51 protein-coding genes and 2 pseudogenes (2 of these 53 cut by a window edge) are annotated in these 56,618 nt (G+C 68.2%); 24 read left to right on the top strand and 29 right to left on the bottom strand.

Annotated features, from left to right (window positions below; translation table 11 throughout):
- From VAPA_RS30265 to VAPA_RS35655, 6 genes and pseudogenes are all read right to left on the bottom strand, one after another.
- Positions 1-1,993: the 5' portion of a PepSY domain-containing protein gene (locus VAPA_RS30265; protein ID WP_021004037.1), read on the bottom strand. Its footprint begins 218 nt before the window's first position; 1,993 of the gene's 2,211 nt are visible here — the first part of the coding sequence; its start codon is at positions 1,991-1,993; its stop codon lies beyond the left edge, outside the window.
- Positions 1,994-2,003: 10 nt separating this feature from the next.
- Positions 2,004-2,471 (bottom strand): DUF2271 domain-containing protein, encoded by a 468-nt coding sequence (locus VAPA_RS30260; protein ID WP_021004036.1) that lies wholly within the window; start codon positions 2,469-2,471, stop codon positions 2,004-2,006.
- Positions 2,472-2,509: 38 nt separating this feature from the next.
- Complete coding sequence (locus tag VAPA_RS30255; RefSeq protein WP_021004035.1) at positions 2,510-2,875, bottom strand: PepSY domain-containing protein; 366 nt, start codon at positions 2,873-2,875, stop codon at positions 2,510-2,512.
- Between the two features lie 149 nt (positions 2,876-3,024).
- Positions 3,025-3,300: a hypothetical protein gene (locus VAPA_RS30250; protein WP_021004034.1), complete on the bottom strand. Its 276-nt coding sequence runs from the start codon at positions 3,298-3,300 to the stop codon at positions 3,025-3,027.
- A gap of 361 nt (positions 3,301-3,661) precedes the next feature.
- Entirely contained in the window at positions 3,662-4,405 is a 744-nt protein-coding gene (locus tag VAPA_RS30245) for a PDDEXK nuclease domain-containing protein (protein WP_230559108.1), read from the bottom strand.
- A gap of 55 nt (positions 4,406-4,460) precedes the next feature.
- Positions 4,461-4,505 (bottom strand): annotated as a pseudogene (locus VAPA_RS35655) (hypothetical protein); the annotation flags it as partial.
- 510 nt (positions 4,506-5,015) lie between these two features.
- Between VAPA_RS35655 and VAPA_RS30240 the strand changes: the two are divergent.
- The 4 genes from VAPA_RS30240 to VAPA_RS30225 all read left to right on the top strand — a co-directional run bounded on the left by VAPA_RS30240 (position 5,016) and on the right by VAPA_RS30225 (position 6,549).
- Positions 5,016-5,276 carry a type II toxin-antitoxin system Phd/YefM family antitoxin gene (locus tag VAPA_RS30240; RefSeq protein WP_021004033.1) on the top strand — a complete coding sequence of 87 codons (261 nt, stop codon included), beginning with the start codon at positions 5,016-5,018 and terminating at the stop codon, positions 5,274-5,276.
- Between the two features lie 2 nt (positions 5,277-5,278).
- On the top strand, positions 5,279-5,605 hold the full coding sequence (locus VAPA_RS30235; RefSeq protein WP_021004032.1) for a type II toxin-antitoxin system RelE/ParE family toxin: 327 nt from the start codon (positions 5,279-5,281) through the stop codon (positions 5,603-5,605).
- Between the two features lie 342 nt (positions 5,606-5,947).
- On the top strand, positions 5,948-6,289 hold the full coding sequence (locus tag VAPA_RS30230; protein WP_021004031.1) for a helix-turn-helix domain-containing protein: 342 nt from the start codon (positions 5,948-5,950) through the stop codon (positions 6,287-6,289).
- Positions 6,286-6,549 carry a hypothetical protein gene (locus VAPA_RS30225; protein ID WP_021004030.1) on the top strand — a complete coding sequence of 88 codons (264 nt, stop codon included), beginning with the start codon at positions 6,286-6,288 and terminating at the stop codon, positions 6,547-6,549. Before VAPA_RS30230 ends, VAPA_RS30225 begins: the two co-directional genes overlap by 4 nt.
- A gap of 53 nt (positions 6,550-6,602) precedes the next feature.
- On the opposite strand, the gene VAPA_RS34975 is transcribed toward VAPA_RS30225, so the two are convergent.
- Both VAPA_RS34975 and VAPA_RS34220 read right to left on the bottom strand, forming a co-directional pair.
- Positions 6,603-6,899 carry a hypothetical protein gene (locus VAPA_RS34975; RefSeq protein WP_021004029.1) on the bottom strand — a complete coding sequence of 99 codons (297 nt, stop codon included), beginning with the start codon at positions 6,897-6,899 and terminating at the stop codon, positions 6,603-6,605.
- A pseudogene (locus VAPA_RS34220) lies at positions 6,865-7,236 on the bottom strand (transposase); the annotation flags it as partial. The pseudogene VAPA_RS34220 and the gene VAPA_RS34975, both read right to left, overlap by 35 nt.
- Positions 7,237-7,256: 20 nt before the next feature.
- Here VAPA_RS34220 and VAPA_RS30215 point away from each other — a divergent pair.
- The gene (locus VAPA_RS30215; protein WP_021004027.1) at positions 7,257-7,487 is read left to right on the top strand and encodes a type 2 periplasmic-binding domain-containing protein; all 231 of its coding nucleotides are present in this window, start codon (positions 7,257-7,259) and stop codon (positions 7,485-7,487) included.
- Positions 7,488-7,561: 74 nt separating this feature from the next.
- Here VAPA_RS30215 and VAPA_RS30210 read toward each other — a convergent pair whose 3' ends face one another.
- The 3 genes from VAPA_RS30210 to VAPA_RS34970 all read right to left on the bottom strand — a co-directional run bounded on the left by VAPA_RS30210 (position 7,562) and on the right by VAPA_RS34970 (position 9,344).
- Positions 7,562-7,873 carry a type II toxin-antitoxin system RelE/ParE family toxin gene (locus VAPA_RS30210; RefSeq protein WP_021004026.1) on the bottom strand — a complete coding sequence of 104 codons (312 nt, stop codon included), beginning with the start codon at positions 7,871-7,873 and terminating at the stop codon, positions 7,562-7,564.
- A complete protein-coding gene (locus VAPA_RS30205) occupies positions 7,870-8,160 on the bottom strand; it encodes a YlcI/YnfO family protein (protein WP_021004025.1) in 291 nt (96 codons plus the stop codon). Before VAPA_RS30205 ends, VAPA_RS30210 begins: the two co-directional genes overlap by 4 nt.
- A gap of 245 nt (positions 8,161-8,405) precedes the next feature.
- On the bottom strand, positions 8,406-9,344 hold the full coding sequence (locus VAPA_RS34970; protein WP_021004024.1) for a helix-turn-helix transcriptional regulator: 939 nt from the start codon (positions 9,342-9,344) through the stop codon (positions 8,406-8,408).
- 402 nt (positions 9,345-9,746) lie between these two features.
- Here VAPA_RS34970 and VAPA_RS34965 point away from each other — a divergent pair, with 402 nt between their 5' ends.
- Positions 9,747-10,541, top strand: a complete 795-nt coding sequence (locus VAPA_RS34965) for a helix-turn-helix domain-containing protein (protein WP_051255434.1) — start codon at positions 9,747-9,749, stop codon at positions 10,539-10,541.
- Positions 10,542-10,594: 53 nt separating this feature from the next.
- On the opposite strand, the gene VAPA_RS30190 is transcribed toward VAPA_RS34965, so the two are convergent.
- The 13 genes from VAPA_RS30190 to sctV form a co-directional block, all read right to left on the bottom strand.
- Entirely contained in the window at positions 10,595-11,626 is a 1,032-nt protein-coding gene (locus tag VAPA_RS30190) for an EscU/YscU/HrcU family type III secretion system export apparatus switch protein (protein WP_021004022.1), read from the bottom strand.
- A 4-nt stretch (positions 11,627-11,630) separates the two neighbouring features.
- Entirely contained in the window at positions 11,631-12,413 is a 783-nt protein-coding gene (sctT, locus tag VAPA_RS30185) for a type III secretion system export apparatus subunit SctT (RefSeq protein ID WP_051255433.1), read from the bottom strand.
- Between the two features lie 26 nt (positions 12,414-12,439).
- On the bottom strand, positions 12,440-12,928 hold the full coding sequence (locus tag VAPA_RS30180) for a hypothetical protein (protein WP_021004020.1): 489 nt from the start codon (positions 12,926-12,928) through the stop codon (positions 12,440-12,442).
- Entirely contained in the window at positions 12,925-14,271 is a 1,347-nt protein-coding gene (locus tag VAPA_RS30175; RefSeq protein WP_021004019.1) for a FliI/YscN family ATPase, read from the bottom strand. Before VAPA_RS30175 ends, VAPA_RS30180 begins: the two co-directional genes overlap by 4 nt.
- Entirely contained in the window at positions 14,268-14,906 is a 639-nt protein-coding gene (gene sctL / locus VAPA_RS30170; RefSeq protein ID WP_021004018.1) for a type III secretion system stator protein SctL, read from the bottom strand. Before sctL ends, VAPA_RS30175 begins: the two co-directional genes overlap by 4 nt.
- Entirely contained in the window at positions 14,888-15,589 is a 702-nt protein-coding gene (locus tag VAPA_RS30165; RefSeq protein WP_021004017.1) for a hypothetical protein, read from the bottom strand. The genes sctL and VAPA_RS30165 overlap by 19 nt, the downstream gene beginning before the upstream one ends.
- 6 nt (positions 15,590-15,595) lie before the next feature.
- On the bottom strand, positions 15,596-16,402 hold the full coding sequence (gene sctJ / locus VAPA_RS30160) for a type III secretion system inner membrane ring lipoprotein SctJ (RefSeq protein ID WP_021004016.1): 807 nt from the start codon (positions 16,400-16,402) through the stop codon (positions 15,596-15,598).
- Positions 16,403-16,409: 7 nt separating this feature from the next.
- On the bottom strand, positions 16,410-16,823 hold the full coding sequence (locus VAPA_RS30155; protein WP_021004015.1) for a hypothetical protein: 414 nt from the start codon (positions 16,821-16,823) through the stop codon (positions 16,410-16,412).
- Between the two features lie 57 nt (positions 16,824-16,880).
- Positions 16,881-17,087: a hypothetical protein gene (locus VAPA_RS34660; protein ID WP_021004014.1), complete on the bottom strand. Its 207-nt coding sequence runs from the start codon at positions 17,085-17,087 to the stop codon at positions 16,881-16,883.
- Between the two features lie 145 nt (positions 17,088-17,232).
- The gene (locus VAPA_RS30150; protein WP_021004013.1) at positions 17,233-18,411 is read right to left on the bottom strand and encodes an FHA domain-containing protein; all 1,179 of its coding nucleotides are present in this window, start codon (positions 18,409-18,411) and stop codon (positions 17,233-17,235) included.
- Between the two features lie 2 nt (positions 18,412-18,413).
- A complete protein-coding gene (gene sctC / locus VAPA_RS30145; RefSeq protein WP_230559107.1) occupies positions 18,414-20,192 on the bottom strand; it encodes a type III secretion system outer membrane ring subunit SctC in 1,779 nt (592 codons plus the stop codon).
- Entirely contained in the window at positions 20,189-20,425 is a 237-nt protein-coding gene (locus VAPA_RS30140; RefSeq protein WP_021004011.1) for an EscS/YscS/HrcS family type III secretion system export apparatus protein, read from the bottom strand. Before VAPA_RS30140 ends, sctC begins: the two co-directional genes overlap by 4 nt.
- Positions 20,426-20,469: 44 nt before the next feature.
- Entirely contained in the window at positions 20,470-22,542 is a 2,073-nt protein-coding gene (gene sctV, locus VAPA_RS30135) for a type III secretion system export apparatus subunit SctV (RefSeq protein ID WP_021004010.1), read from the bottom strand.
- 312 nt (positions 22,543-22,854) lie between these two features.
- Between sctV and sctQ the strand changes: the two genes are divergently transcribed.
- The 3 genes from sctQ (at position 22,855) to VAPA_RS30120 (ending at position 34,601) form a co-directional block, all read left to right on the top strand.
- On the top strand, positions 22,855-23,970 hold the full coding sequence (gene sctQ / locus VAPA_RS30130; RefSeq protein WP_021004009.1) for a type III secretion system cytoplasmic ring protein SctQ: 1,116 nt from the start codon (positions 22,855-22,857) through the stop codon (positions 23,968-23,970).
- Between the two features lie 28 nt (positions 23,971-23,998).
- Positions 23,999-24,658 carry a type III secretion system export apparatus subunit SctR gene (gene sctR, locus VAPA_RS30125; protein ID WP_021004008.1) on the top strand — a complete coding sequence of 220 codons (660 nt, stop codon included), beginning with the start codon at positions 23,999-24,001 and terminating at the stop codon, positions 24,656-24,658.
- Positions 24,659-24,911: 253 nt separating this feature from the next.
- On the top strand, positions 24,912-34,601 hold the full coding sequence (locus VAPA_RS30120) for a DUF4781 domain-containing protein (protein WP_021004007.1): 9,690 nt from the start codon (positions 24,912-24,914) through the stop codon (positions 34,599-34,601).
- Positions 34,602-34,643: 42 nt separating this feature from the next.
- Here VAPA_RS30120 and VAPA_RS30115 read toward each other — a convergent pair whose 3' ends face one another.
- Entirely contained in the window at positions 34,644-35,378 is a 735-nt protein-coding gene (locus tag VAPA_RS30115; RefSeq protein WP_196232603.1) for a helix-turn-helix transcriptional regulator, read from the bottom strand.
- A 310-nt stretch (positions 35,379-35,688) separates the two neighbouring features.
- Between VAPA_RS30115 and VAPA_RS30110 the strand changes: the two genes are divergently transcribed.
- The 11 genes from VAPA_RS30110 (at position 35,689) to VAPA_RS30060 (ending at position 50,478) form a co-directional block, all read left to right on the top strand.
- Positions 35,689-37,281, top strand: a complete 1,593-nt coding sequence (locus VAPA_RS30110) for an ABC transporter substrate-binding protein (RefSeq protein WP_021004005.1) — start codon at positions 35,689-35,691, stop codon at positions 37,279-37,281.
- Entirely contained in the window at positions 37,278-38,315 is a 1,038-nt protein-coding gene (locus tag VAPA_RS30105) for a M14 family metallopeptidase (RefSeq protein WP_021004004.1), read from the top strand. The genes VAPA_RS30110 and VAPA_RS30105 overlap by 4 nt, the downstream gene beginning before the upstream one ends.
- Before the next feature lie 38 nt (positions 38,316-38,353).
- Complete coding sequence (locus tag VAPA_RS30100) at positions 38,354-39,331, top strand: ABC transporter permease (RefSeq protein ID WP_021004003.1); 978 nt, start codon at positions 38,354-38,356, stop codon at positions 39,329-39,331.
- A complete protein-coding gene (locus tag VAPA_RS30095) occupies positions 39,328-40,239 on the top strand; it encodes an ABC transporter permease (RefSeq protein ID WP_021004002.1) in 912 nt (303 codons plus the stop codon). Before VAPA_RS30100 ends, VAPA_RS30095 begins: the two co-directional genes overlap by 4 nt.
- Positions 40,236-41,249, top strand: coding sequence for an ABC transporter ATP-binding protein (locus VAPA_RS30090; RefSeq protein ID WP_021004001.1), 1,014 nt, complete (start codon positions 40,236-40,238; stop codon positions 41,247-41,249). Before VAPA_RS30095 ends, VAPA_RS30090 begins: the two co-directional genes overlap by 4 nt.
- Before the next feature lie 4 nt (positions 41,250-41,253).
- Positions 41,254-42,279 carry an ABC transporter ATP-binding protein gene (locus VAPA_RS30085; RefSeq protein WP_021004000.1) on the top strand — a complete coding sequence of 342 codons (1,026 nt, stop codon included), beginning with the start codon at positions 41,254-41,256 and terminating at the stop codon, positions 42,277-42,279.
- Positions 42,276-44,069, top strand: a complete 1,794-nt coding sequence (locus tag VAPA_RS30080) for an NAD(P)/FAD-dependent oxidoreductase (RefSeq protein ID WP_021003999.1) — start codon at positions 42,276-42,278, stop codon at positions 44,067-44,069. Before VAPA_RS30085 ends, VAPA_RS30080 begins: the two co-directional genes overlap by 4 nt.
- Complete coding sequence (locus VAPA_RS30075) at positions 44,066-47,107, top strand: AMP-binding protein (RefSeq protein ID WP_021003998.1); 3,042 nt, start codon at positions 44,066-44,068, stop codon at positions 47,105-47,107. The genes VAPA_RS30080 and VAPA_RS30075 overlap by 4 nt, the downstream gene beginning before the upstream one ends.
- On the top strand, positions 47,100-48,023 hold the full coding sequence (locus VAPA_RS30070) for a DMT family transporter (RefSeq protein WP_021003997.1): 924 nt from the start codon (positions 47,100-47,102) through the stop codon (positions 48,021-48,023). The genes VAPA_RS30075 and VAPA_RS30070 overlap by 8 nt, the downstream gene beginning before the upstream one ends.
- Positions 48,013-49,872, top strand: coding sequence for an FAD/NAD(P)-binding protein (locus VAPA_RS30065; protein WP_021003996.1), 1,860 nt, complete (start codon positions 48,013-48,015; stop codon positions 49,870-49,872). Before VAPA_RS30070 ends, VAPA_RS30065 begins: the two co-directional genes overlap by 11 nt.
- Positions 49,873-50,049: 177 nt before the next feature.
- Positions 50,050-50,478, top strand: coding sequence for a sensor histidine kinase (locus VAPA_RS30060; protein ID WP_230559106.1), 429 nt, complete (start codon positions 50,050-50,052; stop codon positions 50,476-50,478).
- On the opposite strand, the gene VAPA_RS34960 is transcribed toward VAPA_RS30060, so the two are convergent.
- Entirely contained in the window at positions 50,450-51,115 is a 666-nt protein-coding gene (locus tag VAPA_RS34960) for a hypothetical protein (protein ID WP_230559105.1), read from the bottom strand. The genes VAPA_RS30060 and VAPA_RS34960 overlap by 29 nt on opposite strands.
- A gap of 10 nt (positions 51,116-51,125) precedes the next feature.
- On the opposite strand from VAPA_RS34960, the gene VAPA_RS30055 reads away from it, so the two are divergent.
- The 4 genes from VAPA_RS30055 (at position 51,126) to VAPA_RS30045 (ending at position 53,999) form a co-directional block, all read left to right on the top strand.
- Positions 51,126-51,791 (top strand): DUF6064 family protein, encoded by a 666-nt coding sequence (locus VAPA_RS30055; protein ID WP_021003993.1) that lies wholly within the window; start codon positions 51,126-51,128, stop codon positions 51,789-51,791.
- 150 nt (positions 51,792-51,941) lie between these two features.
- Positions 51,942-52,436 (top strand): hypothetical protein, encoded by a 495-nt coding sequence (locus VAPA_RS34200; RefSeq protein ID WP_021003992.1) that lies wholly within the window; start codon positions 51,942-51,944, stop codon positions 52,434-52,436.
- Between the two features lie 247 nt (positions 52,437-52,683).
- Positions 52,684-52,947, top strand: a complete 264-nt coding sequence (locus tag VAPA_RS30050; protein ID WP_051255431.1) for a hypothetical protein — start codon at positions 52,684-52,686, stop codon at positions 52,945-52,947.
- Positions 52,944-53,999: a DMT family transporter gene (locus tag VAPA_RS30045; protein ID WP_021003990.1), complete on the top strand. Its 1,056-nt coding sequence runs from the start codon at positions 52,944-52,946 to the stop codon at positions 53,997-53,999. Before VAPA_RS30050 ends, VAPA_RS30045 begins: the two co-directional genes overlap by 4 nt.
- A 98-nt stretch (positions 54,000-54,097) precedes the next feature.
- Here VAPA_RS30045 and VAPA_RS30040 read toward each other — a convergent pair whose 3' ends face one another.
- The 3 genes in view from VAPA_RS30040 to VAPA_RS30030 are tightly spaced (at most 48 nt apart) and all read right to left on the bottom strand, a layout consistent with a single transcriptional unit that may run on beyond the window.
- On the bottom strand, positions 54,098-54,535 hold the full coding sequence (locus VAPA_RS30040) for a CBS domain-containing protein (protein ID WP_021003989.1): 438 nt from the start codon (positions 54,533-54,535) through the stop codon (positions 54,098-54,100).
- Positions 54,536-54,583: 48 nt separating this feature from the next.
- Entirely contained in the window at positions 54,584-55,639 is a 1,056-nt protein-coding gene (locus VAPA_RS30035; RefSeq protein WP_021003988.1) for a 2-oxoacid:ferredoxin oxidoreductase subunit beta, read from the bottom strand.
- Positions 55,636-56,618: the 3' portion of a 2-oxoacid:acceptor oxidoreductase subunit alpha gene (locus VAPA_RS30030; RefSeq protein ID WP_413470492.1), read on the bottom strand. It continues 940 nt past the right edge of the window; only the last 983 of its 1,923 coding nucleotides appear in the window; the start codon falls outside the window, past its right edge — the gene reads right to left on this strand; it ends in the stop codon at positions 55,636-55,638. The genes VAPA_RS30035 and VAPA_RS30030 overlap by 4 nt, the downstream gene beginning before the upstream one ends.

Below are 56,618 nucleotides of genomic sequence, written 5' to 3'. Positions count from 1 at the left end.
AGGCGGTGGTCAGCGTGCGCAGGCGGCAATCGTCGACGAAGCCGTCCAGTTCGTCGCGATAGAGAAAGCCGTCTTCGGCGCTGCGCGCGCCAAAGTACAGGTGCATCGGGCGTCTGGCACTGTTGTGGCGGATGAAGCCGATCAGCGGACCGATGCCGGTTCCCGCACCGATCAGGATCAGCGGCGTGGCGCCGGCGGCAGGGCGGAAGCTCTCGTGCGGTCGAACGAAAGCCTGGATCGCCGCGCCCGGCGACAGGCCGGTGAGGTAGCCGGAGCATATGCCGCCGGGTTGGCGGCGCACGCAGATTTCGGCCACGCCATCCGAAGCCGCACTCACCAGGGAGTAGTAGCGCGGCGAGGCGCCGCCCGGCGGCACCACGCCCAGCAGGTCGCCGGTTTCGAATTTCGGCAGCCGTGGCAGGCCGAGCCAGGTGCGCCAGCCTCTCGCGGGCCCCCGTGGCGCGAAGCGCAGGACCGCGGTCAGGGTCTGGGGGTCGGCGCCGTAGTCGATTCGCGAGACGAGTTCGAGCGCCGTCGTGCGCGGCAACAGCGGCTGGTAGCGGATGTCGAGCGCCACTCCGAGCGTCTCGCCGAGCCACTTGCACCATTGGCGGAACTCGGGCTCCGACTGCCGGTCCACCGTGCCCGTTTCCCCCAGCGCCTCCAGCCCCGTGGCGGCGAGCGCGTCGTGGACCTGGTGTGCATAACCGCAGAAGTGCGGGAACTGCCGGTCGCCGAAGCCGAGCACGGCGAATGCGACGCCGGTCCCCGCGGCCAGGCGGGCGAGCCGGGGCAGAAACTGGCGCGCGCTCTCCGGTGCCTCGCCGTCGCCGTAGGTCGCGGTCAGGACGAGCAGGCGGCGGACGCCGTCGTGGGGGGTCTCGATGTCGTTCATCGGCGCCGCATGCACCCGCAGGCCCGCGCGCGTCAGCGCCGCGTGCAGCGCCGTGGCGAATCCCCAGGTCGTGTGGGTCTCGCTTCCGATCAGCAGCAAGGTGTCGGCGTCGCGCCTCGGGGCGTTGTTCGCCAGGCGGGGCAAGCTCTGGCGCCGGCGCAGCCAGAGCAGGAAGCCGGTCGCCGCGAGCAGCGGCACTGCGAGCGACGAGGCGCCAAGCACCAGCCCCAGCCACCACAGCCCCTCGCCGGTGTGCAGCATGCGCACGGTCGCGTGCAGGCGCTGCCACCCGTCGAGCGCCCGATAGGCGAGCCAGGTGCCCGTGGCAGGATCGACCACGCCCGCGCCGTCCGCGGTCTCGAGTTCGATGACGTCGCTCGGGTCGTCCGGACTCGCGAGCTTCAACTGCGCGAGCCGCGACACGTCCACCGATTGCAGCACCGCCATTTGCGCGAGCGCCATCCGCGCCGCGCCGCTTGGGCGCAGGTCGAGAAAAGGGTCCGCATCACCCCCTTCGGGGATCAGGCCGAAGGTCGCAAGCGACATGACCAGCCCGGTTGCCGCCGACAGCACGAGGCCGGCGAGCGCGGGGCGTGCGCTCTCGTTGTGCAGCCGCTGCAGCGTGTTGCCGCGTACGCGGCCCAGCAACAGCTTCCATCCCCCCATTCGCCGCGCGAAGAGCATGAGGCCGGAAAGCACGATGAACAGCATGAAGGCGGCGCCAACACCCGTCGCGACACGGCCGGGGTCGTCGAGCAGCAGCTTGCGATGCAGGTTCTTCAGCCAGCGCTGGGTGGCCGAGGGCCGATAGGCGGCGACCGCCTCCCCGCTGGCGGGGTCGATGACCGATGCGCGCTGCTCGCTGCCCACCATGTGGTACGCCACGATCGTGCCCGAAGGCTGGCGCACCAAGGTTTCCACGCCGGGCAGACGCGCACTCACGCGGCCGGCAAGCGTTGCCACATCGACGCCGCTCGCGCTGGTCGCACCCGCCCGCTCGAAGGCGGGAAACACCGACAGCACGGATCCCGTCAGAGCGACGAGCACGAGCAGCAGTGACGCGATCAGTGCCGGGATCGAATGGAGCGTCCGCAGCATCGCGCTCCTGTCAGAGGGTGTAGCGGAACGACCTGACGTAGCCGCGTCCGGCGGCCGGCTTGCCCGTGCCTGCCCTGGTGAGCGGGACGACGACTTCCGAGGGGTTCTCCTTCATCTTCTCGACCGCCGTGTCGACGTGGATCTCGTAGCCGGCGTCGAGCAGCGTGTCGGCCAGGTCGACGGTCACGCGCAGGGTCTTGCCCGCGCCGACGCTCGCGCCGCTGATGCCGTCCACCTTGGCCTTGCCGCCCGTTGCGCGGTACCAGTCACCCAGGTGGCGCCAGTACTTCGTCTTGGTCCCCGCGACCCACAGCGTGCTTTGGTAGCGGCCGCTGCCGTCGGTGACGTAGATGGCCACGTAGGCACCATCGCCGCCGTAGTCGGCCAGTTGGGTCTCGATCGCGACGGGGCGCGCCGAGGCAATCGAGGGTGCGGCGAGGGCGCCCGCGACCGCCGCAGCGGTCCATGCATGCTTCATGGGTGATCTCCTGGTGTCGGTAACTCGGGGGAAGGGGCTCAGCCGATTCCGGCCGCGGGCTTCGCGACCGGCGGCGTCCCGGGCGGTGTGCCGTGCCTGCGTTCGCGTTCGCGTTCGCGATCGCCGTGCTCGCGCTTCATGCGGACGACCTTGAGCGTCGCCGGGTCGAGCTTGGCCTTGAAGCGGCGGTCGTCGGCATCGCGGCCCTTGATCTCGTAGCAGCCGTCGTCGATCTTGAGCTTGTCGATGCGCCAGCCGTTGCGCTCGGCCAGCGCGTGCACGGCACTGCGCGGCTGCCAGGTCTCGGAGGGGGCGTCGCAATCATCTTCAGCGCGCACCGGCTGCGCGGCGAGCACGAGGATCGCCAGCGCGAGGCTTCGGGTCGCAAGAAGAAGATGATTCATCGGTCGCACGCCTGCAGTTGAAAGTCGCAGCGGAGATTGCGCCCGAAACACGGAAGTGGCCTTGCGTTGGATCAAGGCAAGGGGAGGGTTGGCACTCGGCGCGGGCATGGACTTTCGCCGCGAATCTGTTGCGCCGAGCGATCGGAAGGTCACATCAATCGCAATCCTCTGGCGAACCGCATCGATGTTTTGACGAACGCGGGCACATTGGTCATCCTCGCGACTTCCGCCAGGCCGTCTTCGGTGATGCGCGTCACCGTCGCCACCCGCGGTGGCGCGTATCGTGCGGTCGGCAGAAGTGTCCCAATCTGGGCCTCGATCAATCCGGTGGCCAAAAGCACCGAGACGTACCGGAGTCCCTCCGGGTCGGCTACTCGGACCGGAAGCTGCTCGTGGTGCAGCTTCAACAAGAACATGAGGGGCATTCGATTCTCCGATTGCCGGCTCTTACTCGTACTCTTGCTCAAACGCCGGCCATTTCTGGGTTACAAAATGTCGGCTCGGCATCACTTGCGCACATTGATGCTTATCAAATAAAACATTTCTGCCAAAGAAATCACCGCAGATCTTCTGGCGCCACCAGGAGCTCGACCGAGTCAGCGATGCGACATTTCTACCAGCCGCCAGAGCTAAAAATTAATGCAATGTATCTTATGTTAAATATTTTTCAGCACGGCGAATTGCAGGTCCTTGACGGCGAGGATCTCGACCACGGGCGCGTACCCGCCGATAGAACCAGCAGTGGAGCCAAGAAGCGCAGCCGCAGCGGCGTATCGTGGGTGCCACTCAGGTGTCGTCCTTGCCTTGCCCTGCCAGCCAGAATTCATGCAACTTGGCTTGGAGGAGAGCCTTGTCGGGCAGTTTCGTCTGATACTCGGCGATCAGTGCCGGGCTGGTCGTGCGGCTGAGCGCGTACTCCACCACCTCGTCGTCCTTGCTGGCGCATAGCAACACGCCAATGGCCGGATTCTCGTGTGGCTTTCTGACGTCGCGATCCAGTGCTTCGACGTAGAAGGCGAGCTTGCCAAGGTACTCGGGCTCGAAGCGGCCAACCTTCAGCTCAATGGCCACAAGGCAGTTCAATCCACGGTGGAAGAACAGCAGGTCGAGCGCGAAGTCCCGTCCCCCGACCTGCACGGGAAATTCCGCTCCGATGAAGCAGAAGTCGCGTCCGAGCTCGATGAGGAACTCGCGAAGTCTGCGCAACAGCCCGGAATGCAGGTCCGCCTCCGAGTGACTTGCCGGCAGGCCCAGGAACTCGAGTACGTAGGTATCCTTGAAGGCGTTGGTGGCATCAGGGTGCGTGTGTCTCAGCGCTGCCGAGACTTTCGGCGGCGTCGCCATTGTCCGCTCGAACAGCGCGAGCTTGAATTGCCGCTCGAGCTGTCGGCTGGACCACTTCTGCTGAGCGATGATCTCCAGATAGAACTCGCGCTCCTCGGGCCGCTTGCTCTGGCCAAGGATGATGAGATGGTGCGTCCAGGGGATTTGTCTCAGCAGTGCCGAGACTTTCTCGCCCCGCCCCGACATAGGCCTCGTAGAACTGCCGCATGCGAAACAGGTTCGGCCGCGTAAAGCCTCGGAGTCCGGGATGAACGCGAGCGATGTGTGCGGCCAGGCGGTCGACCACGCCACCGCCCCACTCGGCCGCCGCGATCTTGCGGCTGATTTGCTCGCCGATTGTTGAGTTCCCCTGATCTCTGACGGTCAAATTTCAGTGGCAATCAACAGCCATGGCCAAGCTGTTCCGTCGAGACGTCCCTTGCGGCACCTCACGAACACAATTTGCGCAAGCGACATTCGAAGAACTCTTTTGTCAAAAAAACGTTCGACGATTCCGTACGCTCAGGAATATCAGTCCTTTTGAAATCAACGACTTAGCACTGATTTCTCATGAACACATTTCTGCACGTGGACGGCGGACGTCCATGGATGTGGTTCTCCGGCGAGGCGAGCCGCGCTACATCCATTCACCAGCGCCAGGGAGCTATCGGGCCATCCGGTCGGTCGTCCAAGTCGAACACCGTTCCCGAAGAAAATCGGCATCCTCGATCCTTGCTGGGGCAGCCATCGGATGGCAGGCAACGTTGACAGGACCGAATTCGGTCTATATTATGTCCTTTGATCCCAAGGAGTCGCCATGTCCCTCGCAGAACAAATCAGGCCCATCACCTACCTGAAATCAAGTGCGGCAGAAATCGTCAAGGAATTTGCCGTCAATCCTGAACCCATCATCATCACCCAGAACGGTGAAGCCAAGATGGTCGTCATGGACATTGGCGAATATGAGAAGCAGCAGGAAACATTGGCGTTGCTGAAGCTGCTGGCACTGGGCAAGAAAGAATTCAACGAAGGAAAGTTCAGCGATGCAGAAGCCTTCCTTGGTGAAATGGATGACTAATCGTGCCCCGTAGAATTGTCATTCTTGACAGTGCCAAAGTGGAGTTCAAGGACATCAAGAAGCATGTCAAGAAGGAATTCGGAGAATCTGTCTGGAATGCTGTAAATGCCGAATATAAAAACTCCTTCAATCTTATTAAGAACAATCCAGAAATCGGCAGCCACATTGACGAACTGAAGGAACTTGGCATTACCAATGTCAAATATGCGCTGGTTAGGCAGACACGGGTCGTGTATGAGTTCGACGAAAGCTTGGTTCTGATTCACATGCTCATCCACACAAGAAGGGATTTCAGAACCCATCTTTTCAAGCGACTCTTCAATCAGTAGTCGGCCCTGCGAAATTCACCGAGTCGTGCTGGTGTGTTGATTTCCATGCGGGCATGCCCCCCGCAGTGGATCACTTGCGGATGGAAATCAACAATCGAGAGTGCCATCGCGCACTACGCCACATTGCCGAAGTAGTCGACGGTGCTAAACCCCGCTGATCACGATTGCACTGCCCCCCCGTGCCAATATGACCTGCTGCACCTCCCTCTGAGAATTCAGTGAGCAATGAGGTAGATATGACGAACAGCCAGCAACCCAAGGTCCCGATGCGCCCGGATCGGCGCCCCCAATGTGTCCCGCCCGCCAGCCGACTCCGAGGTGGTCCCGCGAGCGCGTCGTCGCATGTTCTCCAACGCCGACAAGCGCCGCATTCTGCAGGCGGCCGACAGCTGTACAAAGCCCGGCGAGATCGGCGCGCTGATGCGCCGAGAGGGCGTGTACTCGTCCTCGCTGAGTACCTGGCGGCGCCAGCGCGAGGCCGCTGACCTGGCCGCCTTGGCGCCAGTCAAGCGCGGCCCCAAGGCAGACCCCCACCGCGCGGAGACTCTTCACATCGCCCAACTCACCCGCGAGCGCGACAACCTCAAGCAGCGCCTGGACAAGGCGCTGCTGGTGATCGACGTCCAAAAAAAACTTGCAGCCTTGCTGGGCAACTCGATGGACGCCACCGGCGAGTTGCCGTGATCGCCGCAGTGCACGAACTCAGCCCCCTGCTGGGCGCAGGCGCCGCCTGCCGGGCCCTGGGCCTGCCGCGCGGCGTGCCGGCCCGCCAGCGAGCCCAGGCAAGGCGCGCAGCCATGGTCGGGCCCATGTCCCGGCGCGCCGTGCGAGTGCGCCCTCCGCTGGCCTTCGATGCGCTGGAGAACACGCTGCTGCTGGACACCTTGAACAGCGAACGATTCGCCGACACCGCCGCTGATACCAGCCCGTGCACAGTTCGGTGACGTCCAACTGGCGGGATGCCAAGAAAATCTAGTACCACATCCTGCAAATAAGTTTAATTATTAGGATCGAAATATGGGTTGAGTAGAGAGACGACCAAGTCGGCGACGGTGTCAAGATCACCGGTACCAGGCAAGGGCTCCCAGCGGCCGGTGTGGCTGCGGAATGCCGACGAATAGGAGTTTCGCCCCAGCTCGGTGAGGCGTGCGATGGTGTCCACGCGGTCGTCGCGGTGCATCTGGATCAGTAGATGCTTGCCGTAGGGCTTGACCTGCGCCAGTGCGTGGCCGGTGAGCGTGGCGAGTTGGCGCTGCAGCTCAGCGGCCTTTCTTTGTGCTTCGAACGTTGGCATCGTGTTTGAACCTCAGAGGTTCGCCAGTTTGTAGCTCAAAGCCGGCGAATGTCCATTTGAACGGCTTGGGCGCCTGGTTGCGTTGCGCCATGAAGGCTTCGGTGCGCTCGCGCAATTGCGCGATGGATGAATGACTGGCGTGGCGCAGGACGCGGCGCGTGTAGATGGCGAACAGCAACTCGATCTGATTGACCCAGCTCGCATGCAGTGGCGTGAAGTGAAAGACAAATCGGTGATCGTGTCGGGCGTTGAAACCGCCCCACACGGACTGGGCGCGATGGGTGTTGAGGTTGTCCCACACGATATGGACTCGCCCCTTGGGGTGCGCAAGAGCAATCCGGCTTTGCCGGCTTCGAAATGGTCACCTGGTATGGGCTGTGGGCGCCGCCCAAGCTGCCTGCAGCGATCCTTGAGCGGCTTTCGGCGGAGGTTGCCAAGGCCATGCGCTCTTCGTTCGTGGCCGAGCGCCTCGGGCCGCAGGGGTTTGTGCCCTCCCCGAGCACTCCGGTCGAATTTTCCACTGACATCGACAAGGAAGCGGCCACCTATGAGCGCATCGTGAAGGGCGCCAGGATTCAGATCGACTGACGGGCCACATGAGATGGGGAGGCAGATGGTCGGCTCAAGCACCCACTGGTCCAGCCGACAGGTTTGCGCCCCATCTAGTGATAGTCATCCTCACGCAGGTGACGGATCGCAGCGACCACGACCTCTCGTTCGCTGATGACTCGAAACAACCCCACATATCCGGAAGCCCCAAACGGAACGATCAGTTCGCGCTCAAGGGGGTCGGTGTCGGCAATTCGGCAGGTGAACGGGTTTGTCTCCAGGATCCGAAACTCGGTGCGGATGGCCGATTTTGCACGGCTCGGCAGCTCCATATCTCCGTGCCGCAGAGCGGATTCGATGAGAAAGTCTTCAAGACGCAGCAGATCCTCGAGGGCTTCGCGCGTCAGGGTGACTGCATAGGTCACGAACGATCGGCATTGCCGCGCTGCCTCTGCGCAATGCGCGCATCGAGGCGCGCTTGCATCACGTCGAGTGCGTCCTTGGCAGAATAGTACTCACCGCTCTTCTTCGCGCGCTTCAGTGATTCGCGGCCACGCGCCAGGAACTCTTGCTGAGATTTGCGCCGCTGAGCGGCCTGCACTGCTGCGTTTTCCACGAACTGCGACAGGCTTTCTCCTTGTCGGAGAACGCTCTCGATTTCATCGCGCACGGATTGCTCGACGCGCACGGGAGGCAACTGGGCGGTCTTCATGCAAGCTATTGCAGCGCAATTGCTATGCGAGGCGACCGGCAGCACTGTTTGAAATGAAGGAAAAGCCGACCGGGACACCAACAAAAAGTTGGGCGACCAAGAGGTAGTTCATGTATTCGTACGAGCAGTGCTTCGAGCTTGCCAAGGTACTCGGGCTCGAAGCGGCCAACCTTCAGCTCAATGGCCACAAGGCAGTTCAATCCACGGTTGGAAGAACAGCAGGTCGAGCGCATAGTGCTTCCGGATCAGATCTCGCTGAGCACCCCGAAATCGCTGTCGCCCTGCTGCACGGCGTTCACCAACTGGACCCGATTGCGCGCAGCGAAGCGGCGGCGCAACTGGCGCATGTGGTAGTCCACCGTGTGGGACGACAGGTCCAGCCGGTTGGCGATCTCCTTGTCGCTGCGTCCTTGCAGCAGATGCTGAAGGATGTCCTGCTGCGTCGCCGATATCTCGATGCGACCCGTGACCGGCGCCCCGACGATGCGCGTATGGCGCGACACGTATTCGTGCACGCTCAGCCCCAGGATAAGCCCCTGCCCGATCACGCTGTCGCTGATCCAGCCGCTTCCGGGCCTGCGCGAAAGCAAACTGATCACCGTATGCTGGTTCACATGCGTGGGGGACGCCAGGCGAAACAGCAATCCGCTGCGGATACCGCTGGCATACAGATCATCGAGAAAGCGCTGCCGGGCATCGCTCAGTTCGTCCGACACCCCCGCTGCCAGGGCCTCGAGCTGGGCCACGTCCCACGCGAGCGGGAGGCTTGAAGCAGGCACACCCTGCTGCCGCAGGTCGACGCCGCAGTAGTTGTGCGCGAAGTACCGCTTCGTCCATTCGGGATTCGCATACGCGGTGAAGAAACTCAGCGGCCACCAGTGGCCGCGCATGTACGCGACTGTGCCATAGCCCAGCCAGTCGAAATCGAGCGCGTGAAGCATGCTTCGCACCCGTGCCGTGCGGGTTTCGGTGCTGGGTGCGTCCAGCAGGACGCCGACGATGGCCGGCACGCCGCTGGCATGGCGCGGCGCGCTTCGCGGCAAGTACAGGTGTTCTTCGGTATAGAACTGGGGAACCGGATTGGTGGGCTGCGACTCTACATGCGACCGTGGCACCGGATCGAAGCTCTGCGCCTCGGACGCCGACGCCGGCGAGGCACGATGAAACAAGGTAGACGGAATCATGGGAGGCCTGATGGATGTGCCGCCTGTACTGCACAGGGCGATGGACTTGGAGCCAAAGTACCAAAACGTTGCAGTTGCTGCCTTGTAAATTCTTAGCTTCCGATGCGTTTGCACTGGCTCGCACGGGTGGCAACCGGCAGCGGCCCGCAGGCCGCGCATCCAACTGAATACCTTCGCCTGAACATCGTGCAGTCCGCCCGGGTCCATGCACGGCCGAGGCTTCACAGAAGCCGGCTGCGCTGGCATGCTGCGCCTCGCGCGGCGCAAACGCCCGCGATCTCCGCAAACAACCGGTCCTCCATGGCATTGCCTGCCTCTCAGTATTGGCGAGACGCCGAGCTCGCAGGTCTTCAATTCACGACCAACCGATTCCGACACCGCGAACTCCGGCCGCACCGGCACGTGGGTTTCACGCTCGCGGTGGCCGACACCGAACTCCAAGTGCGCAGCGGCACCCGAGTCACCGTCGTGCCGCCGGGGGCACTGCTGCGCATCGCGCCGCATGTGTGGCACTCGGTGCAGGCGCGCGCGCAGCCGTGGCGCGAAGATGCCCTCTTCTGCAGCTTCGCCGTGGCACGCTGCATCAGCCCTGCAAAGGATGCCCTGTCGCTGGCTCGCGTGGAAGGCGATGAGGGTGTCTCGGTGTTCGTCGACGCCGCCGCGGCGCTTGAATTCCTCGAATGCCATCGCCTGCTTTTCCTGCCCACGAGCACCGGTGACGCCGGCGACATCGCGGCCGGCCGTGCATTGCTGCGCCGACGCCTCGCGCAGTGGCTCCCAGCCCCTTCGCCTGCCGAGGACGAGACCCACGACACGGCGCCGGCACCCGACAGCGGCGACGAACGCCTGAACCGGCTCTATGCCTTGATCGCGTCGGGTTTTCACCAACGCATGACGCTCGACAGCCTGGCCGACGCCGTGGGTTGGCACCCGGTGCACGTGCAGCGACGATTCAGGGGTGCCTGGGGCTTCACGCCGCACGAGATGCTGGTCGGCCACCGCATCGAGTACGCCCGCGACCTCATTGCCGGTGGTGCCCATGTCACCTATGCGGCGCACGCGGCGGGCTTCTCCGACCAGAGTCATCTGCACAAGACCTTCATGGCCACCTACGCCGTGCTGCCCGGTGACTACCGAAGGCTCGCCGCGCTCGACGCGCTGCAGCCGCTCTCCGCCCGAAACGGCATCGCCGGATAGGCCAGCCATGTTCATTGCACCGCCACGATGGAGACACCGTGGTGCGCCAGGTGTCATCCATGGCCCTGCGCCCAGCGCAGGAGCGTTGCCACCGGCGCGTACAGCGAACGCGGAATCGGCTGGTCCACCGGCACTTCCGAGTAGATGCGCTCGGCCAGCGAAGGCTCGAACTCCATCGGCACCAGTCCCTCGCCGGCAAAGCGCCGGATCTGCGCTGCAACCTCGCCCTCGCCGCGCGCGATCACGCGCGGCAGGTCGGTCTCGCCGAGGTATTGCAGGGCGACGGCCGTGCGGGCCGAATGGATCACGGCCGACGCCATGCGCACGCGGTCGCCCAGGCTCGCGTACACCGCCTCGAAGTGCGCGGAGCGGCGGCGCGACTGGTTGACCGGATCGCCCTCCACTTCCTTGTATTCCTGGCGTATGTCCTCGATGGACATGCGCTGCTGCTTCATGAACTCGAAGTGCTCGTGCGCGTAGTCCACTGCGGCCATCAGCGCGAAGATCACGACCGCCCACCCGAACGTCACGAGCACCATGTGGGCCGCGGCGGTCATGATGGCGGCCGGGTTGGCAGACCCCAGCTTGAGCGAGGTATCGACGAAGCCGCGCACCACCACGAACATCAAGCCCGCGAGCAGCAGCGTCTTCACGCTCATCTTTAGCAGGTTGATGAGGTTGCGGGTGGAGAAGATGCGCTGCATGCCCTGGGCCGGGTTCATGCGGCTCACGTCGGGCTTGAGCCGTTCCCACGCCGCCACGCCGCCCACCTGGGCCAGCGAACCGGCGATGCCGGCCGCGGCCGCGGCGGCCATGATCGGCAGCGTGCCCCATGCCAGCGCCTCTCCCGTGTGAAGCAGCAGTTCGGCGAAGCGGTCCTCGGGCTGCGTCAGCAGGCTGGTGCTGGTGGCGTGCAGCCAGAGTTCACGCAGGAGGCTGTAGAGGGCCCCGCCGCCCAGCCACATGCAGACCACGACCACCGCGAACACCACGGTGGAGGCCACGTCGGTGCTGAACACCACCTCGCCGCGCTTGCGCGCGTCGCGCAGCCGCTTGGGCGTGGGGTCCTGGTCTTTCTCCGCCATGGTGCTAGAGCGTGGCGCGCAGGAAATCGAGCACGCCGTTCTCGGGTCGCAGAAATTCCTGCAGCGACTCGTACACGAAGAACACGAACAGCAGCATCATCAGATGCGCCAGCAGGCTCTTCAGCGGCTGCGAGAACACGAACACGTTGAGCTGCGGCGCCACGCGGCTGACCAGGCCCATGCCCAGTTCCACCAGCAGCAGCACGAAGATCACCGGCGAGGCGAGCTTGACGATCCACAGGAACAGCGTGTCGCCCTGACGGATCGCGAACTGCTCGATCACCAGCCCCAGATTCGGAAAGAACGAGGCCACCGGCCAGAGCCGGTAGGAGTCGACGACCACGCCCAGCATCGCCAGCAGCCCGCCGGCCGAGACGAACAGCGTGATCACCATCCAGCCGAGGAACTCGCCCGTGGGCCCGTTCTCGTGGCCCGCCACGGGGTCGAAGAACGACGCGTTGCTGGAGCCGGTCTGGAAGTCGATCAGGTCACCCACGCTCTGCACCGCCCAGATGAAGATACCGAAGCCCAGGCCCAGCAGCAGGCCGATGAAGGCCTCCTTGCCGGCGATGAGCACCCAGGTGCCGATGGAGGCCACGGGCATGTCGCCCGCCACGGGCGACATGAACAGCGCGAGCATCAGCAGCAGGCCATTGCGCACGGTGCCGGTGATCATGCCGCCTGAGAGAAAGGGCACTACCGCGAAGATCGCGAACAGCCGCGGCAGGGTGAGCACCACCGAGGAGAAGAATCTCTCGAGGCTGGCCAGCTCGAAGGAGGCGTCCATGGGCAATCCGCTTCTTTCTGCGCCTTCTAGGCCGGGCGCCGCGCGGCCCAGGCCTGCGATGTGGCTTCCTCGGTCGCTTCGTCGTGCCGCAGCTCCTGCACGCGCAGTCGTTCGCCTTGCGCGCGCTGCTGCATCTGCTGCGCCTTCTCGACATCCCCGCTGGCGGCGCGCAGCTTCCGGCGGCTGTCGTCGAGCGTGCGTTCGCGCTGCGCATGGGCCTGACCGGCCTGCGAGGCGAGCCGGCCCGCCTCGGCGATCCGCGCATCGAGCGCGGCGCTCCAGGCGCCCGCGTGTCGCAGTTGCGCGACGCTGCATTCCCCGTGCGACAGCGCACCGGCCGTCGCCTGCCAATGCATGGCCTTGTCCTGCACCTGCTGCTGCTGCCACGCCTGGGCTTGCTGCATCTCGGCACGGCTCTGTTCGGCAGCGGCCCGGTCGCGCGCGACGACCCCCATCGCCACGGTCTTCTGGCGTTCGCGCACGCCCACCAGCAGCTTCCAGTCGACGCCGCTCATCGCACCAGCTCCCCGGGGCCACCGAAGCGCTGCAGCGTCTCGACCGATTGCGCATAGGGCAGGCTCGCGTCCGGCGGCTGCGACAGGAAATCGAGCATCGCGGGCCGCATGCGGATCGCCTCGTCGGCCAGTGCATCGCCACCGGCCTTGTATTCGCCGATCTGCACGAGCAGCTCCATCTCCTGGTACTTGGCCAGCAGGCTGCGAAAGCGCGCCGCCGCAGCGCGATGGTCTTGAGACGCCACCAGCGGCATCACGCGGCTGATGCTCGCCAGCACATCGATCGCCGGATAGCGGTTGGCCGCTGCGACCTTGCGCGACAGCACGATGTGGCCGTCGAGGATGGAGCGTACTTCCTCGGCGATGGGGTCGTTCTCCTCGTCGCCCTCGGTCAGCACCGAGTACACGGCGGTGATGGAGCCGGTCCTGCCCTGCCCGGCGCGCTCCAGCAGCTGCGGCAGCATCGAGAAGATCGACGGCGGATAGCTGCGCCGCGTGGGCGGCTCGCCGCTCGCGAGGCCGATCTCGCGCTGGGCGCGCGCGAAGCGCGTGAGCGAATCGACCAGCAGCAGCACCTTCTTGCCCTGGTCGCGGAAATGTTCGGCGATGGTGGTGGCCACGTAGGCCGACTTGATGCGCTCCATCGGCGGCCGGTCGGAGGTGGACACCACCATCACCGTCTTCGCCAGGCCCTCGGCGCCGAGGTTGTGCTCGATGAACTCCTTCACCTCGCGTCCGCGCTCGCCGATCAGCGCGATCACGTTCACATCGGCCGTCGCGCCGCGCGCGAACATGCCGAGGAGGGTACTCTTGCCCACGCCCGGCGGTGCGAACACGCCAACGCGCTGTCCCTCGCCGAGCGTGAGCAGGCTGTCGACCGCACGGATGCCAGTGGGCAGCGGCGCCTCGATCATGCGGCGTGCCAGCGGGCTCACCGGTTCGCGGTGCACCGGCAGTTGCGTGCGCGTCTTGAGCGGGCCGCGTTCGTCGATGGGCTGGCCCAGCGCATCGAGCACGCGCCCGAGCAGGCCCGCGCCGACGGGGCAGACGTGGCCGCGTCCCGTGGGCAGCACCTCGGTCAGCGCCGAGATGCCGGTGATCGGCCCGAGCGGCGTGAGGATGGCGGTGTTGTCGCGGAAGCCGACCACCTCGGCCAGCAGCGGCGGCTCGCCCGGCGTGACCAGTTCGCACAGCTCGCCCACATGGGCCTGGATGCCCGATGCGTCGATCAGCATGCCCACCGCCTTGCTGACGCGCCCGCGGATCGCCACCGGCGTGACGCGACCCAGCGCCTGTTCGAGCTCGGCGACGATGCCGAGCGCCGCGTCGGACACCGGGTTCACGGCGGGCCCTCCCGGTTCTCGGTGAGGCCGCTGCGCACCACCGCGCGGCGAAATGCCTCGAGCTGCGCGTCCACGCCGATGTCCAGCACGCCGGACGCGGTCTGCACCACGCAGGCGCCGATGGGCAGCGCCGCGTCGGCCACGAAGTGCACAGTCATGGTCCAGTTGGCCTCGGCGCACAGCCGCGCGAGCACCCCGCGCAGGGCCGCCTCCTGCGCGGGCGCCACGCGCACGGTGATGAAGGGCTCCTGGCGGATCAGGGTATCGACGCGCATCAGCGCCGCCTCGAACAGCGCCGCCGGGTCCGCATCGGCGATGAACTGTCCCACGGCCTTGACGACGATCTGCGCCATGGACGCGCGCAGCACGTGCAGCTGGCGCTCGGCGGCCATGGTGTCGATCACCAGCTGGGTCGCGTACTCCGCCTTGGCGCGCCGCAGGCCCTCTTCGTAGCCCTGCCTACGGCCGGCCTCGGCATCCTGCGTGGCTTGCTGCACGATGCGGCGCGCCTCGCGCCGGGCGGTCTCGACCACGGTCGATGCGTCGAGCAACGCCGCATACTCGTGCTCCTTCAGGACCTTGCGCTCGCTCAGGAGCTGCAGGTTCTCGGTGGTGATCAGAAAAGCCAATCCCATTGGGGCAGTCTTTCGGGAACGATGCACGAAAGCATCAGTTCGTTGAGTTGCAGGAGCTGGCGCCGCTGCAGCGACGGTGCGCCGAGCGTCGAGATGCGGCGTGGCAGCTTGTGGCCCAGGCGGCGGCGCACCACCTCGCCCTCGGCGGCCGCCGTCGCCAGCAGCAGGCGGTAGCCGCGGTCGACGACGACCCGGCCGATGGAAAACGGCCGCTGCTGCAGCGCGGCGTTGTCCATGCGCAGTTCGGTGATCTGCGGCACGCGCTCGAGCAGGAACTCCACCGCGTCGGCATCGAAGCGGCGCGCCTGGCGGCGGATCTGCGCGCCCGCTGCGCCGCGCAGCCGGAACAGCGGCAGGTGCACGCAGAAGCCGAGATAGGCCCCGAGCCGGCGCAGCGCGGCGGCATCGAGCAACGCCAGGCGCTTGAGGCGTGCGTCGAAGTTGTAGTCGGCGATGCCGCTCGCCGGGCCCTCGCCGCGCCGCAACTGGCCAGCAAGCACGGCGCGGCCTGCCTCGCCCAGCCGTGCCGGGACGCGGTGCTGCGCCGGCCACTCGGCGGGCAGCCAACTCGGGTGCAGGTCGATCTCGGGGTGCAGGTTGAAGCGCACCACCAGTCGCACGAGGTCCATCGGGCCGGGAGCGGCCTGCGACGTCTCGCGGGCGGTGAGGGTCGATGCCGGCATTCCGGATCAGCGCCTGAACACCTGGCGGCGCGTCCAGCTTCGCCAGTCCATGCCCTGGCGGCGCAGCAGCGCCGGCAGCACCATCAGGCAGACGGCGGCCAGCAGCAGCAGGCCCAGCAGCACCATCGCGGTCGAGACCGGGAACAGGCCCAGCACCATCGATCGCTGCCTGGCATCACTCGCGAGGGCGCCCGCCGGTGCCGCCGGGCGTCGTGCCTCGAACAGCGACAGCGACACCTGGTCGTGCGTCAGTCCCTCGATGCTGTGCGCCACCATGTCCTTCACGGCCGGCGCCAGCAGCCGGATGTCCACGTCCGGCCGGTGCTTGATAAACACCGCGGCCGACGAGGGCCGCATCTTCTCGCTCAGCGGATCGTTGGCCGGGATCACCACGTGCACCCGCGCGGACACCACGCCGTCCACGTTGCGCAGCGTCTGCGACAGCTCCTGCGAGACTGCATAGATGTAGCGCATGCGCTCCTCGGAGGGGGTGGACACCAGGCCCTGCTTCTGGAACACCTCGCCCATGGTGGCGAAGCGTTCGCGCGGCAGGCCCTGGGCACGCAGCACATCGAGCGCGGTGCCCATGCGGCTCTCGTCCACCTCGACCTGCCAGCTGCTGCCCTCCACACGGCTCTTGGCCGCCTCGATGCCTTCGGCCGACAGTGCGGTGACGATCTCGTTGGCCTCCTGCTCGTTGAGGTTGGAATAGAGGCCGACCTTGCAGCCGCCCAGTGCCATCAGCAGGGCCAGCGCCGCGAGCCAGCGGCCGCGGCGCGAAATGAATGAATGGGTGCGGGGCAGCAGGTTCACGGCATCCTCATTGCTGGTTCTTCAGCAAGGTGCCGAACAGGCTGGTGGCGGCGCTCGCCAGGCCCGTGGAAATGTGCATCTTCGCGAACATCATGTGGGCCTCCATCGCGTGGTCGGTCATCGCGAACATGGTCTTGATGGGGTCGGACATGTCGATCGACTCGAGCATGCTGTGGCGCATCTCCTCGTAGGAGCGCACGTTGCCCGAGAACTGGGCCGCGAGCGCCTTGGCGGCATCGCCGAGCGCGCTGGGCGCGGCCACCGCGGACGGCGGCGCCTGCACGCCCTGCATCATGTTGGCGAACATCCGGGTTTCGCCGGGATCGAGGCGCGAAGGGGCTCCGGCCTGCTGCTGCGCGGCGGGTCCGGACACGCCGGCCGGCTGCGCGCCTGCCGCGACCAGCGCGGTGGGATCGGTCATGGTTCACCTCCTTGGGGAAAAGGCCGCGCGATGCGCCAGGGCATCGCGCGGACCTGCTTACGAGGACTTGGCCGACTGGCGGATGTCGTTGCCGGTGGACTTGGCCACCTCGCCGCCGGCGGCGCTCGCACCATTGACCGTGTGCGCGGTGGATGCCGCGCCCTGGATGCTGGTGGAAGCGGCCATGCTGGCCGACATCAGCCGGGCGTTGTCGGCCGCGGCCTGGTTCATCTGCTGGATAGAGCTGTCAACTGCGCCTGCCATGTGTATCTCCTGGTCAAAAAGGATGATTTACGAGGGTAGAAGCGCTCCGTCCCGGCGGGACGGAGCCATTCCACGCGGCGCACGGATGCGGCGCCGCATGAAATCCGGGATGCGTGCGAGGAAGGCGTTGCCGATGGCCATGCCTTCACCTCGCGCGCCTGTTGCTGTCGGGCACGCCGCCGCTCAGGACCAGTCCGTCGGCGTCGATGCGCTTGAGCTCGGCGCCGGAGCGCAGCACCGAGCCTTCGTAGTACCGGCTGCCGTTGGACAGCTGGATGTGCCGCAGGCCGTTGCCGTCCTCGGTGATGCTCACCATGCGCGCCGGCAGCACGCTCTGCCAGCCGTCCCACTGCGCACGCAGGTCGGTGTCCTTGGCCTCGGCGACGGGCTTCTCGCGGTACTGGACCTTGTCGGAAACCAGCACCGAGGGGTGCAGGTCTTCGCTCAGCCGGCGGATCTTCTGGCGCACGGCCGCGTCTTCCACCGTGCCGGTGAGCAGCAGGCGGCCTTGCCCCGTGTAGGTGACCGCCACGCCGGGGTCGGCCACGTAGCGGCGCGCCTGCTCGACCATGTCCTCGGCCGAATGCACGTTGACGCTGACCTGGTTGCCGAAGGGCTCCATCGCCTGCTGCAGGGCCTCGCGGCGCTGCCTCGACTCCACGTAGCCCTTCACGCCGAGCCGCCCGCCCTGCGCGGCCACCACCTCCACCTCGGGGAAGGGCACGAGCGCCTTCTCCACCGCGGCCAGGTCCACGCGTGCGCTGCGCCGCGCGCCGGCGCCCGCGTCGCCGAGCGACACGGCGGCCAGGCCGACCAGCGCCAGCAGGGCCATCACAACGCCCGCCCAGTAGCCGAGGCGCCGCGACGAAACCGCCGACGGGTTCGCCTGCGCGCCCTCGCCGGGCTGCGTCTCGTGGTCCGGGGCGAACATGCGGTCCTCGCGTACATGGGCCGCGTAGCTGCGGTCGAGCTGGAAGTCGATCTGGCCCAGGCTCACGACATCGCCCGCGACCACGCTCCTGCGCGGCTGATGCATGTCCTCGCCGTTGAGCCGCGCCGAGGCCGTTCCCAGGCGCTGCATCGACACCACCAGTTCGCCGACGGTGAACGCCAGATGACGCGGCAGCACGTCGCCGCCCGGCAGCATCACTTCGCAGTCGCCCCCCGAGCCCAGCACGTTGAGCCCGGGCTTGAGCGCGATGGTGCGGCCCTTCACCGCGCCGCTGAGGAAGCGCAGGCACCAGCCGTCGCCGAGCGCCGCCCGGGCCGGCCCGGCCGCGGCCTGCGCTTCGCCGCCGGGGGAGATGTCGTCGGGATCGTGCACGCTCAGCCTCCCACTTCCGGCAAGGGCAAGGTCGGCACGTTCGCCGTGGCGCCGGGCAGCACCAGCCGCGGCGTCAGCAGGTAGAAGCGCTCCATGTTGGACTGCTTCTTCTCGGTCGACCTGAAGAGCCCGCCGACGCCGGGAATGTCCTTGAGCAGCGGCACGCCCGTGACGGCATTGCTCTTCTCCTCGGACGAATAGCCGGCGATCAGCAGGCTCGCGCCCTCCTCCACCAGCGCCTGCGTGTTGACGGTTCGGCGGCGCACGATCGGGATCTTGTCGACCGACATCGGGCTGAGATCGCCATCGACGATGTCGATGGACATCATCACGCCTCGGGAAGCCTTCTCGTCGATGACCAGCGGCGTCACGCGCACGGCAGTGCCGGCCGTGATGCTGAACAGGCCCGCGTCCTGGAAGCCGTCCACCCGCACATAGAACTCGCTGAGGTTCTCCAGCACGGCCTCCGTGTTGTCCAGCGTCATCACCTTCGGACGGGCCACGAAGTTCGCACTGCCGTTGGTGGCCAGCGCGGTCACGCGGGCCAGCAGGTAGTTGCGCGCGCTGTTGCCGATGGCGGCGGTGAACATGCCACCCAGCGGCGTGAGCGGATTGCCCGAGCCGTCGGCGCTGCCGATCTGCCCGGCCTCGCTGCCCGAGCCGCCCCAGGTCAACTGGCCGCGATCGCCGCGGCCCGTCTGGAAGTCCGCATGCCGGCCATGCAGGCGCCAGTCGATGCCCAGGCTGTTGAGCGTGTCGGAGCTGATGTCCATGATGGTCACCTCGATCTCGACCAGCCGCGGCCGCACGTCCATCGATTCGATCAGCTTCGCGTACTGGGCCATCCTGTCGGGCATGTCGCGCACCAGCACCGCGTTCATGCGCGTGTCGGCCTGGAACTGGGGCAGTTCGCCGCCGGGGAGGTTCGAGATGCCGCCCTGCGCGACAGCATCGCCGCCGGCCCCGGCGATCTCCACCTTGGGGGCGTTGATGGTCTCGCCGCTGCGCAGCTTGATCTGCCGGTTCGGCCCCAGCGACATGCCGCCGCTCATGCCCCGGGCACCGGGGCTGCCCGCGGGCGAATTCCCGTTGCCGCGGCCGTAGAGGCTGCGCAGCACATTGGCCACGCCGGGGATGACCGTGTCCTTGCCGGAGCGGTTGATCCGGAAGTCCGACGCCCAGGCGTAGCGCAGCGGAAAGAGCCGGATCTCGGCGCCCTCGGCCATCGCGCTCTTCTGGTCCGCGAGCTTCACCGCCTGGCGCACCATTTCCACGTAGCGGCGCGGCCCGGTCACGTACACGCTGGCGTCGCGCTCGCTGATGCTCAGCGGATAGCGCTCGTCGGAGATGTGCAGGCGCACCAGCGTCTCGGCGATGCGCCCCGCGTTCTCGGCCGCGATGGGCAGCACTTCACTCTTCGCGTCGGCGGCCAGGTCGACGAACAGGAAGGCGCCGTCGAAGTACCAGGTCAGCCCGTTGACCGCGCACACGCTGTTGAGCGTCGTCAGCGCCGAGCCGGCGAACTTGCCGCTGATGGCGCCGACCACCTTGGGGTCGATCACCGCCGTGACGTTCTGCGACGAAGCCAGCTCGCGCAGGAAGTCGGCCAGTGGCTTCTCGTTGGCGACGATCTGGAACGGCCGGTTGCTCCAGCGCAGCTCGGCCGCGTGGGCCGGCGACGGTGCGGCCAGCAGCACCAGCGCGGCGCAGCCCCACAGCGCGAGGCTGCGTCGGCACAAGGCTTTCAGGTGCGGGACGCGCATGTCGAGGACGCTCTTCACGGCAGGGAGCTCAGTGTCTGCATGGCGCGCTCGGCGAAGCGCATCACGTCGCGCCCCATCCAGCCCGCGGTGGCGATGATCGCGACCATCACTGCGATCATGCGGATCGACTGGCCGATGCTCTGGTCCTGCACCTGCGTCACGGCCTGCAGCACCGCCACCACCGGCAACGAGATCCACAGCACGAGGAGCAGGCCTTCGCGCGTGATGTCCAGGATGTTCTGCGGAGTCATGGCGTTCTTCTTGCGGTATGCCTTCGAAGGCAATGGGATGTTCATCAATGGGCCTGCGGATTGGTGACCCAGCCCACCGGCTGCAGGGCCACGTCTTCATCGACTTCCTGGTAGGACAGCACCGGCAGCAGCGGCGCCACCGGCTCGATCAGCGTCTTGATGTACCGGCGCACGTCCGAGGAGGCGATGGCCACCACGCGTGTCGCGGCCGAGCCGAGGATGCGGCGCACCTGCTCGCGGATGTCCTGCGCGACGGCCGGGCTGAGCAGCAGCAGGTTGCCGCGCGGCGAGCGCTCGATGGCGTTCTGCACGCGCTCCAGCAGGCTGGACTCGAACAGGATGGCCTCGAGCTGGCGGTTCGGTCCCACGTAGCGGCTGGTGATGTAGCGCCCGAGGTCGATGCGCACCAGCTCGGTCAGCGCGATCGCGTCCTGCTCCTTCGGCGCCCAGGTCGCCAGGCATTCGAAGATCGCGTGCAGGTTGCGGATCGGGATGCCTTCCTGCAGCAGCCGGCGCAGCACCTCGGCGATGCGCTGGCCCGAAGCCACGCGCGACACCTCGGCCGCGAGCTCGGGCGCATCGCGCTGCACCGAGTGCAGCAGGCGCTGCACCTCCTGCAGGCCGATGAGTTCGCGCACATTGCGGCGCACCGCGTGGTCCAGGTGCAGGCCGACCACTTCCTCGTTGTTCCAGCTCTTGAAGCCGGCCGCCTCGTCCGGCACCCAGACCACCCGCGCAAAGGGACCGAAGGGATCGACCACTTCGGCGCCGGCCGGCGGCGCGGCGGCCTCGGCCGGATCGAGCATGCGCCACCCGGGCCTGAGCGTGCCCTGTGTCACTGCAACGTCGTGCACGAGCACCTGATACTCGTGCTCGGCGAGGCCATCGGCGTACGCGAGCTGCAGGCGCGGAAACACCGGGCCGAGATCCGACTCGACCGAGGTCTTCACCCTGGCCAGATGCAGGTCGAGCGCATGGCGGTCGACGCCGCCGCGCAGGCCGCTGGACAGCCGCACCGCCAGCGGCGCGGCAATGGCGTGATCGCCGTCGCTGTCCTCCTGGTCGGCCTCTTCGCGGTGCGAGATCCAGCCCGGGGTCTGGTTCTTCCGGCGCCGCATGCGCACCGCGAAGCCCAAGCCCAGCAGCACCGCCGCAAGCAGGCCGAACACCCACTTCGGAAAGCCCGGCACGACCAGGAAGCTCGCGACTGCGAGGCCCGCGATGATCAGCGCACGCGGGTGCGCCATGAGCTGCTGCCCGATCTGGTTGGCCAGCTGCGTGTCGCGGCGCTCGCCGGTGCTCACGCGCGTGATGACGATGCCGGCCGCGATCGACACCAGCAGCGATGGGATCTGCGAGACCATGCCATCGCCCACCGTGAGGATCGCGTAGCGCTGCAGCGCACCGCCCAGGCTCATCTCGTGCATCATCGTTCCGATGGCGATGCCCGCGAGGATGTTGACCAGCGCGATCACGATGCTCGCGATGGCGTCGCCCTTGACGAACTTCATCGCACCATCCATCGCCCCGTGGAGCTGGCACTCCTGCTCCAGCATCTGGCGGCGCTTTTGCGCCTGCGCGGAGGACAGCACGCCAGCGCGCACGTCCGCGTCGATGCTCATCTGCTTGCCCGGCATCGCATCGAGCGCGAAGCGCGCCGCCACCTCGGCCACCCGCTCGGAACCCTTCGCAATCACGATGAACTGCACGATCGCGATGATCAGGAACACGACGCCGCCGACCACCACGTTGTTGCCGACGATCAGCTTGCCGAAGGTGTCGATGATGTGGCCCGCATGGGCATGCAGCAGGATCAGCTTCGTCGATGCGATGTTGAGCGCAAGGCGAAACAGCGTGGTGAACAGCAGCAGCGACGGGAAGGTCGACAGCGACAGTGCCGAAGGCACGTACATCGCCACGATCAGCAGCACCAGACTGATGGCGAGGTTGCTCGCGATCAGCAGGTCGAGCAGCGCCGTCGGCAGCGGCAGCACGAAGAGCGCGACGATCACCACCAGCAGGCCCGCGAGCAGCAGGTCGTTGTAGCGGCCCGCGCTGCCCAGCAGGTCGCGCACGCCGCCACGGTAGGTTGAGAAGGATCGCGGAGAACTCGCCATGGCGTCTTTGTCTTGCGGGTGTTGCGAAGTGCCGGACGATGCCCTCTGCATCGCATCGCTTCGTTGTCGGTCGCGAGGAATGCCGCGACGCGACGGACTCTATGCGCCGCCATCCATTCGCGGCAACCACGAGTTCTCGTAGATGGCCGCCGTGTGTGGCGTGCGCGGCACTACGTGTTTGCGGACTACCTTCGAGCAACGCGTCTGGCTAAGCTGCCGGTCCCGATGCGAACCGACTCGCGTTGCTTCAAGGCATGAAGAAGGTGACAAAAAGTAGAGCCGACCGCTTCCGCGTGTTGAACGAAAGCGCGCATGCCCGCCGCAGGCGCTGATGCAGTGACGGAACTCGGCGAAGCACGCGCATTGCCGCGTGCCGATGCCGCGAACGTGCGCGCGCTCAATCGCCTGTATGGTGCGGCGCCGCTGCCCGACATGACGGCTGCGCGCGGCGTGCGCTACCGCATCCGCTGGCACCACGACACGGCTTTCGCGCGCACGGCGCGAGAAAGTTTCCGCTTCAGGCTCGGTGCACATGTCGGCCATCTCGCGATGGACGCGCCGAGCCTTCAGACGCTGCTGGGCGAGCGCCGCATCGACCTGCTGCCGCGCGACCTGCGCTACATCCTGCTCGCCGATGCGCTGCATCCGCTGATCGACGCACTCGAGAAGGCACTGCGTCTTCATTTCGAATGGCAACCCTCCGAAGCGCAAGCGCGCGAGTCCCACGAACGCGGCCTGCAGGCAGCGCTGCTGCAGTGCGATCCCGAACGCGCCGCCTTCTTCGTTGCCATTCCCCTGGAAGGCAGCGCCGTGCTGCGCGGCTTCGTGCAGTTCGAGGATGCCGCCACGCTGGACGCGCTGGTGCCGGCGGGCCCCGCTTCACGGCACAACGCGCACGCGGACCATGCGTTCGACGCGCTGCGCCTGCCCGTGAGCTTTCGCCTCGGCAGCACGCCGATCCGTCTGGGCGAGGTCGGCAGCATCCGTCCCGGCGACATCATCGGCATCGAGCAATGGAGTTCCTCGGGAGCCGCCATCGTGGTCGCGGCCGAGCTGGGAGGCCCCGCGGGGCGACATCTTTCCGCCTTCGCCGAAGGCTCGCGCATCACCGTTCAGCAATCGAGAGACAGTGCCATGAAGCCAGACATACCCGCCCTCGCGACCGATACCGCGGACAACGCCAACCTGCCGATCGACCGTCTCGATGCGCTGGAGGTCACGCTGCGCTTCGAGGTCGGCGACCTCTGCGTGTCGCTCGGCGAATTGAAGAACATCCGCGCCGGGCATGTCTTCGACCTGAGCCAACCACTCAACCGCAGCCCGGTGCGCATCCTTGCGCATGGCAACGTGTTGGGCAAGGGCTATCTCGTCGCGGTGGGCGACCGTCTGGGCGTGCGCGTGTCGGAGTTCGCGCCGGGCGAAGTCTGAAGGCGGACCCCGCACCCGGGCCACACCCATGCAAGGCGGACTACCCGAACCCCTCACCCTGGTCGCGCTCATCGTCGCCTTCGGCATCGCGCCGTTCGTGGCGCTGATGGTGACGAGCTACACCAAGCTGGTCATCGTGTTCGGCCTGCTGCGCACCGCACTGGGCCTGCAGCAGACACCGCCCAACATGGTGCTCAACGGCATCGCGATCATCCTGTCCGTCTACATCATGGCGCCGGTGGGCATGGACATCGGCGATGCATTGCGCGGCCGCAGCTTCGGCGCCAAGGGCGAAGGACTTGGCGACATCATGGCCGTCATCGATGCGGCCAAGGCGCCGGTGAAGGAGTTCCTGCAGAAGCACACGCACGAGCGCGAACGGCAGTTCTTTCTGAAGTCGGCCGCCAACATCTGGCCGAAGGCGCGCGCCGAGCAGCTGAAGGACGACGACTTCATGGTGCTGGTGCCTAGCTTCACGCTCAGCGAGCTCACGCGCGCCTTCCAGATCGGCTTCATCATCTACCTGGTGTTCGTCGTGGTCGACCTGATCGTCGCGACGGTGCTGCTGGCACTGGGCATGTCGATGATCTCGCCCACCACCATCTCCCTGCCGTTCAAGCTGCTCCTGTTCGTGATGCTCGACGGCTGGACGCGACTGGTACACGGGCTGGTGCTGTCGTACCGATGAGCTCGCGGCGGCCCATGATTCTTCGGCCGCGGCAGGCATTGCGCGGCCCTGCGGAGCCACGCCATGGCGCGCACCCGTCTACGAGAACTCGTTGTTGCCCGCACGCGGGGATGCCACTTAGAGTTCGCGCGGCATCGGGGCCGGCCGGGCCGTTCCGTGCGCCCTTCTTTCAATCTGCAGCTTCATCCGGGGTCTTATGGTTCTAGCAATCAGCAGCGATGGGTCGGGATCGAAATCCGCCGCACAGGCAGCGATGGATGCCTTGGCGGCCGCCAGGGCTGCCGAAGAGCTGCGGCGCCAGGCGGAAGCCGCGGCGAAGCGGGCGGCCGAAGAGGCGCGGCGGCAGGCCGAGGAAGCACGCAAGCAGGCCGAAGCGGCGCGCCGCAAAGCGGAGGAAGCGCGCAAGGCCGCTGAAGCCGCCGAGGCCAAGGCCGAGAAAAGCAAGGCCGAAGCCGATCAGCAGGAAGCCACCAAGGCGCGCAGCGCCAGCGACGCGGCCGAGCGCGATGCGCTCAAGCAGGAAGCGGCAAGCAACCTCAAGGACAAGCAGTCCACACTCGCGGACGCGAAGCTCGACGAGATCCGGCAGCGCCGTGCGGACAACAACCCCTCGGAGGCCACGCGCGCCGCGCAGGGCAAGGTCGACGCGGCGCAGAAGATGAATGTCATCTTCGAGCCGCCGGCCAACCAGCCCAAGGGCCAGGCCCCTGCGACCAGCCCGGGCACCCAAGCCCTGCTCGAGAAGGCGCAGACCGCCGCCAAGCCGGTGTTCAAGGCGCAGGCGAACGGCGGCGACGGCACCAGGGAACAGAAGACCGCGGTCGACACCGCCATGACAGACTGGCTGCAGGCCGCCGAGCAGGACATGCGCAAGGCCAGCCTCAGGGCGATCGCCGAAGGCAAGGACCCGAACGACGCCATCGACAAGGTGACGGCCGACGCTCACGCCGCGCTCGACAAGGGCGGCGTGTTCGACCCGAAGAGCATCGGCAAATACATCGACAAGGCGCGCGACGGCGTGCGCGCGGACTCGCCCGAAGTGCGCCAGTTGCGCGGCGAACAGTACGACGCCGGTCAGGCCGGTAAGGCGCAAGTGGCCGACGCGCGCAGCCGCGCCCAGGACGCCGATGCGGCCGCCACCAAGGCCGAAAAATACGCCGCAGGTTTCAGCACCGACGGTGGCCGCAACGACACGCTCGTCACCGCGAAGCAGAACGCCCAGGCCGAGGCCGAGCGCCTGCGCGCCGTGGCCAACCGCGCCAAGTCCGAACTCCAGAGCGCCGAGAATGCCTTCGGCACCACCGATCCGTCGGACCCGCAGAACCCGAAGACCAACACCCTCGGCACGGTCGATGCCGACTACAACGCGCGCGTCGCCGACGCAGAGGTCAAGGAGTTCAGCTTCAAGTACGACCAGGCGGTGGCCGGCGGCGATGCCAAGGAGATCCAGAAGGCCGACGCGGCCTTGCGCGATGCGCAGCAGGGCCAGCGCTACATGCACGCGCTGAGCGACGACCTCGACGCTAAGCTCGGGGCCAGCGACGCCGAGAACGCAAAGACCGACGCCGAAGGCGCATGGAATGCGGCATCGCTGCAGCGCCCCGCCCGCGTCACGGTGACCGAGCACGACGGCGACAAGACCACGACGCGGAACATCGATCCCGACGGCTACGATCCCGCGTTCTGGGCCAAGCCCGGCAGCGAGGAAGGCAAGAAGGTCCGCAACATCGACGGCAAATACTTCTACGTCGACGGCGACAAGAAGACCGAACTCGATCCGCTGACCGCCGCGCTGTACGCCGCGAACGACAAGCGCGATGCCGCCAAGGCCCGCAGCGACCAGACCACGACCACGCTGAACGCGGTCAAGGACGACCTCTTCGGCGGCGCCGACGGTAGCCGCGCCAAGCTCGACGCGACCGGCTATCTCGATCGCGCGGACAAGATCAACCAGGGGCTGACCGACGCCAACAGCGCCGTCGCCAACGCCAAGCCTCAGGACCTGGGCCGGGCGCTCGAGCAGCAGCGCGCCGCGCAGGCTGACGCCAATGCGCTGAAGGCCATGCAGGACCTGCGTGCGGCCGAACGCGACCAGGCCGCGGGCAAGACCGTGGACGGCGGCAAGCTCGAGGACCTGCGCGTCGCGGCGCGCGAGGCCCAGCGCCAGGCCGACGCCGCGCAGCCGAAGCTCTCGGGCGACGACGAGAAGAAGATGCGCGAGACGCAGCTGCCCGCGGCGCAGGAGGCCTACGACAAGAAGGCCGCGGAAGTGAAGACGCTCACCGCGCCCGGCAGCAAGGCCACCGAGGCCGAGCAGCAGAAGGCGCTCGACGAACTCGACGCGCTGGACCTCGCCAAGCGCGACATCGAGACCCAGCTCGGTCAGATCGATGCCGAACGCGCCTGGTATGCCGCGCGCTACCAGTACGACCGCACGAGCTTCGCCAAGCCGCAGCTGACGATGTTCATGAACGGCGACAAGTCGACGACCGGCGACGTCTACCCGAAGAACTACGACCCGACCTGGAACATCAAGCGCGGCGAGGACGGCAAGGTCAGTGCCGAGGGCCTGCCGCGCGGCCTCTCGCCCGACGACATCGAAGTGCGCGCGGACGGCAAGGGAGGCTACGACGTCACGATCAAGAAGGACTCGAAGGTCTTCGGCTGGCAGAAGTCCGACCAGGGCCAGATGGTCGACTTCTCGGTGCGCGCCGGCACCTACAAGATGAACCCGGCCACGGCCGCGCGGTGGAAGACCTCCGAGTTCGGCGACGGCGGCCTCGCCAAGGCGCGCAGCGCCCGCGCCGACGTCGAGAAGCGCCTGGCGCAGGCCGCGGCCGACGCGCCGCCGCAGCCCGGCGCGCAGCCGGCGCCCGGGCCCGACGGCAAGCCCGCGCCCACGCTGAACTTCGGCGACGACCTCGCGCCGCGCAAGAAGACGGTGGACCAGAACCTCACGGACGCGATCAAGGCGCGCGACAAGGCGCAGGACGCCTACGACGCAGGCACCGGCGACCGCACCGCGCTGGGCAATGACCTCGACGACGCCAAGGCGCGCGTCACCATCGCCCAGAACGAACAGGCCGCGGTCGACGCCGCGATCACCTGGCAAGAGGCCAACCACGCGCGCCAGCGCATCGAAGCCGACAAGCGCGCGGGCCGCGCGCAGATGTGCTACGCCACCTCGCCGCAGCAGACCGCCGACGATGCACGCGACAGGGCCGACGCCGCCCGAAAGGACTGGCTCAGCTCGGTCAACAAGTTCCACGCCGACGCCGCGGCGCGCGATCTCGCCGCCGCGAAGTCTGCGCACGAGAAATGGAAGAGCGCCAACCCCGGCCTGGCCGAGACCGGCAGCGACACCTGGAAGAAGCTGCAGGCGGCGCAGACCCAGTCGGACACGGCCGTGCGCTACCAGGCCGCCGGCGCACGCGACAACGCCTACGCGCAGCAGCAGAGCTTCACCATCCAGAACCTGCCGTTCAGCCAGCGCGACGACAAGCGCGCACTCTATCGGCTGTTCGAGCAGAACCCTCAGGTGATGGCGCAGGCCATCATGAACGACCAGTTCGTGCAGTACGGCGGCGGCCCGATCGCCATGAAGGGCCGCACGCAGATCGAGAACGAGATCGGCCTGGCGCTCGGCTGGAACCCCGACCGCTCGCTCGATGCCGCGACGCCGGCCGACAGCGAGCGCCTCCGGCAGAACCAGCGCCTCTTTGGCAACCTCGGCGACGCGCAGAAGGACCTGCTCTCGAAGATGGTCGACAAGGTGGTGGAAGTCGGCGGCGAGCACGCGCGCGTGACCGTGCTGCCCGTCGTCTACGCGCTCGACAGCGACGACGGCGGCATCATCAAGACGGCGATCTTCAAGGTGGAGAGCAAGGACAAGCCCGGCGAGACCCAGCTCGTCGACGAACAGGCCTGGACCTACAAGGACCTCACGGACTACCGCGCCAACAACAGCCTGCCGGTCGAGGGCGTGAAGCTCGTCACGCCCGAGGACGCCAGCTACTCGCTCGACGCCAACGGCAACGTCAAGCTCTTCGCCGGCGACGCGCGCACCGAGACCGGGTGGCAGACCTTCCGGCGCGAGAAACACCTGGACATGGTGGTCGCCGGCGTCGGCCTGGTGGCTGGCGTGGCGCTGACGGTCGGCTCCTTCGGCACGCTCGCGGCGCCTGGCGTCATGCTGGCTGCCGGCGCGCTCACCGTGCTCGCGGCGGGCTACGGCGTCGCGACCTCGGTCGAGGACCTGAACAAGCTCAGCACGCACGGCCAGAGCATCAATCCGGCGAACAGCGAGCAGGCGCGCATGGATTGGCTGAACCTCGGTCTCTCGACGGTCAGCGTGCCGGTGGTGGGCGCCTCCACGCGCGCCACCATGGCCGCGCTGCGCGCGGGCCGGGCCGCCAAGGCGGCCACGGCCGCGGAAGCCGCCGGCGACGCCGTGACGGCACAGGCACGCGCGGCCGACTTCGCGCGCTACGCGCAGACCGCCCAGGCCTGGGGCAAGCCCGCGGCGATGGCCTCCAAGCCGCTCGGCCTCGGCAGTGCTTACGCCACCGGAGAAGGCGTGCACTCGCTGGTGAAGAACTGGGACCAGATGACCCCGGCCGAGCGCGAGCAGCAGATCATGATGCTCGGCGTCAACGCCGCGGGCTTTGCCTCGCCGATCTTCGCCAAGGGCTACGTGCGCGTGCACAACGCGATCAAGCCGCCGCCCGCGAACACCGCGCGGCCGGCGGACGCAACGACGACGCCCGACGCGCTCACGCCGTTCCGCGAAGCGCCACGCATGAGCGTCGCGTGGCCGTCGACGCCGCGTGCGGTGCCCGCCGACGTGGCCGGTCCGGCGGCGCTGCCGTCCATCGTGACCGATGTCTCGTTCAACCCGGTCATGACCTCGGTGCGGCGCGCGGGCGATACCGCCGATGCCCCGGGGACCGCGCGCGCACCGACGGGCGCACGCAGTCCCCAGGAAAAACGCACGAGCCCGGGCTCGAACATTGCGGAAGACGCACCGCGCGCCAATGCCCCCTTCGTGCGCTCGGCGCAACGCATCGAGCTGGAGCACAACGCAGGCACAAAGGATCTGGTGAGCGTGAAGTCCACGCCGGCATCGCCCGCCAAGGGTGATGAGGGCAGCTTCGCCGTCTACAGGCCGGCGCAGGACCCCGAGCTCGGCGGGCCCACGAGCTATCCGCTGCCGGCGACCCGCCGTCTCGGCACCACGAACTGGTCGGATTCGCTGCTGACCGTGTTCGCTGCCGGCGGCGAAGCCGAGGGCGTGCGCTACTACCTCTATCCGCGCACCCATGACGACAGCGGCATCATCCTCGCCGCTCACCGCGACGGCTTGCCTGCCGGCACGGACAGCCCGAGTGCCGCGCAGCGCGCCAGCGACCATGCAAGGGGCGAAGCCAGCGGCGACTTCTCCAGTGTCCTGCCCACTCACTACGCCACCCTCGACGAAGCGCTCGCGGCGGTGCAGCCCCAGGGCTGGGTCTCGCTGGGCGACGAGATCGCGATCGTGGACGCGGCAAGCATCGCGCCGGACGGCAGCGTCCCGCCCGAAGCCGTGCTGGCCACCGTGAAAGTCGACCCCGCACAAGGCGGCCCCGCGAAGGCCACGCAGATCACCGCCCATCCGGACAGGCCCGCCCTGCGCATCGCCTATCCCGAGGGCTATGCGCCGGGCCAGCCGCTGATCTACACCAGTGCCAGCGGCCGGCGCGTCGACCTGCTCAACACGCAGTCCGGCCGAAGCGAGATGGGGATCAACGCCTTCCGCCGCCGCGTGGCCGACCTCGAGATCTTCGCGCCGGGCGAGCGCACGGTGCGCCGCAGCGACGGCCAGCCCGCGAGCGAGGCGGTCCCCATTCCCGAGGGCTATTTCGCGGTCAACGGCCACGGGCTCGAAGGCATGATGAACGACGCAAACGGCAATCCGCTCACGGCCGAGGGGCTGGCGCGAGCCATCGTCGCGCACGAGAACTATCGCGGCCAGCCGGTACTGATGCTGTCGTGCCTCAGCGGAGACGGCGCGGTGCCGCTGGCGCAGCGCCTGGCCACGCTGCTCGGCCACGACGTGTACGCGGCAACCGAGTCGGTCGTGATGACCAACCGCGACCAGAACGCGCCGGGCTCCGTCTACACCCGGAGCATCTCCCTGAGCGACGAAGGCAGCTCCTACAACGCAGGCGCGCTCAAGGCCGAGCCGATGCAGTCGCTGCCCATCGTCGGAATCCGCGAGAACGGGCGCACCGTCTACGACGACATCCCGGTGCAGGGCCCGCCGGTCTACGCGCGCTTTCGCCCGGGCCTGCCGATCGAGCCGGCCGCTGCGCAACCCGTGGCGCCGCGCGCCGCATCCGCCGTGCCGGAGCCGCCGCGCGCGGCACGACCGATCGCTCCCGAGCGGCCCCGCACGGCCGGCGCCGGCCGCGGCGACACCGACACGCCCTCCGTCAAGACGGGTGGCCTGCCATGGGGCCCCGTCGCCACCGGCGTGGATGCGCATGGCACGCCCCTGGCGCCGACCACGCTCGGCACCGGACGCAGCTGGTTGCAGGTCGCGCTGCGCGGCGACAGGCTCGTTGCGTTCCACCAGCGCGCGAGCGAGCCCGGATCTGGGCTGCGCCCGTTGCAACCCTCGCCCGATGAAGCCGCGGTGACGACCCGCATCACCGAGGACCCCGCCGCGGGTTCGAACGTGCGCTTCGCGGTCCATCCGATGGCGCCGGGCGAGATCATGTATGGCGGCACCGGCGTGCGCGCCAAGCGCAACAACACCTTCGGGACCTTCGCGGAGGCCTCCGCCGCGGCGCAGCAGAGAGGCGGCGCCTGGGTGTACCGCATCCATCCCGACGGCAGCATGGCGCCGCTGACGAAGCGCGGCCGCGCGGCGCCCGAGGAGATCATGGGTTCGGTGCACGTCGGCGCGGACGGACAGCCGATGCCCATCGGCATTCCGAACGTGCATTCGGCCGCATGGCGCGAGGGTGCGTCCGCACCGGCGGCACCGAGCACGGCCGCCGCCAACCACCAGGCCGGCGAATCCACGGGGCTCGCGATGCTCGAACCCGACATGGACGCACTGCTCGAAGGGCCGAGCGACTACACCAAGCCACGCCCCGCCTATGCCGGCCCGGCAACGCTGCGCGAACTCCAGACAAGCAAAGCCGCGGCCACTCCCGAGGACATCGAGCAGACGCTCTACCTCGCAAGCGCCGGCTCGCCGGACGGCCATGCCGCGCGCGACATTCCGCTGCGCACGCGCTTCATGCAATGGGCACGCGGCCAGGCGCCTTCGTTCATCGGCGCACCAGACTTCATCGGCGGGCGCTACGTCCTTGCGAAGGACGCGGCCAGCCTCAACCAGGGCGCGCCCGATGCCACCTTCGCGCTGCTCGACCGCTCGCATGTGTACTCCAGCTTCGAGACTGCGCGCGCGGCGGCGGCCGCGCAGGCGAACACCGAAGGCAGCGGCCTCGTGGGCGTGGTGCGGCTGATCGGCCCGAAGACCGAGATGGCGCAGGTCGCGGCCACCGGACGCTTCACCCAGGCGCAGTTCGACGGCATCGTCGGCGTGCGCCCCGACGGCGCAGTACACCCGGTCAGCATCAGCAACCGGCAGGCTGCGCATGCGCCGAAGCCCGGCGAGGTCTTCGTCGATCCGCACAAGACGATGGAGACGAACGACCAGGTGATGTCGCCGGCGCAGAAGAGACGGATCTTCGCCAAGTCGGTCGGCTACATGATCGGCACCGGCGCGGCCTTCTACGGTGCGGTCCGCCTCGGGGGCGGGGCACTGGGCCTGAACATGACCAACCCGGCGCTCGGCGTCGCCGGCGCGTCACTGGGCGGCTACGTCGGTGCGCGCGCCGTGTTCCTTCGCTACGCCTACGAAGCCTTCTTCTACCGCGGCAGCATCGCGGGCCTGAAGCAGGGCGGCAAGATCCGGCTGCAGAAGTACCTCAACCCCAAGGACCAGGACACCTTCGCGCTGATCGGCAACATCGCCGACCCGGCCAAGCGCGAGGCCTCGCTGTTCCAGCTCAAGAGCCAGCTCGACAGCTGGCACGCGGCGCGGCGCGGCATCCAGGGCCGCAGCGACTATGGCGAAGCGCTGAAGGTGCTGGCGAGGAACCCCGACGACGCCACAGCTCTCGACACGCTCTACAAGGGCGCCATCGAACGCAGCGCGCGCCCGGTGATCGGCAAGCGCGGCCTGTTCAACCGCATTCCGCCCGCGCTTCGCAACGACTACGCCCAGGCGCTGAAGGCCTTCAACGCCAACCCCCGCGACGCCGAAGCCGCGGCGCTGCTGATGACCGCCCCTGAAGTGGGACGCGGCACCCAGCATGCGGGCGCCGTGCGCGGGCGCCTGCTGCGCAACGTGCCGGGCGCGGACCGCGCACGCTACCGCGACGCGGTTCAGACCTTGGCGAGCAAGAACGGCGACGTCAACGCCGCGCTCAGGACGCTGGAGGACATTCCGCTCGACACGGTCGCGCGCCAGACCACGGGAGCCCGCGGCGCATTCCGCGGCATTCCGAAGGCCGACCGCCAGACCATCGCGATGGCGGCGGAAACACTGCGCGTCAACCCGTCGGACGCACGCTCGCGCGCGGTGCTGGACCAGAGCCCCGGCAAGCTCACGTCGCCGAACTCGCCGGTGGGCCGCACGCTGTTCGGGGCGCGCGTGCTGAGCTTCGGGCTGAGCCACTCGGCAGGCACGCGGCTGTACCTGAACCCCTTCTTCGACGCGCCGAGCCACCAGTGGACCTGGGACATCACCACGCTCGACGGCGTGCGCCAGTGGATCAGCAACGAAGGCAGCCTGCACTATGCCGTGGGCAACGCCACCGGCCTCGGCGCCAGCGTGGCGAACCGCTATGCCTCGATCGCGCAGGCACGCAGCGGGCATGTCATGAGCGAGCGCGGATCGACCGATGCCCCCGCGCCCGAGGCCGGCCAGGCGCCGCCGCCCAAGGCCACCACGCCGCCGCTCGACAAGAACGGCAATCCGCTGCCGGTCTACAAGGCCACCAACGGCTACTCGTGGTTCAGGCGCGTCCTCATCGGCCTGGGCAACCCGAAGGCCGTCACGCACGACGGCGTCGCACCTGACGGCGGCCCGATGGTCAAGCGCACCTTCACGCAGCGCCTGGCGCAGTTCTCGTCGTGGGGCGACTCCAGCGGAACGATCGGGCTGACGATCTCCGACAGCATCCAGGCCTACATGTACATCCGCGGCGGCCAATGGGATCTCGCGACACCGCAGCTGCTGAAGGTGGCGAGCGACGTGGGCATCTTCCGCGGCACGCAGAAGGACTATCTGGACGAGTACCGCTCGAACCGGCAGATGGGCCCGATGGTCTACCACTCGCGCCTGACCAACTACTTCAATGCCCCGCTCGGCGAGGCCAGGACGAGCCCGACCGAGACCTCGCACGGCTGGATCCGCCGCGGCGCGCCGCCGCTGGTGCTGCTGGGCGTGGCCGTCGCCGCACGGGTGGCCGCCGAGGAATGGTCGATGCACGAGAAGAACAAGAAGCCGCAGCAGAACCAGCCGGCTCCTGCCCCCACACCGACCCCCACGCCGACGCAGACACCGACACCTTTGCCCACCCCTTCGGCGACGACCACGCCGGTGCCGGGCCCGTCCCCTACCCCGACGTTCACTCCGACACCAATACCCAGGTCGACGGCAACACCCAACCCGACACCGAACCCGAAGCCAACGCCTCCTCAGCATGGTGGCGTGCGCTTCATCGTCGATACGATGCAACCCTCGGCCGTCGAGCTCCAGGCGATGCTCGATGCGGGCCATGCGCAAGACCCGCAGCAGCCCGTCAACCCGGCGCTGTCTGACTTCCTCAACGTCGACCCGGGCCACGCCCAGCGCACGAAAGCCGCGGAGGTACTTCTCGCCTGACGTGGACGCGACCCGTGCGGGGTCGTGCGGCGCCGTGGGGCGTCAGTCGACGATGCCGTTCCTCGCCGCCGGCGGTTGCAGCGCATCGAGCGCCGACAGCCGCCGGTACTCGCTCGGCGCCACCGCGTAGGTGCTCATGAAGGTCTTGTGCAGGTGGCTCTGGTCACTGAAGCCGGCTGCATGCGCCGCATAGGTCACGCGCGCGCCGCCGGCCATGAGGTCGCGCGCGTATTCGATGCGGTGCCCGACCAGCAGCTCGTGCGGCGTGAAGCCCCAGGCATCCTTGAAGCGGCGATGCAGATGGATCGGGTGCCAGTTGACCGCCTCGGCAAGGTCGTCGAGCGTCAGGCGTTGCTGGAAGCCCGTGGCGATCAGGCCGTAGGAGCGGCGCAGGCGATCGTCCGCCTCGCCTGACTCGGCCGCCTTGCCGGCTTGCAGCGGAATCCACTGCGCGAGCAGGCGGCGCACCAGCGCACGCGCCGCGACGCCCGCATCCTCGCGGCCCGTGCCCGCGATCTCGTGCAGCAGCCGGTGGCACTGCGCAAACTCGCGCCCCCAGGGCTCGCACGCGAACACCGAGACCGGTGCAGGCTCGGGCCCGGGCCCATCGTCGTCCGCCTCGGGCACCGGGTTCACGCAGCGCGCCACCGCCACGCTGCAATACATCGCGTCCTCCCGCCACGGCGTGCCTCGCGCCTTGATCGAATGCCAGACCTGCGGACCGATGCGCAGCAGAGCACCGGGCGGCACCACCGTGACGCCGGTGCTGGTTTGCACATGCAACTCGGTGTCGGAAACCGACAACGTGTAGCCACCATGCCGGTGCGCCCGGATCTCTCGTTGAACGAATCGGTTGGCCGTGAATTGCAGGCCGGCCAGTTCTTTGTCACGCCAGTAGGAAGATGCAAGAAGTTCCATGGAAGCTAAGAATCTACATGGCGGAAAAGCCGCCGCTTGCTAATGTCCCGGCATCGATTTGCGCCCACGGATCCAACGATTCAAGCGCATGAATGTGTGTCGATGGCGGGCTGGATTCTATGAATCCGCATCCGTTACGACAACCGGAATTCCAACGGAGACAGAGCCCATGAGACCGACCCTGAGTCACTGGCGCGCGCTGCTGTGCGGCGCGCTTCTCGCATGCCTTGCATGCCTTTCGAATGCGCAGGAACTGCGCATCGGTTTGAGCAGCAATCCCTCGTCGGTCGATCCGCATTTCGTCAACAACGATGCGATCAGCGCGGTGGTGAGCCATGCCTACGAAACCCTCGTCGCGCTCGATGCCGATGCACGCCTGACGCCCGCGCTCGCGACCGCGTGGCGCGCGATCAACGACACCACCTGGGAGTTCAAGCTGCGCGACGGCGTGAAGTTCCACGACGGCAGCCCTCTGACCGCGCAGGACGTGGTGTTCTCGCTCGAGCGGCCCGCGAACATCGTCAACAGTCCGAGTTCGTTCGCTGCCTACACGCGGGCCATCACGGGCAAGAAGGTGGTCGATCGCCTCACCGTGCAGCTGACGACCGCCACGCCGGCGCCGCTGCTGCCGAACGACCTCACGCGCATCTTCATCGTCTCGAGGAAATCGGCCGAGAAGGCCAACAGCGACGACTTCAACCAGGCGAAGGTGCAGGCCGGCACCGGCCCCTTCAGGCTCGTGAAATTCACGCCTGGCACCGGCGTGCAGTTCACGCGCTTCGACGGGTACTGGGGCGCGAAGCCGACGTGGTCCGGCATCACGCTGCGCGCCCTGCCGGCCGAATCGGCGCGCATGTCGGCGCTGCTTTCGGGCGACGTGGATCTGGTCGAGAACGTGCAGGCCAACCTGGTCTCCCAGTTCCGCCAGAACAGGAACCTGAGCGTCTTCACCAAGGTGTCGAGCCGCGTGATGTTCCTCTACACCGACCATCGCGAGAGCTCGCCCTTCGTCACCGACAAGGACGGCAAGCCGCTGGAGCGCAATCCGCTGAAGGACGCACGCGTGCGACAGGCGATCTCCCGCCTGATCGATCGCAGTGTGCTGGCCGATCGCGTGCTCGACCAGCTCGGCGTGCCCACCGGCAACCTGGCCGCGGGCGGCATGTTCGGGTTCAACCCCGAACTCAAGCCCGACACCGTCGACGTGCAGGGCGCACGGCAATTGCTCGCCGAGGCGGGCTATCCCGCCGGCTTCGGCCTCACGCTGTTCGGGCCGAACGACCGCTACGTCAACGACAAGCAGGTCGCGCAGGCCATCGGCCAGATGCTCACCCGCGGCGGCATCGTGACCAAGGTGCAGGTCTCGCCGATGGCGACCTACGTCGGGCGTGCCTCGAAGAAGGAACTGGGCTTCGGCCTGCTCGGCTGGGGCGTGGGCGGTGGCGAGCCCTCGGGCGCGCTGCGCGGCCTGCTCGCCACGCCCGACAAGGAGCGCGGCATGGGCGCGACCAACTGGAGCAGCTACAGCAACCCGCAGTTCGATGCGCTGCTGAACGAAGCGCTCAACACCGTCGACGACGCCAGGCGCGAAGCCCTGCTGCAGAAGGCCACCGCGCTCGCGCTGAAGAAGGACTGCGCGATCATTCCGCTTTACCACCAGGTCTCGACCTGGGCAACGCGCAAGGGCCTCACGATGGTGCCGCGCGTCGACGAGTTCACGCTGGCCCAGCAGGTCCGTGCCGAGGCGGAGGACCGCAAGTGAGCGACCTGTCCGATCTGTCCGACCTGCCGCAGGTGATCGACCACCTGCCGCCCGCGTTCCTCGGCGCTTCGGCCCGCACGCTGCACGAGGTGCTGCCGGCCCCGACGCTGATCCACCTGCCCGGCGCGCAGCCGCGGCCGGTGTTCGTCTCGGTGCTGCTGCACGGCAACGAGGACGTGGGCCTGCTCGCGCTGCAATCGGTGCTCGCGAAATACGGCGACCGGCCGCTGCCGCGCGCCCTCTCGATCTTCGTCGGCAACGTGGAGGCCGCACGCGCCGGTGTGCGCCGCCTGGAAGACCAGCCGGACTACAACCGCATCTGGCCGAGCGCCGCGCCGGCCACGCCGCACCAGCGCATGGCGGCGCGCGTGATGGAAGCGATGCGCGCGCGCGAAGTCTTCCTGGCCATCGACCTGCACAACAACTCGGGGCGCAATCCGCTGTATTCCTGCCTGAGCGCGACCGGCGCCGAGCACCTGCGGCTCGCGCGCATGTTCTCGCCGCTGGCCGTGCTCATCCAGGCGCCGCAGTCGCTGGGCGCCGCGTTCACGCCGATCTGCCCGACGGTGTGCTGCGAATGCGGGGAGATCGGCAACGCCGAAGGCGTGGCCCAGGCCGCGACGCTGATCGAGCGCTGCCTCGCCGACGACTTCGGCGACGGCACGGCGCACGACGACGTGAAGGCGCTCGACATCTTCCAGGCCTTCGCGATGCTCAAGGTCGCCGAAGGCCTCACGCTGAGCTGCGACGGCGGGGCCGCAGACCTGCAACTGCCGCCGGAGCTCGAGTCCTTCAACTTCCGCACGCTCGAGCCCGGCCACGTGATCGCCACCACGCTGTCGCATCCCGAAGCAGAGCCACTTCGCGCCTACCGGCTCGACGGTGAAGCGATCGCAGGCATGCTGGTGCGCAACGGATCCGAAGTCTGCCTATCGACGCATGCGGTCGCCGCGATGTTCACCCGCGACCTGCGCGCCATCCGCCAGGACTGCCTCGGCTACCTGATGCAGCGCGTGCCCGCGCACGCACTCTAGGGCCGGGCCCGGCACGCAACCCTCACGACGGAACCTTCATGCTGGTTTATATGATTCGCCGCCTGGCGCAGAGCGTCGGCGTGCTGCTGGCGATGTCGATGCTGGTCTTCGCCAGCGTCTACCTGATCGGCAATCCCGCCGACATCCTGATCAGCATGGACGCCGATCAGGCCGAGCGCGCACGTCTGGTGCAGGCCATGGGCCTGGACCAGGCGCTGCCGCTGCAGTACTGGAACTTCCTGTTGCATGCGCTGCACGGCGACCTGGGCAACTCCTTCGTCCACGGCGTGCCCGCGATCACGCTGGTGTTCGAGCGGCTGCCCGCCACGCTCGAACTGGCCTGCGTCGCGATGCTGATCGCCATCGCACTGGGCGTGCCGCTGGGCCTGTGGGCCGGCCTGCGGCCGCATTCGTGGGTCGGCAAGGGCATCATGACCGGCTCGATCCTGGGCTTCTCGCTGCCGACCTTCTGGGTCGGCCTGATGCTCATCGTCGTGTTCGCGGTGCAGCTGGCATGGCTGCCCGCCGGCGGGCGCGGTCCGACGCGCGAGGTGCTGGGACTCTCGCTGTCGGTCTTCAGCCTCGAGGGCTGGAGGCACCTGCTGCTGCCCGCGGTGAACCTCGCGCTCTTCAAGCTCGCGCTGGTGACGCGGCTCACGCGGGCCAGCACGCACGAGGCCCTGACGCAAGACTACGTCAAGTTCGCGCGCGCCAAGGGCCTCTCGCCGGCGCGCGTGGTGGGCGTGCATGTGCTCAAGAACATCCTCGTGCCGATCGTGACGGTGGTGGCGCTGGAGTTCGGCGCGCTGGTCGCGTTCGCTGCCGTGACCGAGACCATCTTCGTGTGGCCCGGCGCGGGCAAACTGATCATCGAGTCGATCGGCTCGTTGGACCGCCCGGTCATCGTCGCCTACCTGCTGGTGGTGGTGTCGATGTTCACCTTGCTCAACCTGCTCGTGGACATCGCGTACTCGAGCCTCGACCCGCGCGTGCGGCTCGATGAACAAAGCGCATGACGACCATGTTCGAAGAAGACGAATCCCCCTTGCGCCGCCTGCTGCGGCAGTACGCCCGCTCCAGGCTCGCCGTGCTCGGCGCGGCCGTGCTGCTGGCGTTGATGCTCGCCGCGCTGTTCGCACCCCTGCTCGCGCCGCAGAATCCGTACGACCTCGCGCAGCTCGACATCCTCGACTCGCGGCTGCCGCCGGGCTCGCACAGCGGCGACGATGCCGCCGGCCACGGCAGGCTCTACCTGCTGGGCACCGACGACCAGGGCCGCGACATGCTCTCGGGCATGCTCTACGGGCTGCGCATCTCGCTGGGCATCGGCGTGGTGGCGACGCTCGCGGCACTGTCGCTGGGCGCCACGCTGGGCCTGCTCGCGGCCTATGCGGGCGGGCGGCTCGATGCGCTGCTCATGCGCATCGTCGACATCCAGCTGTCGTTCCCCGCGATCCTGGTGGCGCTGGTGCTGGTCACGCTGCTCAAGCCGGGCGTCGGCAATGTCGCCATCGCGCTGGTGGCGGTGCAATGGGCCTACTACGCGCGCACGGTGCGCGCCGCGGCACTCGTCGAGCGCCGCAAGGAATACATCGAGGCGGCGCAGGGCCTGGCCCTGAGCGACGCGCGCATCGTCCTGCGGCACCTGCTGCCCAACTGCCTGCCGCCGGTGATCGTGGTGGCCGCGCTGCAGGTGGCCAACGCGATCTCGCTGGAGGCCACGCTGTCCTTCCTGGGGCTGGGCGTGCCGATCACCGAGCCCTCGCTCGGCCTGCTGATCGCCAACGGCCAGCAATACCTGCTGGCGGGAAAGTACTGGATGTCGCTCTACCCCGGCGTCCTGCTGCTTCTCACGATCCTCGCCATCAACCTCGTGGCCGACCAGCTGCGGGACGTGTCGAACCCGAGGCTGCAGAAGCAATGACGACCGCATCTCAACCCGTGCTGCTCGTCGAGGGCCTGAAGACGCAGTTCGCCACCCGCGCGGGCATCGTGAAGGCCGTGGACGACGTGTCGTTCTCGATCGAGCGCGGCCAGATCATGGGCCTGGTCGGCGAGTCGGGCTCGGGCAAGTCGATGACGGGCTACTCGCTCATCGGGCTGATCGACCCGCCGGGCCAGGTGGTCGCGGGCCGCCTGCGCCTCGCGCCGCGCACCGGGGAGGTGCTCGACCTGCGGCGCCTGTCGCCGCGCGCGCTGCAGGGCGTGCGCGGCAACCGCATCGCGATGATCTTCCAGGATCCGATGATGACGCTGAACCCGGTGCTGCGCATCGACACGCAGATGATCGAGGCGGTGCGCGCGCACCACCGGGTCAGCGAGCGCGTGGCGCGCGAACGCGCTGCTGCCGCGCTGGCGAAGGTCGGCATTCCGTCGCCGCACGAGCGTCTGCTGGCCTATCCGCACCAGTTCTCGGGCGGCATGCGCCAGCGCGTGGCGATCGCGATCGCGCTGCTCAACGAGCCCGACCTGATCATCGCGGACGAGCCGACCACCGCGCTCGACGTCACGGTACAGGGCCAGATCCTCGCGCAGATGCAGGGCCTGTGCCGCGCATCGGGCACGGCGCTGATCTGGATCTCGCACGACCTGTCGGTGGTGGCGGGGCTGGCCGACACGGTCTCCGTGATGTATGCCGGGCGCATCGTCGAGCAGGGCCCGGTGGCGGAGGTGCTCGATCGGCCGCGCCACCCGTACACGCGCGGGCTGATCGCGAGCGCGCCTTCGCGCAACCCGCGCGGCCGCCCGCTGCAGCAGATTCCCGGCATGACGCCCTCGCTGCTCGCACTGCCGCAGGGTTGCGCATTCCAGGCGCGCTGCGCCAGCGCGAATGCCGTCTGCCGCAACGAGCCGCCGCTGGTGGCGCTCGACGGCCGCCGGCTGCGCTGCTTCCACCCGACTCCCCTGCCCTCCTCCTGCACGATCGCGAACTGACACCATGGACACCGTCACCCCCTTGCTCGAACTGCGCGCCAGCACCAAGCGTTTCGTCCGCAAGCCCGATGCCGCGGCGAGGATCGCGCACCTGTTCGGCGCTTCGGTGCCATCGCGCACCGTCCACGCCGTCGACGACGTATCGCTCGCGGTCCGCCCGGGAGAGGTGGTGGGGCTGGTGGGCGAATCGGGCTGCGGCAAGTCGACGCTCGGGCGCATGGCCGCGGGCCTGCAGGCACTGAGCGAAGGCGAGCGATGGTGGCAGGGCGAGAACGCCGAGTTGCGCCGGCGGCGGCTCTCGGCGAGCGAGCACCGGCGCGACATGCTCGGCGTGCAGATGATCTTCCAGGACCCGTATGCGAGCCTCAACCCGCGCATGCGGGTGCGCCAGATCATCGGCGAGGCGCCGGTGGCGCACGGGCTGGTCGATGCGAAGGACCAGGAAGCGCATGTGGCCGCGCTGATGCAGAAGGTCGGGCTCGACGCCGGCTTCATGCGCCGCTTCCCGCACCAGTTCTCGGGCGGCCAGCGCGCACGCATCGGCATCGCGCGCGCGCTGGCCGTGCGGCCGCGGCTGTTGATCTGCGACGAGGCGGTGGCCGCGCTCGACGTGTCCATCCAGGCGCAGGTGATCAACCTGTTCATGGCGCTGCGCGAGGAACTCGCGCTCACCTACCTGTTCATCAGCCACGACCTGGGCGTGGTGCGCCACATCAGCGACCGCGTGGTCGTGATGTACCTCGGCCGGGTGGTCGAGTCGGCCGGCGCCGACGCGCTGTTCGGGCAGCCGCTGCACCCCTATACCGAGGGCCTGCTGGCCGAGGCGCCGAAGCTCGAGGTGCGCAAGAAGGCCTTCGTGACGATCCAGGGCGAGATCCCCTCGCCGCTGAATCCACCGCGCGGCTGCCATTTCCATCCGCGCTGCCCGCGCGCGATGCGCCGCTGCGCCGAGGAGGTGCCCGCGCTCGCGCGCGTGTCCGGCGACCGCTGGGTCGCGTGCCACCTGGTCGAGAGGATCGGCGGCGCATGAAGATCGTCGTCATGTGCTGGCTCGCAAAGGCATCGGTCGATGTCTTCGTCGCGCACAACATCGTGCTTCGGCCCGACCTCGCGGCGAAGGCGCCGCACCGCGTCGCCGCGGAACTCTCCGCGCTCGCACCCGACGTGGTGATCGCGCGCGAGTCACAGCTCGAAGCGGTGGCGGCCATCGCGGCCGGGTTCACCGCGTGCCGGTTCGTCTTCTGCGGCCTCGCGGCCTCGCGGACCGCCGTCGATCTCCCTGCGCTCGGCGCACGTTGCGCCTTCGTTGCCGGGTCGACCTGGGAACGCGCCGAGTACGAGGCCTTCCTGCTGGCCGAATCGATGTGCCGACCGAAGCAGCAGCATGCGCCGCGCCCGGAGGCTTGCGCGCATGCAACGGGCGAAGTGATGCTGGTGGGCGCGGGCGTGGTCAACCTGGTCACGGCACTGACGCTGTGCCGGCGCGGCCATCGCGTCTCGGTGTTCGACCGCATGGCCGATCCGCGCGGACAGGGCGAGCCCCACCCCGCGAATGCGGGCGCGACCTTCGGCGGCAGGGATGCGCGCATCTTCTCGTACAACGAGTCGCGCCATCACCTGGCCTGCTCCCCGCTCTACACGCCGCACGACACGCCCCGCTTTCGCCTGGGCATCGCGCAGGACGGCTGGCTGTCGCGCCGCTACGAGACGCTGTCGGATGCCGACCGCCGCTGGATCGCGCAGCTCGAACAGGTGCCGCCCTGGGCCGCGCTGCAGTATGACAACGACATCGTCGGCTTCAACCGGCAGAGCCACCGGCTATGGCACGAGGTTTTCAGCCTCCATCCCGAACTGCTGCGCGAGACGCACCATGTCGGCCGGCTGCTGCGCATCTACCCGAGCGACGCCTCCCTGTGCGCCGCGCAGACGGCCGAAGCCGAGATCGGCGCGCTGATCGATACGGTTCCCCGGCCGCGACTGCGCGAGCGCGAGCCTGCGCTCGCCGACGCGATCGATGGCGGCGCCATTGCGGGCGCGCTCGAGGTGCACGGCTTTTCGCTCAACATCGTCTCGTTCTGCCGCAACCTGATCGCGCTGCTCGAAAGCCTCGGCGTGCGCTTCCATTGGCAACAGGAGGCCGGCGAGGTCCGACAGACGGATTCGGGCGCGGTGACGGGCATCGTCGTCAACGGCACACTGCGGCGCTCCGACCACTACGTGCTCTCGCCCGGTGCACAGGCAAGGACCCTCGCTGCCAGGACGACGGGACTGCCCGCCATCGGTGCGATGGTGGGCATGTGGGTCACGCTGCCCAATGACGGCGCACCGCTGCGCTCGCCCCTCAAGGTTCGCCGGCGTGCCTTCGGCAGCCAGGAGGCGGCGCAGGGTGCCAACGTCGTGCCCGGGCGTGACGCAGCCGGACGGCCGGTGCTGCACTGCAGCTCCGGGCACGGCTTCGTCGGCGCCTCGGCCGACGACGTGCGGCTGGCCGACCTGCCCGAGCTCTCGCGCTGCGTGATGGAGACGGCGGAGGAACTGTTCGGCGACAAGTTCGGGCGCGCCCGGCAGGCCGGCATGCTCGGCGAGCGCCCCGGCTTCTGCGTGCGTCCCTGGACACCCTCGGGCCTCGGCGTGCTCGAGGTGCAGGAGACCGACACGGGCGGCAGGCTTGTGCTCAGCGGCGGCCACAACACCGGCGGCTTCGCGCAATCGCCGGCCGTCGCCGAGGCCGTGGCCTGCGCGCTCGAGGCGCGAGCGCATGCCATGCACACGCTCTACCATCCGCGGCGCTTTGCCGACGTGTTCGAGGTGGCCTCATGAACGCGCGGCCATCGTCGCTCACCGCGCTGCTGCGCGACGGCCTGCGTGCCGGCGCGGCGACGCTGTGGATCGATGCCGAGGGCCCGATGCGCCGCGACGATTTCGCGGCGCTGGTGGTCGCGCAGGCGATGCTGCTGCGCCAGCACGGCATCAAGGCCGGCGATCGCGCGGCGCTGCACGGCGTGGCTTCGCGCGGCCTGGTGGCGATGCTTGTGGGCTGCCTGCTCGAGGGCGTGATCGCCGTGCCCATCGATGCGGCGCTGCCACGCGCGCGCAAGCAGGCGATGCTGGACGCGTCGGCACCCGCGCTGGCGATCGATTTCGCGGCGCAGGCGCCGCTGGAGGCCCCCGGCATCACCTGCATCACGATCGGGCTGTCGACGCAGCCCGGATGGACGCTCGATGACCTGGGCCTGCCCGAGATCGCACCCGACGCCGGCTGCTACATCTTCTTCACTTCCGGCACGACTGGCCGCCCCAAAGGCATCCTCGGGCGGCGCGGCGGGCTCGCCCACTTCCTGGCCTGGGAGGCCGGCATGCTGGGCCTGCAGCCCGGCGACCGCGTGGGCGTGCTCACCCGCCTGTCGTTCGATGTGGTGCTGCGCGACCTGCTGCTGCCGATCGTCGCGGGCGTGACCGGCTGCCTGCCGCCCACGGACGCCTCGATAACGCCCGCCGAGATGCCGGCCTGGCTGTCCGCCATGTCGGTCAGCGTGCTGCACGCAGTGCCCTCGCTGGCCCAGGCCTGCCTGGCGAGCCTGCCCGCGAACGAACGCAACGCGGCGCTGCGCCACACACTGTTCGCGGGCGAGCCGCTGGGCAGCGCGCTGGTCGCTCGCTGGCGCGCGGCATTTCCGCAGAGCGCGATCTACAACCTGTACGGGCCGACCGAAACCACGCTTGCGAAGTTCTGTGCGCGCGTGCCCGACCCCGCACCCGAAGGCATCCAGTGCTGCGGCCTGCCGCTGCCCGGGGTCGGCGTGAGCATCGTCGACGAGTCGCTGCAGCCGCTCGGCACGGGCGGCCTCGGCGAGGTCGCGATCCGCACGGCACATGGCTCGCTCGGCTACCTGGACCCGGCGGAGCCTTCGGCCACGCGCTTCATCGTGCTCGACGCCCAGCCGGCCTACCTGAGCGGCGACCTCGGTTTCCTCGACAGCGACGGCGCGCTGCACCTGCGCGGCCGCAAGGACCACCAGGTCAAGATCCTCGGCACGCGCGTCGAGCCCGCGGGCGTCGCGGCGGTGCTGCAGGCACACGAGGCCGTGAGCGACGCGGCCGTCGTGTGCATGACGAACGAGGAAGGCGGGGCGCAGCTCGTGGGCTACTTCTGCACGCGCGAGGACGCGCAGGCCGTGCGCCGAAGCCTGCGCCCCTTTCTCGCCGAGCGGTTGCCGGCGGCGGCGATCCCGAGCCATCTGATGGCGCTCGACGCCTTGCCGCTCACGGCCAACGGCAAGCTCGACCGCGCCCGCCTGCCCGCGCCGCCACCGCGCGGCACGACCACCGCCCCGGAGGACGCCGACGAGCTCGCGCACGACCTGGCCGATGCGATCGCGCGGGTGCTGCGGCAGGCGCATGTCGGTGTCGACGACGATTTCTTCGCGCTCGGCGGCGACTCGCTCGCGGCAATACAGCTGTGCGCCGATCTCGAAGCACGGCTCGGCGTGCATGCGCAGCCGCTGCTGCTGATGCACGCGCCCACGGCGCGTGAACTGGCGCAGCACCTGCGAGTGGCCAGGCCTGCCGCGCCCGCGCCGATCCCTCCCGCGCCGCGCAGCCGCTGGTTCGCGCTGAGCCCGCAGCAGCGGCGCTACTTCCGCACTTTCTGCGCGGGCGGCAACCGCAACTGGTGCAACATGGTGGCGCTGTTCGAGCTGCCCGACGGGGTCGATGCTTATGCTGTGGGGCGCGCGCTGACCGAGATCGCGCTGCGCCACGACAGCCTGTGCCTGCGCTTCGGCCTCGATGAAGACGGCGTCGTGCGCCAGTCGATCGTGCCGACGGCGGACGTGGAAGTGGCGCACTGCGACCTGGGCATGCTCGACGCGGCGGCACTTGCGCGCCGCATCGACGTACTGCGCGTGGCCGAGGGCGAGACGGAGATCGCTCTGTTCGCCGATGCGCCGCTGTTTCGCGCCACGCTGCTCGCCCTGCCCGAAGCGAAACGCCGGCTGCTGTGGACCGTGCACCATCTGGTCAGCGATGGCACCAGCCAGGGCCTGCTCGCGCGCGAGCTGGCCGCCCGGCTCTCGGGCCGGCCCTGGACAGCGGACGCTCCGCCGTCGATGCGCGATATCGCGGCCTGGGCCAACGCACAGGGCGTCGGGGCGCAGGATGCACGCGCGCATTTCCGCACGCTGCTCGGCCCGCCCTATCACCATCGCTACCTGCCGAACCAGCTGCGCTGCGCAGATCCGCAACGCTGCCACGCGATGGACGCTCCCTTGCGCAGTCCACTGCGCGAGGCCGTCGGCGCAGCGGCTCGCCGGCTGAAGTGCACGCCCTATGTGCTGTTTGTGGCCGCGTACTTCCGCTGGCTCGCGGCGCTGACCGAATGCGACGACCTGGTGATCGTCACGCCGCTGGCCGGCCGCGCGCATCCCCGGATCGCGCAGGCCATCGGCGACTTCATCAACCTGGTGCCGCTGCGCGTCGCGCGGCTGGGCGCGCTACCGGCGCGTCAGCTGGTGGAGAGCGTGCGCGACGGCATCGCGCTCGCCGCGCACCACCAGGCTTGCCAGTTCGACGAAGTGCTCGACGCGCTCGGGCTGCCGTTCGATGCGGATCGCAACCCGCTGACCGGCTTCTCGCTCAACTTCATGCCGCAGGGCACGGGCGATGCGCCGGCCCTCGCGGCCGCGCGGCATGCGGACCGCGGCTACCGGCTGAAGTACGACCTGCTGATGCTGATCCGCGCATGGCACGACGCCACGCACATCGAGATCCAGTACCGCGCCGGGCTGCTCACGCAAGCCGGGATCGAGGAATGCTTCACCGACTATTGCACCCACCTGGAGGCGCTGAGCGATGCATGAGAAACCGACGAATCCGGCGCCGGCGGGCGAATACGCGCTTCTGGTGCTGCTCGCGGTCCTCTGGGGCGGCTCGTTCTCGCTGATCAAGGTCGCGGTGGCCGACTACCCGCCGGCCACGCTGGCCGCGATCCGCATCCTGCTCGGCGGCGCGCTGCTGGCCGCACTGGCCGTGGCCCGCGGCTTCGCGTTTCCGGCGCGCGCCGGCCACTGGGGCGCGCTCTGGGTGCAGGGGCTGCTGCAGGGCGCGTTGCCGTTCACGCTGATCAGCTGGGGCGAGCTGCACATCGCGAGCGGGCTCGCGGGCGTGCTCAATGCGACCGTGCCGCTGTTCGCCTTCATGCTGTCGGTGTTCGTCGTCGGCTCGGCGCCCTTCATGCTCACGAAGTTCGTGGGCGTGCTTCTCGGGCTTGCAGGCGTCGCCAGGATCGTCGGCACCGGCTCCGTCGTGGCCCTGGGCCAGAGCGACTTCCTGGCGGTCATGGCAGTGCTGGGCGCGAGCGCGTCGTATGCGTGCGGCGCGGTGTTCGGCCACCGCTTCGGCGACCAGCCCGCCGTCATCACCGCGGCCGGGTCGCTGCTGTGCGGCGGGCTCACCTTGCTGCCGGTGAGCCTCGCGCTCGACCGGCCATGGACGCTCGCACCAGGCCTGGAGGCCACGCTCGCGGTGCTGGCGCTCGCGCTGCTGTCGACCGCGCTGGCCAGCGTGATCTTCTTCCGGCTGATCCGCACGCTGGGCCCGGTCGCCACCACGAGCAATGCCTACCTGCGGGCGCTGGTCAGCGTGGCGTTCGGCGTGGTGTTTCTCGCCGAACCGGTGAGCTGGAGCCTGCTGGTCGCGAGCGCGCTGATCGTCGCCGGGGTGGTGCTCGTCACGCTGCCGGGCAGACCGGGCCGGGAGCTGCGCCGTGCGGGTTGAGATCGCGATCGTCGGCGCCGGCCCCTGGGGGTTGGCGGTGCTCGACCGGCTGGTCACCGCCGCGCGCCGGCAGCCGCGGCTCGCGCTCGCGGTGCACCTGATCGACCCCGACGAGCCGGGGCCGGGCCTGCACAAGCCGCAGCAGGAAGACTTCCTGCTGCTCAACACCGTCACCGGCCAACTCGACAGCTTCAGCGCCCGCCACTTCGGCGAGCCGCCGCTCACGGGGGCAGTGCCGTTCATCGACTGGCTGCGCACCGCGCGCGACATCGAGGCCGATCCGAACGGCTTCCTGCCCCGGGCGCTCTTCGGGGCCTATCTGCGCTACGTGCATGCAGTGCTGTGCGACAACGCGCCATCGCACTTGCGGATCGCAGCGGTGCGCCAGCGCGCACTCGATGTCTCGCTCGCGGCCGACGGGCAGGCCCGCGTGCACCTGGGCGACGGCTCGGCGCTCACGGTGGACCATGTCTTCCTGTGCACCGGCCACGGGCTGGCGCCTGCGGCGAACGGGCCGGCTCCTTCACAGGCGAGGCCGATGGCCCCGTACCCCATGGCGCCGCTGCAGGCGCGCATCGAGGCCGGTTCGGCAGTGGGCATCTCGGGCACAGGGCTGGTGGCGGTCGACGTGGTGGCAGCGCTCACCGCGGGCCGCGGCGGGCGCTTCGTGCGCGAGGAAGACGGCATGCTGCGTTACCTGCCGAGCGGCCGCGAGCCCGTCATGTTCGTGCACTCGCGCAGCGGCACGCCGTTCGCATGCCGGCCCGCCCAATCGCTCGATCTGTCGGGCAGCTTCGCGCCGATCTTCTGCACTGATGCGTACTTGGCCGTGCGACGGGCGGCACGCGGGCCCGCGGGCCTGCAACTCGACGAAGACCTGCTTGCGGCGCTTGCCGCCGAGATGCGCGCGGCCTACCTGATGCGCGCGCTGACGCTGTCTCAAGGTGTCGATGCGGCCGAGGCCTGCCGACACGCGCTCGGTGTACTCGCGCCGGCCGAAGTCCGGGCCTTCTGCGAAGCGACCCTGCCGTCGATGGCGGAGTTCTCGCCCGAAGTGCTGCTCGCATCGACGCCCGCGCCATCGCCGCGCAGCGCCGCGGAATTCAGCGCGACCTTCGCGGCGCGCCTGCGTTTCGATGTGGACGAGGCGCGCAAGGGCGAAGCGCACAGCCCTTACAAGTACGCGGTGGAGATGCTGCGCGTGCTGCGCGGCTTCATCCGCCAGGCGGTGGAGTTCGACGCGCTCATGCCATCATCGCGTCGCCGCTTCTTCGACGTGGTGGCGCCGCGGATCTCCCAGCTGGTCGTGGGCCCGCCGATCGCGCGCGGGCTCGAATGGCTGGCGCTGATGCGCGCCGGCCTGCTGCGCACCGACCTCGGCCCGGCGCCCGCACTCGAGCGCGATGCGGCGCTAGGCGTCTGGCGCGCACGCTCGCGCGCCTTCGAAACACCCTTCGTGGCCTGCCTCGATCACCTGGTGCGCGCGCGCGCGGGGCATCGCGCGATCGATACCCAGGACGGTTCCCTGCTCGCCGCGCTCTGCCGCTCGGGCCTGTGCGCCGGCGCCGTGCTGCCGCAGCCGGCGGACGCGCGGATGCGAGTGCCGCGCACCGACACCCTCGGCCATCCGCTCGATGCGACGGGCTTGCCGGTACGACAGCTCACGCTGCTCGGCGTGCCGACCGAAGGCCTGCGCTACTTCAACCACTATCTGCCTTCGCCCAAGAGCCGGTCGCGGGTTTTCGACAGCATCCAGTCGGCGCTCGACGCCGTGTGGGTGCGGCTCGCACCGATACCCGCCGAAAGCGGGCAGGCGACCGACATACCGGCGTTCGAACGCGGCAGCTGAGCGTTGTCCATATTGGACAGAGCCGAATCCGCCACCAGGGCCAAGAAGAGTGCCCGACGGCCGGCACGGTCAAGTCCCGCGACCAAGACGGCAATGCATGGAGCGGACGCGGTCCCCGCCCTCTTGGCTCAAGGCTGCGATCGCCACGGGCAAGGCCACCGAAGATTTGCTCATCCGATGAGCCTTGGCGAGATGGGCCCCCGGCTCGATGTGGCGCGCCAAGGCGCCGTCTTCGGGGTGCGGACCGTGGACCCCTCGCTGGCGATTCTGGCCAACCGGGACCTGCTTCACGCGGCGCTGGCCAACCTGCTGCAGAACGCGTTCAAGTACACCCAGGAGAACTCCATGGTGACCCTGAGCGCCTACGCCTCGGGCGAACAGGTCCTCATCGATGTCGAGGACCATTGCGGAGGATTGCCGCCAGGTGGCGCCGCCAAGATGTTCATCCCTTTCAGTCCCAACAGCGACAGCCGAGCGGGTCTGGGACTCGGGCTCTCGATCGCTCGTCAGAGCATTGAAGCGGACAACGGAACATTGACGGTCCGGGACGTGCCAGGTTCGGGCTGCGTCTTCACCATCAGCCTTCCACGGCCGTCTCCTTCATAGGCAGAGGCGATTCCTTGCCGAGCGGCCGTCGCGCGATGCGACAGCTCTGCGCGACTGCGGCCACGGGCGTGTGATTGCCTAGCACAACAGCCGTGCGGCGTTCAACATCAGGGGGAATGACCACGGGGCAGCGTGATTTCACGCCGAGAAAGGTGGCTTGAATCGGAATGGGCCACGCTTTCGACGTGAGCATTTTCTTGCCGCCCCACGAGATTGACTCGAAGGCCACCTTGCCATCCCACGCCCCGGCGCAAGTTCTTCGAGCGGCGAGACGGGTACAAGCCTCAGCTTCTACGCGAAATGGTGCAACCCCGTCACAGATCGGCCTGTATTGGATCTCCATGCCCGTTTGACGCGCGTTTCCATCGAGCGCCGACGCGCTTCTGCGCACCAATTCGCTCGAGCGCAGATGTGTGCTCTGGGGTATGAGCGGATCAAGCGCCAACGGAAACGCGATCGCGTCCATGCGGAAATCAACACTGGCGGTGCTGGTCGAAATCGAGAAGGTTGGCTTCGACCCGGTGTTCCGCGCCCGGCCGCTCAGCCGCGCGATCCAGCAGCGCCTCGAGAATCCGCTCTGGAGGCTTGGACCGCATGCTTGATGGGGATCAAGCTCCATCTCGGTCGCCTGTTGCATTGTCGGCCTCATGCTTGCGTTCACTGGCGATCAGTTCCTTGCGCTCTTTGCTGCGTATAACGAAGCCGTCTGGCCGGCACAGATTCTGAGCTACCTTCTCGGCGTGGCCACGGTCGTTCTGGTCATTCGACCGTCGCGCGCGGGCGGCCGCATCATTGGCCTGGCCTTGGCCGTCATGTGGGTCTGGACCGGCGTCGCATATCACTGGCTATTCTTCTCGAGCATCAACAAGGCGGCGCTGCCTTTCGGCGCGCTGTTCATCGTGCAGGGCGGATTGCTGTTCTTCGAGGCAGTCTGGCGAGGTCGCATGACCTTTGGCATGGGCCGCGGTCCGACCGCATGGTTGGGGTGGACCTTTGTCATCTATGCGGCGGCGATCTACCCGCTGCTTGGAATGTGGATGGGCCATCGCTATCCCGAGATACCGATGTTCGGGATCAGCCCTTGTCCGGTCACGATCTTCACTTTCGGTCTGCTGTTGCTCACCACGACACCGGTTTCGCGCTGGTTGTTCGTCATTCCCGTCCTCTGGTCGCTGGTCGGCGGCAGCGCCGCCATTCTGCTGGGGGTGACGCAGGACTGGTTCTTGCTCTTCAGCGGTGCGGCAGTCCCGCTCATCCTCCTGCGCGATCGCAACCTCCCTCCCGCTCCGAGCGCCGCGCGACGTTCGGCATGAATTGCCCATGAGACGGGACGTGATGCATTGGTCGCCCGGCTCCAGGCTCTGGGGTGACTGGAGAGCGGGCACCGGCCCGCGCGAGTCTCGGCCTTCTCGAGGCAATTGAAGGATCGGTCGGGTTAAAGAAGCAATGCCGACCTGAAGGGCATGCCGCTCGGTCTCCACGCGGATCAGAGAGGACCCGAGCCGCACGATGAGGGCGAGCAGATGCGCCAGGGCTCTCGGGTGTGCCGGGGCCTGATCGACCTGACCGTGGAAAAACAGGTGCTCATTCCGCAGATCACCGTGCGCCTGGACCAGCGCAAGCTGGCGCAGACCGGCCTTTCGCCCGTCGAGGAGACCGACGGCCGGAACCAGATCGGCCGCGAGAACGGGCGACGGCATCCTGAAGATCAGCCACTGCATCAATCTCTGCAAGTTCGAGGGCGAGACTTTCGGCCAGCCGATGATCGTGCGCGGCTCGCTGGAGCGTCTGACGCCGGTGCTCTTCTGGCTGTTCAGCAAACGACCCATGGCGCGAGTGCTGCACGCCAAGCACAGAGGCGAAAGTTCGCCCTCCGGACTGCAGCAGGCCTACTAAGCATTTCAGGCCCATGGATGGTCCCGGCGTTCGCGAAGAAACGACTTTGCGCTACAAAGTGAACGGCAGCGCCGAAATGACCGACAGGTCATTGGTGCGAGCCCGTGGCGTTGTCGGACGCCGCGGTGTGATCCCGCTACTAAGAAACTCATGCCATCGACCGCTGAATTTGACTGTGACCCCAGTTTCATGCCCCGGGGTCGGGCCTGCCCGATGGCGAACTACCGACGCCCGCAGCATTGTTTTCAAGGCCCTGGCAGCGCCGCCTGTCGAAGCGCGCTGCAAAATGAACACGGGAACCCGATCATCATGAAGATCCAATCGCTCAGGAGCCTTTGCGTTGCCCTGCTTCTCGGCGCGTCGGCCGTCGCCGCCACCCCCGTCTTTGCTCACGGCGCGGCACCAGCCCGCCATGGCGGCGTGGTCCAGCCGGCAAACGACATGTCCTTCGAACTCGTCGCGGCAGCCGATGGTGCGGTCATCCACGTGGTGGAGGGTGCCAAGGCCGTTGCCACGGTGACGGACGGCCGCAAGACCACGACGGTGCGTTTCACGATCAAGGAACCGGCATGACTGCGCGGCATCTTTCCCTGCCCGCTGTGAGAGGCGGCCTTCTCGCATTGCTCGCGGCCTTTCTCTTTGGAGTCAGCACGCCGCTGGTCCAGCATTTCGGCAACGGACTGGGTGCCTTCACGACCGCCGCACTGCTTTATGCGGGCGCGGCTGCCGTCGGCTTCGCGTCCCGCCAGCGGGTAGAGCGTGAAGCGCGGATGGTGCGTGGCGATCTGCCGCGGCTCCTGTCCATGGCGGCCTTCGGCGCGGTTCTGGGCCCCGTTGCGCTGGCCTGGGGCCTGCAGCAGACGAGCGGTACCAGCGCGTCGCTGATGCTGACGCTGGAAGCGCTGTTCACGGCACTGCTGGCGCGCATGCTCTACCAGGAGACCATGGACCGCCGCGTATGGGCTGCCATGCTGCTCTTGCTCGCCGGAGGCGTGGCGCTGGTCCTGGACCAGGGCCGCAGCGGCAGCACGCAGCTCTGGGGAATGCTCGCGGTGCTCGTCGCGACCGCGGCCTGGGGCATGGACAACACACTCTCGCGTGCGCTCGCCGAGCGCGACCCCGGGCAAGTGGTGCTGGGCAAGGCCGCCATCGGCGCCACCGCGACGGCCTTGCTGGCGTGGCTGTTCGGCGAGCCAAGACCTGCAGTGGGCGCAGCGCTGGTTCTGTTCGCGGTCGGAGCGAGCGGCTATGGCCTGAGCCTTCGCTTCTACCTGCTCGCGCAGCGCGCCTTTGGTGCAGCGCGGACCGGCTCTGTCTTTGCCTTTGCGCCGTTCATCGGCGCCGCCTTCGCCATTGCGCTCGGCGATCGAAGCGGGACATGGGCGATGGCAGCGGGCGGCATGCTGATGATGCTAGGTGTGGCGCTGCATCTCGCGGAGTCGCATGGCCACGAGCACGCACATGAACGAATGGAGCACGAACACGCGCACCGCCACGACGATGGCCATCATGATCACACGCACGATGTGCTGCCTGCCGGTCCGCACAGCCATCCGCATGTCCACGATCCGGTTCGCCACGCGCATCCGCACGTTCCTGACGCCCACCATCGGCACGTCCACTGAATTGGCACCGGCCTGCTCCGTCAACGCATCCGCGAACTCTCATTGAAGTGGCCCGACGGCGCAGCCGAGGCACTTGCGTCAGACGCTCGTTCTGCGCCCTACCCCAGCGCGTCGTTCACCTGCTCGCGGAATTCGGTCAAGCTGACCGCCGTGCCGAGCTCCCGCGGCAACGCATCGCGTATCGAGAAAACACCGAGGATCTTCGTTCCCGCCACCAGCGGCAGATGGCGGAAGCCCCGTTCGAGCATGCGCACCACGGCGTCGGACACCAGCGTTTCGGGTGGCACGCAGATCGGGTTGGGCGTCATGACCTCGCGCACCGCCGTGCGATCGGGATCGAGCCCCCGGGCCAGCACGCGGGTCATGAGGTCGCGCTCGGTCAGGATGCCCAGCAGCATGTCGGGCAGGTCCAGCACGAGCACGCTGCCGCAATTCGCGCGCGTCATCACGCACGCGGCGTCGCGCGCGCTGGCCTGCGGGCCCAGGCTGATTACATGCTTGCGCGAGATGGATTGGAAAACGGTGCGCTCGGCCATGGTGCGCCCTCCAGAAGAAGGAATGTCAATGGTGCCGCCAGCCGTCGCTCAGCGCAAGGAGGCGTTGAGCCGTTCCAGCGCCTGGGCACCCGGGCACAGCTCGGCCGGCCCCAGCGCGTTGAGCGGCCGGTCGCAGGTGTTGAGCGCGGTGTGCAGGTCGGTGGCCAGCGGGTCGACATAGAGCAGGCCGGTCACCACCTCGCCCATCTCCTGGTGCCGCTGCATGTAGGCCATCGCGGCATAGCGGTCGCCGGGGTTGTAGTCGGGGTGCAGGCTGCGCAGGCGCAGCAGCGTGCCGTCGTGCTGGCGCACGTCCACCACTTCGCCCGGCCCCATGTCGACGGTGATTTCGTCCCGCCCGCTGATGAAGTCGATGCGGCTCACCGCCTCGTTGTGCTCGCGCACGTAGTCGTAGCTCTTGGTGCTGCCGGGGTGGTTGTTGAAGGCCACGCAGGGGCTGATCACGTCGATGAAGGCGGCCCCGCTGTGGCTGATCGCCCCCTTGATCAGTGGCACAAGTTGCGCCTTGTTACCCGAAAACCCCCGACCCACGTAGCTGGCGCCCAGCTGCAGCGCCATGGCCACCAGGTCCACCGGGCTGTCGGTGTTGACGACGCCCTTCTTGCTCCTGGAGCCCTGGTCGGCGGTGGCCGAGAACTGCCCCTTGGTCAGGCCGTAGACGCCGTTGTTCTCCACGATGTAGGCCATGCGCACGCCGCGCCGCATGGCGTGGGCGAACTGGCCGAGGCCGATGGAAGCCGAATCGCCATCGCCCGAGACACCCAGGTACAGCAGGTCGCGGTTGGCCAGGTTGGCGCCGGTCAGCACGCTGGGCATGCGGCCGTGCACCGTGTTGAAGCCGTGCGATGCGCCCAGGAAATAATCCGGCGTCTTGGAACTGCAGCCGATGCCCGAGAGCTTGGCCACGCGATGCGGCTCGATGTCCAGCTCCCAGCAGGCCTCGATGATGGCGGCGGAGATCGAGTCGTGGCCGCAGCCGGCGCACAGCGTGGAGATCTTGCCCTCGTAGTCGCGCCGCGTGTAGCCGACCTTGTTGGTGGCCAGCGTCGGATGGTGCAGCCGGGGCTTGGCGATGTAGGTCATGCAGATTCCTTCGTGCCGGCGGCGCCGGAGGCTTGCGTCTTCTCCACATGCGTGCCGATGGCCTGGACGATGAAGCGCGCCGTGATGGGCGTGCCGTCGAAATGCAGCACCCGCACCAGCCGGGCGGGATCGATGTCCAGCTCGTTGACCAGCAGGTTGCGCATCTGGGCGTCGCGATTCTGCTCGACCACGAACACCTGACTGTGCTGCGCCAGGAACTGCACCACGCTGTCCGGGAAGGGAAAGGCGCGCAGCCGCAGCGCATCGAGGTGGATGCCGCGTGCTTCCAGTGCCTGCAGCGCCTCGTGCATGGCCGGGCTGGTCGAACCGAAATAGATCACGCCCAACTCGGTCTTCTCGGCGGCCGGACGCAGCACCGGCTGCGGCACCAACGTGGCCGCGGTCGCGAACTTCTTCAGCAGCCGCTCCATGTTGTAGATGTAGTCCGGCCCGCGCTCCGAATACCGGGCGTAGGCGTCGCGCGTCGTGCCGCGGGTGAAGTAGCTGCCCTTGGTCGGGTGCGTGCCCGGCAGCGTGCGCCAGGGAATGCCGTCGCCGTCCACGTCCTTGTAGCGGCCGAAGTCGCGGCCGGCCTCGAGCTCTTCGGCGCTCATAACCTTGCCGCGGTCGTAGGCCTTGCTGTCGTCCCAGGCGAAGGGCGCGCACAGGCGCTGGTTCATGCCGATGTCCAGGTCCGTCATCAGGAACACCGGCGTCTGCAGCCGGTCGGCCAGGTCCAGCGCCGCCGCCGCGTGCTCGAAGCACTCGTGCGGGTCCTCGGGAAACAGCAGCACGTGCTTGGTGTCGCCGTGCGAGGCGTAGGCGCAGGACAGGATGTCGGCCTGCTGCGTGCGCGTCGGCATGCCGGTGGAAGGGCCACCGCGCTGCACGTTGATGATCGTGACCGGGATCTCGGCAAAGTAGGCCAGGCCGATGAACTCGGTCATCAGCGAAATGCCCGGTCCCGAGGTCGCCGTGA

The organism is Variovorax paradoxus B4, assembly GCF_000463015.1.
In the GTDB taxonomy this organism is placed as follows: Bacteria; Pseudomonadota; Gammaproteobacteria; order Burkholderiales; family Burkholderiaceae_C; genus Variovorax; species Variovorax paradoxus_E.
This window is presented reverse-complemented; position numbering and strand designations above follow the sequence as displayed.

Excerpts from the sequence above, each read along its gene's own strand:
- VAPA_RS30120 (WP_021004007.1), top strand. The coding sequence starts at position 24,912 with ATGGATGCCTTGGCGGCCGCCAGGGCTGCCGAAGAGCTGCGGCGCCAG.
- sctL (WP_021004018.1), bottom strand. The coding sequence starts at position 14,906 with ATGGGATTGGCTTTTCTGATCACCACCGAGAACCTGCAGCTCCTGAGC.
- VAPA_RS30205 (WP_021004025.1), bottom strand. The coding sequence starts at position 8,160 with ATGAAGACCGCCCAGTTGCCTCCCGTGCGCGTCGAGCAATCCGTGCGC.
- VAPA_RS30045 (WP_021003990.1), top strand. The coding sequence starts at position 52,944 with ATGACTGCGCGGCATCTTTCCCTGCCCGCTGTGAGAGGCGGCCTTCTC.
- VAPA_RS30250 (WP_021004034.1), bottom strand. The coding sequence starts at position 3,300 with ATGCCCCTCATGTTCTTGTTGAAGCTGCACCACGAGCAGCTTCCGGTC.
- VAPA_RS30100 (WP_021004003.1), top strand. The coding sequence starts at position 38,354 with ATGCTGGTTTATATGATTCGCCGCCTGGCGCAGAGCGTCGGCGTGCTG.
- VAPA_RS34960 (WP_230559105.1), bottom strand. The coding sequence starts at position 51,115 with ATGCAACAGGCGACCGAGATGGAGCTTGATCCCCATCAAGCATGCGGT.
- VAPA_RS30055 (WP_021003993.1), top strand. The coding sequence starts at position 51,126 with ATGCTTGCGTTCACTGGCGATCAGTTCCTTGCGCTCTTTGCTGCGTAT.
- sctQ (WP_021004009.1), top strand. The coding sequence starts at position 22,855 with ATGCCCGCCGCAGGCGCTGATGCAGTGACGGAACTCGGCGAAGCACGC.
- VAPA_RS30240 (WP_021004033.1), top strand. The coding sequence starts at position 5,016 with ATGTCCCTCGCAGAACAAATCAGGCCCATCACCTACCTGAAATCAAGT.
- VAPA_RS30040 (WP_021003989.1), bottom strand. The coding sequence starts at position 54,535 with ATGGCCGAGCGCACCGTTTTCCAATCCATCTCGCGCAAGCATGTAATC.
- VAPA_RS30155 (WP_021004015.1), bottom strand. The coding sequence starts at position 16,823 with ATGACCGATCCCACCGCGCTGGTCGCGGCAGGCGCGCAGCCGGCCGGC.
- VAPA_RS30060 (WP_230559106.1), top strand. The coding sequence starts at position 50,050 with ATGAGCCTTGGCGAGATGGGCCCCCGGCTCGATGTGGCGCGCCAAGGC.
- VAPA_RS30165 (WP_021004017.1), bottom strand. The coding sequence starts at position 15,589 with ATGCCGGCATCGACCCTCACCGCCCGCGAGACGTCGCAGGCCGCTCCC.
- VAPA_RS30070 (WP_021003997.1), top strand. The coding sequence starts at position 47,100 with ATGCATGAGAAACCGACGAATCCGGCGCCGGCGGGCGAATACGCGCTT.
- VAPA_RS34660 (WP_021004014.1), bottom strand. The coding sequence starts at position 17,087 with ATGGCAGGCGCAGTTGACAGCTCTATCCAGCAGATGAACCAGGCCGCG.
- VAPA_RS30245 (WP_230559108.1), bottom strand. The coding sequence starts at position 4,405 with ATGTCGGGGCGGGGCGAGAAAGTCTCGGCACTGCTGAGACAAATCCCC.
- VAPA_RS30090 (WP_021004001.1), top strand. The coding sequence starts at position 40,236 with ATGACGACCGCATCTCAACCCGTGCTGCTCGTCGAGGGCCTGAAGACG.
- VAPA_RS30035 (WP_021003988.1), bottom strand. The coding sequence starts at position 55,639 with ATGACCTACATCGCCAAGCCCCGGCTGCACCATCCGACGCTGGCCACC.
- VAPA_RS30230 (WP_021004031.1), top strand. The coding sequence starts at position 5,948 with ATGTTCTCCAACGCCGACAAGCGCCGCATTCTGCAGGCGGCCGACAGC.
- VAPA_RS34970 (WP_021004024.1), bottom strand. The coding sequence starts at position 9,344 with ATGATTCCGTCTACCTTGTTTCATCGTGCCTCGCCGGCGTCGGCGTCC.
- VAPA_RS30110 (WP_021004005.1), top strand. The coding sequence starts at position 35,689 with ATGAGACCGACCCTGAGTCACTGGCGCGCGCTGCTGTGCGGCGCGCTT.
- VAPA_RS30050 (WP_051255431.1), top strand. The coding sequence starts at position 52,684 with ATGAAGATCCAATCGCTCAGGAGCCTTTGCGTTGCCCTGCTTCTCGGC.
- VAPA_RS30080 (WP_021003999.1), top strand. The coding sequence starts at position 42,276 with ATGAAGATCGTCGTCATGTGCTGGCTCGCAAAGGCATCGGTCGATGTC.
- VAPA_RS30215 (WP_021004027.1), top strand. The coding sequence starts at position 7,257 with ATGGTCACCTGGTATGGGCTGTGGGCGCCGCCCAAGCTGCCTGCAGCG.
- VAPA_RS30180 (WP_021004020.1), bottom strand. The coding sequence starts at position 12,928 with ATGAGCGGCGTCGACTGGAAGCTGCTGGTGGGCGTGCGCGAACGCCAG.
- VAPA_RS30260 (WP_021004036.1), bottom strand. The coding sequence starts at position 2,471 with ATGAAGCATGCATGGACCGCTGCGGCGGTCGCGGGCGCCCTCGCCGCA.
- sctR (WP_021004008.1), top strand. The coding sequence starts at position 23,999 with ATGCAAGGCGGACTACCCGAACCCCTCACCCTGGTCGCGCTCATCGTC.
- VAPA_RS34200 (WP_021003992.1), top strand. The coding sequence starts at position 51,942 with ATGCCGCTCGGTCTCCACGCGGATCAGAGAGGACCCGAGCCGCACGAT.
- VAPA_RS30085 (WP_021004000.1), top strand. The coding sequence starts at position 41,254 with ATGGACACCGTCACCCCCTTGCTCGAACTGCGCGCCAGCACCAAGCGT.
- VAPA_RS30140 (WP_021004011.1), bottom strand. The coding sequence starts at position 20,425 with ATGACTCCGCAGAACATCCTGGACATCACGCGCGAAGGCCTGCTCCTC.
- sctV (WP_021004010.1), bottom strand. The coding sequence starts at position 22,542 with ATGGCGAGTTCTCCGCGATCCTTCTCAACCTACCGTGGCGGCGTGCGC.
- VAPA_RS30255 (WP_021004035.1), bottom strand. The coding sequence starts at position 2,875 with ATGAATCATCTTCTTCTTGCGACCCGAAGCCTCGCGCTGGCGATCCTC.
- VAPA_RS30095 (WP_021004002.1), top strand. The coding sequence starts at position 39,328 with ATGACGACCATGTTCGAAGAAGACGAATCCCCCTTGCGCCGCCTGCTG.
- sctT (WP_051255433.1), bottom strand. The coding sequence starts at position 12,413 with ATGGACGCCTCCTTCGAGCTGGCCAGCCTCGAGAGATTCTTCTCCTCG.
- VAPA_RS34975 (WP_021004029.1), bottom strand. The coding sequence starts at position 6,899 with ATGCCAACGTTCGAAGCACAAAGAAAGGCCGCTGAGCTGCAGCGCCAA.
- VAPA_RS30075 (WP_021003998.1), top strand. The coding sequence starts at position 44,066 with ATGAACGCGCGGCCATCGTCGCTCACCGCGCTGCTGCGCGACGGCCTG.
- VAPA_RS30190 (WP_021004022.1), bottom strand. The coding sequence starts at position 11,626 with ATGGCGGAGAAAGACCAGGACCCCACGCCCAAGCGGCTGCGCGACGCG.